The organism is Kitasatospora sp. NPDC028961 (assembly GCF_055564815.1).
Map to the genome: position 1 here is coordinate 25,567 of NZ_JBVHVO010000035.1, position 49,878 is coordinate 75,444.

Consider the following 49,878-nt stretch of genomic DNA (forward strand, 5'->3'; position numbering starts at 1 on the left):
GCGCGAATGGGAGGGGAGACCCTTCGCAAGGGGGCAGGTCGAAACCCGTACACCTCAGTGGGGGGGGTTGAGGTTCTGTTGAGGAACCCCCCCGACCCCGCACGAGCTCTCCACGCTCGCCCGGCTCCGCCGGCCAACGCTGCTCAGCGGTTCTTCGGCGCGGCTATCCGGGGCGGTGGACGCTGAGCTCGCCGTACGCCGGGAGGACGGCGGCCAGGTCGCCGGCCTGGTCGCCGGGTGCGCCTCGCAGGACGGCGTCCAGGAAGGCGCGGGTGGCCGCGGCGACGACGCGCGGGCTCTCGGTGCGGCCCAGGGTGCCGACGATCGAGGGCACGGGCGGCAGATAGAGGGGGCCGTCCATGAAGGTGAGGTGCGCGGCGCCGGGGACGGTGAGCCGGTAGCTCGTCGCGGTACTGGACCCGAGCGCCTCGGTGAGGCGGGGCAGGTAGCGGGCGTCGGTCGCCGGGGTGATGGCCTGGGTGAGCGCGAGCACCGGCTGGACGAGGGACGGCGAGGTCGGGCCGTGGGGGAAGCCGTCCAGGTCGATGACGGCGTCGAACCGGTGGTCCTGCCGGGCCGCCTGCAGCGCCGCGGCCCCACCCATGGAGTGGCCGGCCACCGCGACCCGGCCGGTGTCCAGGCGTCCGTTCAGCGGGTCGGCGATCGCACCGCGGTCCAGACCGTCCAACTGGGTGAGGACGAAGCCGAGGTCGGCGGCCCGGATCGCGGTCCACCCGGCCGCGAGCTTCTCGTCCTCGTCCGGGTCGCCGCTGGAGGCGGTCTCGGTCGTGATCGTCCGGCCGTCGGCGAGGACGACGGCGGCGGAGTCGTACGGGTGGTCGAGGGCGGCGACCACGTACCCGTGGCTGGCCAGTTCCTCCGCCCAGGCGGTGTTCTGGGTGCGCACCCCGCCCGACCCGGGAGAGAACAGCACGAGGGGGAACCGGCCCCCGCCGCCGTCCACCGGGGCGTCGAAGACCGAGTGGGAGCGGGCGCGCGGCACGCCGTCGATCAGGAAGCCCGGCAGGCCGACCCCGTCGGCGAGGGCGCCGGAGACGGTACGCGCCTCCTGCTCCGTCCGTCCGAGGTACTGGGCCCGCCGCGTGCCCGAGGGGCTCCTCTGCGCGGGGTACCAGAGCTGGACCACGACCGTGCGCCGGTCGTCCGGGTCGGCGGTGAAGGTCTCGGGGCGCAGCGGGTCGGTCCACTGCACCACCCGGGTGCCGACCGCGAAGTCGCCCGACGGCTCGGGGAAGACGGGTACGGGGAAGGCCCAGGCGGCCGCCGGGCCGGTGGCGATCAGGCCGGCGCAGGCCAGTGATCCGGGCAGCGCCAGCCACCAGCGGGCCCGCCACGCGGGCCGGCCGGTACGGCGTCGCCGCAGGGGAAGGACGGCGAACGGCAACGCGAAGGCGGCGCCCGCCAGTACCGGCAGCATCTGCCAGCGGACTCCCGCCACGGCCAGCAGGATCGCGGACAGCACCTCGACCGCCCCGGCCGCGATCGTGACGCGCGGGCGGGCGGCGGGGGGCAGCCAGCGCGCCACCACCAGTGCGACGGCGCCCAGCAGGACAACTATTTCCAGGGGGGACATGGACAGCCCCGTGATGATCTCGGTCACCCGCCCATCGTCGGCGCCGGGCCTGCGCCGCCACATCGATCCCGGGTCGTCGCCGGGTACGACCGCGGTCGTCGTCCGGAGCGGGCCCCGTACGACCGCGGTGGCAACCGACTGCGCCGGACCAGCGGCCGGCCTGCGACCACGGGAGGTGGCGCGGCTCCTCCTGTGGTCGTATGCGGCCCGGTGCCGATCAGTCGCTGGACTCATGTGCGTCGCGGGGCCCGTGACCTACCGTGAACAGGGCCGCGGTACCTGCCGTGCGGCGCGAGGCGGACGTTTCCCGTACCCGCCTCGGCTGCGGGCGGTACGCGGACGTGGCCCCGGCCGGGGCCACGCCGGTGCTGGATCGACAGGAACGTGTGATGACCGAGGCGGCCGCGGAACCCGGCGCCACCCACCCGGTGCGCCGCCGCGACCGGGGGCGGTGGGCGCGTACGGCCCTGCGGCCGGCGCGGCACCCCGACCCGGCCACCGGGCGGGCGGCGCGACCGACATCCGCCGCCTGGCGCCGGGGCGTCCGGCTGCCACCCCTGGTCTGGGACTCGCTGCTGCCGGCGCTCCTGCTGCTCAACATCGTGACCACGGACGGGTCGCACGAGTTCCCGGCGGCGGTGGCCCTCACCGCCGCCCTCGCGCTGCCCCTGCTGTGGCGGCGCCGGGCCCCGCTCACGGTGTTCGCCGCCGTGACGGCCGCGGCCTTCGTCCAGTGGCTGATGGGCATCCAACTGCCGGCCGACGTGGCCCTGTTGGTGGCGCTCTACACGGCGGCCGCGAACTCGGGCCGCCGCGGGACGCTCGTCGCCGGTGCCCTCGTCGAGGCCGGCGCCCTGCTGGCCTGCCTCCGCTGGGCGCCGCACGGCGCGTTCCTGACCCCCTTCGTCGCGGTCACCGCGATGGTCGTCGCCGCCGCCGTGCTCGGTGTGAACGTGCGGACCACGCGCGCCTACCTCGCGGCCCTGGAGGAACGGGCCGACCGCCTGAGACAGCAACAGGACCAGCAGGCGCGCCTGGCCGTCGCCGAGGAGCGGACACGCATCACCCGGGAGATGCACGACATCGTCACCCACAACCTGTCCGTCATGGTCGCGCTCACCGACGCCGCCGTCTACGCGCAGCACCGCTCGCCCGACAAGGCCACCGCCGCGATGCTCCAGATCTCCGAGACCGGCCGACAGGCCCTGACCGACATGCGGCGCTCGCTCGGCATCCTGCGGACCGACGAGCCGGACGCGGAGCGCCACCCGCTGCCCGGCATCGCCCAACTGGAGGCGCTCGCCGACCAGATGTGCGCCGCCGGGCTGCCGACCGTCCTGGAGGTCCACGGCGGCCGCACCCACATCCCCGCCACCGCGCAACTCACCGTCTACCGCCTGGTACAGGAAGCCTTGACCAACACCCTGAAGCACACCCCCGCCGGCACCCGCGCGACGGTCCGAATCCGGTGCTCGACCGAGTCCGTCACCGTGGACATCACCGACAGCGGCCCCCGCCGGCCACGGCCCGCCGCCGCACCGTCCGGCCACGGCATCCCCGGCATGCGCGAGCGCTCGGCCGCCTACGGGGGCACGCTGCAGGCCGGGCCTCTCCCGGAGGGCGGCTGGGGAGTCCGTACCCGCCTCCTCCTCGACAGCGGCGGAGCGGCGTCCGCATGACCATCCGCATCCTGATCGCCGACGACGAAGCCCTGCTCCGGATGGCCTTCGCCACCGTCCTGGAGGCCCAACCCGACATGGCGCCGGTCGGCGAAGCCGCCGACGGCGCCGAGGCCGTGCGCCTCGCCCGGGAGCTGCGCCCCGATGTCGTCCTGATGGACGTCCGGATGCCCGGGACGGACGGGATCGAGGCGACCCGGCAGCTCGTCGAGATCGCCCCGCAGAGCAGAGTGCTCATCCTCACCACCTTCGACCTGGACGAATACGCCTTCGCCGGACTCAATGCCGGAGCCTCGGGCTTCCTGCTGAAGAACACCAGGCCCGAGGAACTGCTCACCGCGATACGCAACGTCGCCGCGGGCGACGCGGTGGTGTCCCCGCGGATCACCCGCCGCCTGCTGGAGAACTTCCGCCCGCACATCCCCGGCGGCGGCAGCGGCACCGACGGCGACGACCGGCTGAGCCGGCTCAGCGCCCGTGAACGCGAGGTGCTCGTCCAGGTGGGCCGCGGCCTGTCCAACAGCGAGATCGCGGCCACCCTGCACCTCGCGGAGGGGACGGTGAAGTCCCATCTGGGGCGGATCCTGCAGAAGCTCGAACTCCGCGACCGGGTCCAGGCCGTGATCTTCGCCTACGACACCCGCCTCATCCACCCGGCGTGATCCGCTGTCGCAGCAGCGCGAGGTGGGCGGCCGTGGCGTCGAGGTGAGCCCCGCAGGGCGCCGAGGTCCTGTCGCAGGTCGTCCAACGTCCGTTCCTCGGAGGCGATCTCCTGCCTGCCGAGCCTGGCCGGCTTCTTCATGGTGTCGCGGCCGCTCGGTATCCTCGTCCCGGTCATGGTGGTCCCTTTTCGCCGCGCGCCGGACGGTGGCGGCCGTCCCGGCGATCACCCGTGCCCCGGCACGGGAGCGCGGGCCGGCGGTGGCCGTTCCCCGAGGTCGGTGCGGCACGGGCGGCGTGAGCGGCGGCACGGCCGCCCCGCGCGTGCACACCTCCAGCCTTCCACCGGCCCCCGCCCGGGGCAGCCGGGCGGAGGCGTGCGGCGAGCCGGACCGCCCGGCTCGGCAGCGGGACGCAGCCGGGCGGGGCACGTCCCCGCACACGACAAATCCGGCGACATCGGCGGGCGTCCCCGGGATACTGGTCGGCCATGGATGAGGTCGAAGTCGTGGTCGCCCACTCCGAGCGCGCGACCCTGCGCGTCGGCGATGTGTTCCTGAAGGTCGACGCCGATCAGTCGCGCATCGACGTCGAGGTCGAGGCGATGTCCCTCGCGCCGGTCCCGACCCCGAAGGTCCTGTGGCGCAAGCCGCCCGTGCTCGCGGTCGCCGCGCTCCCGGGGGCGACGCTCGGGCGCCTCGGCGGCCCGTCGACCGGGTCGCCGGCGGCGTGGGCCGCGGCGGGCGCCGCCATCCGGAAGCTGCACGACGCGCCGCTGCCGCCCCGAACGGGCCGGGCCGGCCGGAGCATCGTCGCGCTGGCGGCGGAGCTCGACGCCGAGTGCGAGGCGCTCGTGGTGAACGGCGTCCTGCCCGCCGACCTGGTCACCCGGAACCGCCAGGTCGCCGAGGCCGCGCTCCGGCCGTGGACTCCGGCGTTCACGCACGGCGATCTGCAGATCGCGCACGTGTTCGTCGACGGCGGCGAGGTCACCGGCATCATCGACTGGTCCGAGGCGGGCCGGGGTGACGCCCTGTACGACCTGGCCACCTTCACGCTCGGGCACGAGGAGCACCTCGACGACGTCGTCGCCGGCTACGGCACCGACCTCGACCTCGACGTGATCCACGGGTGGTGGTCGTTGCGGAGCCTGCTGGCGGTTCGCTGGCTGATCGAGCACGGCTTCGACCCCTTCGCGCCGGGCTGCGAGGTCGACGTGCTGAGATCCCGGATGTGAGGCTGCGGCCGGTCCGCCGAGCTCGTCGTCGCCCTGTTCAGCTCCCGGGCCGGGCGGCGATGCCGGCGACGAGGATGGCCGGGCCGCGCTCGAACCGCCGGTCGTACCCGCCGAACCGGTCCGCACCGGCGTCGGCCGCGAGCGGGTGGGCCGAGCCGATCCGCTCGGCCCGTTCGGCGGCGTCGTAGCCGGGCGCGCGTTCGCCGGGCATCGGGTGGACGGCCTGCTCCTCGATCACGAAGCGATGAGCCCGCGCCGTTATCGAACGGTTGCGGTCGATCGACCGGAAGGGACGACAGGCCGGCCGGGGACCGCGCATCCCCTTCGCGGCCTGTCTCTCCTTGGCCTGTGAGTTGACCGATCGCCAGAATCGCAGGTGGGGGAACGCCGTCAGCGGCATCCGTTCGGTGCGGGCCTCGGCTTCGGCGGAGGTCGCCGGCCGCACGCCGACGGCGGGCCGGGGTCGGTGCTTCCCCGGCCCGTTCCAAACGGGCTGTGCGGTTGTCCCGCCCGGCGGCCCGAATCCGGTCCTAGCCGAGCGGGTTGGCGTAGGAGGCCAGATCGGCGACGGTCTGCGCGAAGCGGGTGACCACCGTGCCCGGGGTGAGGACGTCGGCGGCGGCGGTCAGCAGCGCGTTGCGCAGCCGGGCCTGGGCGGCGAGGTAGCCGAGCTGGGTGAGCGCCTTGGACTGCAGGGCGCGGGCCTGCTGCGCTGTCTTGTCCGGGACGGCCAGCGGGATCGCGGAGGCGGAGATCACCGGGTCGAGCAGCAGGACGGCCTTCGCGTAGTCCGGCACCGCGTCGTCGTACGCCTTCTGTGCGGCGTCCACCGCCTTGCCCGCGCTGCCCGGCAGCAGCAGGCCGGCCTTGGCCGTGGCGGCCAGTTGGGGCGCGCCGAGGGAGGTGCCGGTCAGGCGGGCCCACACTTCGCGCACCGTGCGGGACGGGGTGTCCAGGTAGCCGGGTGTGGCGAGCAGTGCGGTGGCGGCGCCCGCGTCCGGCACGGCGGTGGCGGCCGTGCGGCGGGCGGACAGCCAGACGGACACCCGGCCCGTCTTCCCCTCGTCATCCAGGTCCCACACCGGGTGCCCGTACGCGGACGTGCCGACCTGTGCCGTGGCGGCGAAGGCGGTGACGGCCGCGTTCAGCAGGTCGGCGCGGTTCTTGCCCGGGGAGCCCAGCAGACCGTCGCCGGCGAGGTGGACGGTCTTGTGCGCGGGCAGGTAGACGTTCAGCTCGGCGGGGGAGGCGTGCCCGCTCGCGGGCTGGAGCACCAGCTGGATCCCGGCGGCCTCGACCAGGTACAGCCCCTGCTGCCAGGCGATGCCGGTGGAGGCGGGCCAGTCGGCCTTGGACGTCGGGGCGGAGAGCGGGCCGCCGACGGTGCGGGTCGGGGCGAGGAAGGTCGGGGAGCCGACCGCGACGGTCCGGCCGAGGTCGGAGTCGACGAGGCCACGCGGGGAGGCGCTCAGCCGGGTGCCGTAGGCGTAGTCGACGAGGCGGGCGTTGTGCGCGCCCTCGGTGACCTGGCGCATCGTGGCATCGGCGAGGAACCCGTCGGGCGCCAGGATCTGCAGGCCGGGGGGCACGGTGTCGCCGAACAGGGCGCGCACACCGCCGAAGTGGTCCACCCCGCTCTGGGTGTAGACCACGGCCTGCACCGGAAGGGACTGCCCGCGGTAGTCGTTCTCGTGGCTGCGGTACAGCTCGATGGCCGCGCGGGCCGTCTCGTACGAGCCGAGCGGGTCGATCACCACCAGGCCGGTGGTGCCGACGACGATGGTCATGTTGGCGAGGTCGCACCCGCGCACCTGGTAGAGGTTGTTCGCCGCCTGGTACAGCCCCGACGTGGCGTTGTTCACCTGGCCCTGGCGCCAGACCGGGGCCGCGACCGAGCCCGGGCGGTCCGCCTGCACGAAGTCGAAGGCCTCGCAGTTCCAGGCGATGTCCTTGCCGTCCCGGCGAGCGACGACGGGGTTGGGGAAGGTGGCGACCAGGCCCCGGTTGGCATCCCGGAAGTCCAGCGGGTCACCGGTGACCTGCTTGGTGCCGGCCTCGTTCTGCTGCACGACGTACGCGGTCGGTTGCACGGGCGAGAAACTGTCGGTCACGGGCAGGACTCCTCTACAGGGCAGGGCAGGGTGGGGTCCGTGCGCTTCCCCGCGCACGGCGATCACCGACACTAAGCGTGACGTGTCGTGCACACAACGGCACGAGTGTTCAGTCTGGCCGGAACCGGCGCCGCCCGTCCGGTCCGACGCCCGGATCGCCATGGCCCGGCCCCCGCCCGCGTCTTCGGGGTTGTCCGAAACCAACGTCCACCGAAGGACGGCAGCCCGAAGCCGACAGCCCCGGCCTGACTGCTGGTCCGCCGTGGGCTGTACCGCCGGCGTGTCCGGTACCTGAACGGTCGGGCGGGTGGCTTTCCAGAGGGAAGTAAGCGGTCTTGCAGGTAACTACCCGGCGCGCGCTACGTTTCGTCGCGCTCGGCGTGCTGGGGGCTCGCTGCCGGATCCGTGCTCGTGTGCGCGGGATCCGTTCTGCGTCCACCTACCGCCGGGCGCGCGGCTCCTGGGGTGGTCGGCGGTCCGCGGGGGCGGGGCTGGGCGACCGGACCGGCGGCTCACCCCACCGGTCCGCCGCCGGTGAAGAACTCGACCAGCCCGTACGGTGCCCGGTCGCCGATGCAGAGGTCCAGGATCGCGGACGCACGCGTGGCGGCGCTCGCGCTCCGGGGGAACAGCTCCGCCTCGTACGCGGCGAGGGCCGCTTCGGTGTCGCCGGGGTACGCGGCGATCGCCCGCCCGAGCTCGGCGCCGTCGAGCATCGCGAGGTTGGCGCCCTCGCCCGCCGGGGGCGCCAGGTGTGCGGCGTCGCCGAGCAGCGTCACCCCGGGCACGCGGTCCCAGCGGTGACCCGCCGGCAGCGTGTGCAGGACGCGCCCGACGGGTGCGCTCTCGCCCTCGGTGATCAGCGCGGTGAGCTGCGGGGCCCACCCCTCGAACTCCGCGGCCACCGCGGCCCTGGCCGCGTCCGCGTCGGTGAAGTCGATCCCGGCGATCCAGTCGGCGGGGCGGGTCAGCTGGACGTAGGTGTGCAGCACTCCCTCGGCCTCCCGGTGTGCGGAGATCCCCTGCCCGGGGGCGAGCGCGAACATCGACCCGGCGCCGACCGCCGCGGCCGCCGCCGGGTGCCGCTCGTCGGCGTCGTAGAGGTAGGTCTCGACGAAGCACGTGCCGAGGTACTCCGGCTCCGCACCGGAGAGCAGGGGCCGGATCCGGGACCAGGCGCCGTCGGCGCCGACGAGCAGTCCGGTGGTCACGGCCGACCCGTCCGTGAACGCCACCTCGTGCCGGCCGCCGCCGAGGGGCCGGGCCCCGGCGACCTTCCGCCCCCAGACGACCGTCCCTTCGGGCAGCGATTCGACCAGGATCCGGCGGAGGTCGCCGCGGAGCACCTCGGGGCGCCGGCCGGTGCCGTCGTCGGGCTCGTCCAGCAGCACCGTGCCGTGCCGGTCGAGCACCCGGGAGGCCTCGCCGCCCTCGTGGATGATCGCGCGGAACTCCTCGGTGAGGCCGGCCGCCGCCAGCGCGCGCTGCCCGTCGTGCTCGTGGATGTCGAGCTGGCCGCCCTGCGTCCGGGCCTGCGGGGAGGGCTCGGCCTCGTAGACCGTCGCGGGGATGCCGTGGACGTGCAGGACGCGGGCGAGCACCAGCCCGCCGAGCCCGGCGCCGATGATCGTGACGGGAGTGCCGGGTGCGTTCGGCACGGTCGGTGCGGTGGTCATGGCGGTGCCCTCTCTGCTCGCGGGCGGTCTCGGCCCGGGCCGAACCGTGGAACGTCGTTCCAGGGCCAGACTGGAACACCGTTCCAGCCCTGTCAAGCTGGAACGTCGTTCCAGGTGTGCCAGGATGGAGGCATGGCAACCAGCGCGCGCCGCGCCGAGCGGCGGGAGGAGCCGCTCTCCCGCGAACGCATCGTCGAGACGGCCGTCGAACTCCTCGACCGGTCCGGCGAGGGCGGTCTCACCTTCCGCGCCCTGGCGCAGCAGCTCGCCACCGGTCCCGGCGCGATCTACTGGCACATCGCGAACAAGGACGAGCTCCTCGGCGCGGCCACCGCCGCCGTCCTCACCGGCGCCCTCACCGCCGCCGCCCCCGGCAGCACGCCGCAGCAGGCCGTCCGCTCCCTGGCGCTGGGCGTCTTCGACGCGATCGACGCCCACCCCTGGGTCGGCGCCCAGCTCGCCCGGCCCTTCTCGCCGTCGCCGCTGCTGCGCCTGATGGAAGGCCTCGGCCGCCAGGTCCAGGCCCTCGGCGTCCCCGAACCCGAGCTGTTCGGCTCGGCGTCCGCCCTGCTGCACTACATCCTCGGGGTGAGCAACCAGAACGCCGCCAACGCCGTCGCGGCCGCCACCCACCGCCCGCCGACGAGCCGGACCGCCTTCCTGGCCGCCACCTCCACCGCCTGGGCGGAGCTCGACCCCGACGAGTTCGCGTTCGTCCGCACCGTCGCCGGCCAGATGCGCGAGCACGACGACCGCGAGGAGTTCCTCACCGGTATCGACCTGATCCTGACCGGCATCACCGCCCGGCTCCGAGCGGCGGCCCCGCCGGCGACCGGGCCCGCGCACGAGGTCTGACCCCGGTTGTTCGGCCGCCGGGTGCCGCGCCGTCGCGACTGGCTCCGGGTCCGGAAATCCCCGGCTCCTCGGCCGGCCCCGCGGGAGCCGATCTCCACGAACGGGTGAAATTCCTCCCGGGTCATTCGTGTCCGGAACATATCCGCCGGACGGGGGAACGGCGGTCGCTATGTTGGCTGTCCCGGACCCCCTCGGCCCGGGCCCCGGCCGGGGCCCGGGGCGGTCTTCCGTCGGTCCCGTGCCTCGGCGACCTCAACACTCCGCCCGGGCGCGACACCGCCGACGGGGCCGGGCACCATGCGTCGGTTTCCCCCAGCAAGGAGAGCTCGTGCTTTCGAAGAAGATGAGGCTCGCGCGTTCCCTGGCCGTGGCACTCGCCACGGCCACCGCGTTCACCATCACCCTGCCGAGCGGCAACGCCTACGCCATCAACCACGTGGAGTGCGTCGGCGGCGAGGACTTCCTGAAGATCTGGTCGCACCTCGACGGGCGCCAGAGCGTCGACTGCTACGCGAACGCCGGAAGGACGAGCTTCGGCAACTGGTGGGTCGACCGCATCCAGACCGGGAACAACGACCTGATCTACTACGACGCCAACGGCGACTCGGTGCGGATCGACCGCTGGCACGACATCACCTTCCCCAACAACCCTCCGAAGGTGAAGGACATCCAGATCCTCTGACGCGTTGACGGTTCCCCGGCGGGCCGCCGCTCTGCGCGCGGGCGGCGGCCCACGCGGAACCGACCGGGCGACGTCTCTCGCCCCCGGACCGCGCGGTCCTTGACGGGCGCGTCACGTGCGTGTTTCCCCGGATTGCGCTTGCGGTGGAGCACTTGAGCGCCGCCGGGCGTTGTGTGAGTGTGGGGCCGACGTCCGGTGATCGAAATCCGGGCCGTGACAGTCGAACCGCGCAGCTCCGACCGGGCCCGTCGCGGAGGACGGAGGAACCGGTGCCCTCGCCCTCGCAACCGCTTCGGAAGCTGGGATTCCTGACCATCGGCCTGTTCGACCCGGCCGATCCCCGCCACGGGCACGAGTCGACGCTGCGGCTCGTCGAACTCGGCGAGCGCCTGGGATTCGACAGCGCCTGGCTGCGCCACCGGCACCTGCAGTACGGGATCTCCTCGCCCCTCGCGGTGCTGGCCGCGGCCACCCAGCGCACCAGCCGCATCCACCTGGGCACGGCGGTCATCCCGCTGGGGTGGGAGAACCCCCTGCGGCTGGCCGAGGACCTGGCGACCGTCGACCTCCTGTCCGGCGGCAGGCTCAACCCCGGTGTCAGCGTGGGCCGTCCCGGGCACTACGACCGGATCGCCCCCGCGCTCTACCCCGACACCGCCGAAGCCGAGGACTTCAGCTACGAACGGGTGCGCCGGCTGCTGGACTTCGTCCGCGGCGAGCGGGCCACCGACTTCAGCGGGACCGAGGGCATCGAGGTGTACTCCGACCGCGTCCAGCCCGTCGCGCCCGGTCTGGCGGACCGCCTGTGGTACGGCGGCGGGAGCCTGCGCTCGGCCCGGTGGGCGGGCGAGCAGGGGCTGAGCCTGCTCACCAGCAGCGTGGTGCGGGCCGAGGAGTCGGAGGACTTCGCCGAGATCCAGCGCTCGCAGATCGCCGCCTTCCGCGCCCACCACCCCGCCGGTGCCGGCGCCCGGGTCTCCCAGGGGCTGGTCGTCATCCCCACCGACGGAGCCTCGGCGCAGCAGCGCGCCAAGTACCGCGATTACGTGCGCAGTCGGATCCCGCGCACCACCGCCCCGCAGGGGCCGGCGCGGATGCTCTTCGCCCCGGACCTGATCGGCTCGTCCGCCGAGATCGCCGAGCAGCTCTACGCCCACGCCGGGTTCCGGGAGGTCGACGAGGTCGTCTTCGCACTGCCGTTCTCCTTCGACTTCGAGGACTACGTCCAGATCCTCACCGACATCGCCACCGGCCTCGGCCCCGCGCTCGGCTGGCGGCCCGCGCACTGAGACACCCCTGCCGCGGCCGTCCCCGCGGCGCGCCTGACGTGAAGTCAGGGGGTCCCGGCCGGGCACCGCTCCTCGGCCGCCCCGCCGGGACCCGGGGGCGAACCCACGGCCGGCGCACCGGCGTTCGCTACGAGCCGCCGTCTTCTGCGGGCGCGCCGGTCCGGCCGGAGCGGGACGCGCGTCCCACCATGCGGGACGGTCGGTCCTCCGGCGCCGGGGCCCTTGACGCGGCGCGGATCCGGGATGACACTCCGGAGCAGGAATCCTCGAACGTGGGTGGGAGAGCCGTGAGGCACGTGGAGCCGGTCGTCGATGGCGTGGCCCACGCTGTCCGGCTGCGCCCGGTGCTGACGTGCCGCCGCCACATCGACCTGCAGCGGGTCTGCAGCAGCCTGGCAGGAGCGCCCGCTCCCCACGGCCCGGCGGCCTTCGCCGTCTGATTCCCCACCGGGCGCTCGCCCGCCCCGAGTTCCGCCCTCGCCCGCTCCTCCCGCACCCGATGCGTCGCACGCGCGTGCGCGCACCCCCGACCCCTGGGAGACCCATGTCCGACGCCTCCTCCTCCGCCGTCCCCTCCCTCCGCGGCCGGATCGGCCGCGACGCCCGCAGCGGGTACTACGCCGTGCCGCACCGCTACCGGCTGCACCTCACGCTGTCCTGTCCGCACTGTCTGCAGATCGCCGTCACCCACAGCCTGCTCGGCCTCGACGACACCCTCCCGGTGACCCTGCTGCCGGCGCTGCCGGACGACGGCGCCGGCGGGTACCTGGCGCTGCGGCCGCTGTACGAGGCGAGCGCGCACCAGTACCCCGGACCGGCCGTGGCGCCGGTGCTCAGCGACAGCTGGAGCGGACGGATCGTCAGCACCGACACCACCGAGATCCTCACCGACCTGGCCCGGCGGTTCCCCGGCCCCGACCTCCACCCCTGCGGCCTCGACACGGCGATCGAGGCGGTCCGGGAGCTGTGCGAGCGGAGCATCAACGCCCCGGCCCAACGCGCCGGCCGGGCCGACGCCACCGCGGCCGAGCGCGCGACGGCCCTGCGGAGCCTGCTCGACGGGCTGGCCGCGATCGAGCACCGCCTGGCCACCCGGGAGTTCCTGCTGGGCGAGGAGCTGACCCTCGCGGACGTGGAGCTCTGGGTGACCCTGGTGCGGCTGGACACCGTGCACCGCTGGCACCTGGACGCCACCGCCGTGCATCGCATCGCCGAGCACTCCCGGGTGTGGGCCCACGCCCGCCGGCTCGCCGGACACCCCGCCTTCGGCCGCCACCTCGATCTGGACGGCATCGCCCGCCGCCACCACACCCGCTGCCAGGGCGAGGAGGCCGCGGGCGCGGCGATCCAGATCGTCGACTGGGCGGAGCACGCCCAGCGGCGGGTGCACTCCGGCTGAGCGGCGGCGTCGGCCGGGAGGCCACCACGAGCCCGTACCTGTGCCGGTAGCTCGTAGCTCTGCCTGCGCCCCCGTCGCCGCCCTCGTTCCCGTCGATGCCGGAGAGGTCGGAGAGGCGGCTGGTCCGGTCGGCTGTCACGGCGTGCGCGTGGTGGCGGCCGGGGGTTGGCTGGTCGGGGTGGTTACCTGGACGCCGATGAAGGAGGACTGGTCATGGCCGTGGTGATGTCGATGCTCTGGGCCGACGCGACGCCGGAGCAGTACGACACGGTGCGGGACGCCGTGGACTGGGAGCAGGTCCCCGGGGCGGGGGGACAGCTGCATGTGGCCTGGTTCGACGCGCGGGGCCTCCACGTGACCGATGTGTGGGAGTCCCGGGAGGCGTTCGAGGCGTTCATGGCCCAGCGCCTCACCCCCGCGATCGCGAAGGCCGGGATCAGCGGGGCTCCGAAGGTGTCCTTCGCCCCGCTCCACCGCCGGTACGTCGCGCCCGGGATCACCGGCGCGGCATAGCGACTCCTGACACGTGCACCCCCGCGGCGCCGAGCTCGTACGGCGCCGCCCGTCGGGGCGGCCGGACCGTGCCCAGCCCGGCCGCCCCGACCACCGGCCGGCCCCCAGCCGGAGCGTGCCGCCACCGGCCCACCGAACGGGTTCAGGGTTCGCGACGGGCTTCCTCCAGGAACCGCGCGACCAGGGGGTTCCGGTCGACGCGCCGCCAGCTCATCGCGACGGTGGTGCGTGTGGTGTTCGGCTCGATCCGGCGGTACGCGACGCCTTTCAGCCGGATCCGGCGGATGCTCGCCGGGGCGAGCGAGACGCCGAGCCCCGCCTCCACGAGCGCGGAGACCGTCTGCCACTCCACCGCCTGCTGTCCGAGGCGCGGCTCGAATCCCGCGTCGCGGCACAGGTGGAGGATCCGGTCGAGCACTGTCGGTCCGGCGCTGCGGGGCAGCAGCACGAACGGCTCGCCCGCCAGCGCCTCGACGGGGACCACGCGTCGGGCCGCGAGGGGGTGGGACCGCGGCAGGACGGCGACGAACTCCTCGGACAGGATCATCTCGTTCATCAGCCCCGGCTCGTCCGGCGGCTCCCGCAGGAGCCCGAGGTCGATCACCTGCTCGTGCAGGGCGGTCACCTGCACCGCCGTGGTCATCTCCCGGATCTCCATCTCCACCGCGGGGTACCGGTCGTGGTAGCTGCGCAGCAGGCCCGGCAGGATGCTCAGCGCGAGTGACCCGGAGAAGCCGATCCGGATGCGACCGGCCTCGCCGTCGGCGACGGCCCGCGCCGCGCTCAGTGCGGCGGCGACCTCGTCGAGCGCGTGCCGCGCGGCCGGCAGGAGCTCCTGTCCTGCCGCGGTGAGCGCGACCCGGCCCGGCGCCCGGGTGAACAGCGGGTGCCCGACCTTCGCCTCCAGACGGCGGATCTGCTGGCTGAGCGGCGGTTGTGCGATGCCCAGCCGCTCCGCCGCGCGTCCGAAGTGGAGTTCCTCGGCGAGCACGGCGAAGGCGTGGAGTTGGTGCAGTCCGAGTTCCGGGCGATCCATACCGCCAGAGATATCACACGATGGTTCTCGTGCTATTGGACATATCACCGCTGGCTGCCTAGCTTTCGCCGCATGACAGAGCGACGCGCGATCCTGAGCGGTTCCACCTTCGAAGAGGAGATCGGCTACGCCAGGGCGGTGGTGGACGGCGACCGGGTGCACGTGTCGGGGACGACCGGGTTCGACTACCCGACCATGACCATCTCCGACGACGTGGTGGAGCAGGCGGAGCAGTGCCTGCGCAACATCTCGGAGGCACTGGCACAGGCGGGCTGCACCTTCGCGGACGTCGTCCGGGTCAGGTACCTCCTGCCCGATCGCGAGGACTTCCCGCCGTGCTGGCCCGCCCTGCGCCGCACCTTCGGGGCGGTGCGACCGGCCGCGACGATGCTCGAATGCGGCCTCTCCGACCCCCGGATGAAGATCGAGATCGAGGTCGACGCACGACTGCCCGCAGGGCCGGGTACCGTCTCCGCCGCTGACTGACCCGGCAGGCGGCGCCCCGGACCGGGGGCCCGGCCGCCGACCGCCGTCGAGGGCGGAACCGGTGTCACGGAGCGGGCTGCGGAGCCGGTGTCACGGCGCGGGCTGCGGGGCGGCCTCGGTGGGCGTGAACGAGGACGCGAAGGTGAAGGCGCGGGGAGACGGACCGTGCTCCCGCAGGTCGGCCAGTCGTGCCAAGGCCTCGCCGACGGTGGGGAGGTGACCGGCGGGGATCCACCAGAGCACCAGGTGTGCCTCGGCGTGCCGGTGGAACCACTCGCGCCGCCGCCGTGTCGCGTCCAGGTGGCCGCTGCGGTAGGTGAAGTCCCAGAGGGCTTCCTGGCTCTCCCACACCGACAGGTTGACGATGACGTTCTCGCCTGCCGGGCGCAGTCCGGTCGCGTCGGCCTCGCCGTCCTCGGTGAGCCGCCACACGAAGCCGGGCGCACCGTCGGCGGCGGTGTTGATCGGTTCGAGCAGCTCGACGAACGGTGCGGTGCGGGGGTCGTCGAGGGGGTGCCGGAGGGTGGCGACGTTGAGCTGGGCCAGGTGGAGGGCGTGAGTGGAGGAGGTCATGGCCTCATCCCAGCACGGCTCGCTTTTCTATGTCAATCAGTATTGGTTTTAGAAGGCTCGACGATCACGCAGCAGTCCCCGGGCCGGGCGTCCATCCGGGCGCGGACGGGGCCGTCCACTCCGAGCAGCCCTTCCAGGAGGGCCAGGTTCATGCCGCAGACGAGGGGCGGAAAGCGCTCGGAGACCGCATGGAAGGGACAGTTGCGCATGCGGACCACCCCCGCTTCGGCCGCCGCCCCGGTCGCCTCCTCGACGCCGTCGGCGGCGTCGTCGCCCTCGGCGCCCCGGTCCTCCTCGGGGATGTCCAGGCGCGGCTCGTACCCGCGCGCGGCCAGCAACTCCATGGCCTCCGCGAGACCGCCGCAGGGTTCCGCCGAGCCGCGCAGCGCCTCCCCCCGGCGGCGCGCGGCCGCGTACAGCCCGGAATCCAGCCCGGCCTGCTCGGCGGCCTCCGCGAGCAGCTCGGCGACGGTCCGGTAGTCACGGGCGGGCAGGGATACCGAGCGCTCGCCCGGCGCCCGCGTGTACACCTTGGCCGGACGGCCCGCCCCCGGCCCCGAGCGGCCCGACAGCCGCCGGCTGCCGCTCTCCAGCAGCCCGGCCTCGGCCAGCCGGTCCAGATGGTGCGCGGCGAGAGTGCGCGCCACCCCGGCCGCCTCGGCGGCCTCGTTGCGGCCGACCTCGCGGCCCTGCGCCACCACGTACTCGTACAGGCGTCGCCGCACCGGATCCTGCAACAGCGCGATCGCGTCGATGTCGTTCACCCCGCCATTCTAGGAACAACGCGGATCGGAGATAGAAGGGTCCCCCTCGCCCCCGACCACCCGCCGGCCCCTTGGCGGCCGGGCAGCTCGACCCTCGCTCGGGTCGTTGCCGGGCGGGTGTGGGAGAGTGCGCCCGGATGATTTGAACGCGTTCAATCCTGGGGGTGGAGTGATTGGGCCAGCGGAGTGCTTCGGTCCGGACGGTGTTCGTGGCCGTTGCGGTGGTACTGCTCGGTGCGTTGCCGGTCGGGGTGGTCGTGTGGTTGCCCGCCGAGCACGGGACCATCGTCTTCCTGGAGGCGGTCGTGGGGGTGGCCGTACTGATCCTCGTGGCCCGGCTGGCGACCGGCCGGTCGGCGGAGCAGTGGAGGCGTGAGCTTCACTGGGTGGGAAAGGCGATGGTGCGTTACCTCGCCTGCTGTTTCGTTCCACCGGCTCTGGTGTTCGTCGTACTGGGGCTGTTGGCGTCGGGCGGACGGGGATGGGACGGGTTCGCGCGGGCGGACTTCGCGACGTACGTGTGGCCGCTGTCCATCGTGGCCTGCCTGGTGACGTTCCCCACCCTCGTGCTCCTTCTGGCGGTGGCGCCGAGGGCGGGCCGGGGTGGTGGGGTGGGAGCCGTCGTCGCCCTGGTGCCCAGTGCCCTCCCGCTGCTGGTCGGGCTCGTGTTCGGGTCCTGGCCGGCCGTGCTGCTGGTGGTCCTCCAGGTCCTCTACGCGTGCTTTCTGATGCCGGGCTGCCTGGACTGGATGCACGAGCGTCCCTTGGACGACTGACGGTCTCGGCGACGGGGTGATCCCCCCGGAGACCACCCCGTAGGGGAGTCCGTCGGTGCCGTCGTCACCTGCGGCGCGGTCCCGCCCCGCTTCGTGCACTGGCGGGCCGAGTAGCAGCACGGTCGGCGGGGGCGCGTCCCGGCGGCCCTGCTGAGGGTGGCGCGGAGGTCGAGCCGCTCGCCCGCGGAGAGGAGCGCCACGCCCTTCCCGGGACGGCGGGCCGGCAGCCGCCGGGCCGAGCGGTGCCCGACCCGCCACGGGTGGGAGACGATTCCGGCCATCGTCGGCTGCGGCGAGGCGGGCGGCACGGGCTGGTGGGGACCGGCGTCCGACGGCCCCGCACGATGCCGGTGGAGGATCCCGCGCCGGGTGTCGAGCCGACCCGGCACCTGGCTCCGCCGTGCCCACGGCATGCGGGGGCGGGCCCAGCGGTCCGAGGCCTTTCCGGGCGCCGCCGCCGCGTACCGGCGCTTCTCCGGTGCCGCCCGCTCGCGACTCCGCCGGTCGTGGTCGGCGCGGGGGAGCGGAGTGCGGCGCCCGGCGGGTGCGGGCGCGGCCCCGATCGTGCGGGCGTGTCCGGGCGGGGTCGGGCTGCCGACCGGGCCCGGTGCCGGTGGCCTGTGCCGGGTGGCGGAAAGTCTCGGTCGGGGTCCAGTCCGATTGGTGCATGACAAGCATGGCTGCTGAGGATAGAGACAGGCCCGGCCCGAGTCGGTGAGGCACTGCCGACGTCAGGCCGAAGGCACATGACGGCCGGTCAGCCGCTGCTGTTGGCAACGGTACAACCGGGCATCCGTCCTCCGGTGCGGTGCACGCCGCACCGGGGCGCCGCGCCCCCGCCGTGGTCCGGGTGCCCGAGGACGGGCCGGCCACCGGGCACCCGACACGACAGGCAACGTCCCTGTCCGCCCAACCCCGAGGAGCGAGATGAGCAGCATCCTGTTCGTGCATGCGAGGGGCGGTCCGCCCCTGGAGTACGCGGTGCCGCGCATGGCGGCGCACGGCGAGGTCCATCTGCTGGCGCTCGCGCCACTGCCGCAGGTCACGGTGGACACCTGGCGGCCGGCCTGCGCGTCGGTCACCGAGGCGCCGCCCTCGGGCGGGACGGCGCTGGTCGAGCTGATCGCCGACCACGCCGAACGCGTCGCGGCGCAGGCCGTGCTGACGTTCTCCGAGTACGCGGTGGTGGCCGTGGCCCTCGCCTGCCGCCGGCTCGGGCTGGCCGGCCCGGGGGAGCACGTCGAGGCGGCCCGCGACAAGCGCCTGATGCGGCGGATCTGGCGGGACGCCGGCGTACCCGTCCCGGGCTTCGCCGAGATCCACGGCGCCGCCGACATCGACGAGGCGTTCCGACGGCTGACTCCGCCGCTGCTGCTGAAGGCCGCGTGGAGCGCCGGATCGACCGCCCACCTCACCGTGCGCGACGCCCGGGAGGCGGGCCGCGCCTGGCGGCTCGGCCGGTCCGTGATGGCCTCCTCCGCCGAGGAGGGCTACGCCGAACTGCACGCCGCCGACGAGGGGGTGAGCGACTTCCTGCTGGAGGAGATCGTCACCGGCGGCACCCGGGGCTGGTTCGCCGATCTGGGCTGGGGCGACTACGTCAGCGTGGAGGGCATCGTCGCCGGCGGCGTCTACCACCCGCTGTGCCTCACCGGCCGGCTGCCGACCGTCCCGCCCTTCACCGAGCGCGCGAGCATCGCTCCGGCGGACCTGTCCGAGCCCCTCCAGCGCCGGATCGAGGCGGCCTCCCGGGCCGCCGTGGACGCGCTCGGTCTGGACACCTGCGCCACCCACACCGAGATCAAACTCGCCCCCGGTGGACGGGACATGTGGCTCATCGAGACCGCCGCCCGGTTCGGGGGCGTGATGACGACCCGGCAGGTGGAGGCCGTCTTCGGACTCGACATGATCGGCATGCTGACGCGCCAACTGCTCGGGCGGCCCGTCGCCTACCCGCCCGCCATGCTCACCGGCGCCGGGGGCAGCGGGGCCGCCGGGGCCGCCGGCTCCCTGGTGATCCTCGCCGCCGACCGCGCGGGCGAGCCCTGGAGCGAGCAGCCGCGCTGGGACTTCGACGCCGTGGACTGGACGGACCTGCTCAGCCCCGGCTCCACGATCGAACCGGTCCGGGAACGCAGCCTGCCCGCCGGCACCCCGATGCCCGCGTACGAGCGGGCCGAGGGCGCCAACACCATGGCTGCCCTGTGCTTCCTGACCGCCAGGTCGGCGGACGTCCTGGTGGCGGACTGCACCCGGATCATCGAGGCGCTGCCCAAGGCCCTGACCGCCCGCCTGACGACCGGAGCGGGCCGGTGACCGCCCACCCCGGCGCGTCGGCGGGCGCCGCCGGGCCGCCGACGGACGAGGCGCCGAACGAGGCGACGGTCGAGGCCACGAACGCGGCGCCGGACGGCGCGCCGCTCGGCACGGGGACCGACGCGATGCTCGGCACGGAGAGCGACACGGAGAGCGACCCGGACACCGGCACCGAGACCGGTGCGGTGATCGGCGCGCGTCTCACCATGCCGCTCTTCGAACGGCTCTGCGGCACGCTCGGCGGCCATCCCTACGTCAAGGTCGTCGTCGACCGGCACAAGGCGCTGTGGCACATCCTCGACAGCGCCGTGCACCCGTTCCACGTCGACTACATCGCCACCACGATCGAGGGCCTGACCCTGGAAGAGCTCGACGCCGACCTCGACGGCTTCAACCGGAGCGTCTACCAGGACCCGGACCGGCGCTTCCTGCTCGGCGTGCTCTCCCTGCACGCCGGCGACCAGGCGAACCGGCCCAGCCAGGCCGACCGACCCAACCAGTCGACCGAGCCGTTCATGGTCCTGGAGACCACCGAGGCCGACACCATGGGCGCCGACCTGCTCACCGAGTTCCACCGCTTCGTCCGCGAGCACCTCGACCAGTCCCTCGCCCTGCTGGTGAAGCCGGCCAACCACGCGCAGGAGAACGCCCTGGCGGCCGTGCCCGAGAGCGTCCTGCCCCGGACCGGCTCGGACGCGCTGCTCGCCGCGCGGCCCTTCGTCCCGCTCACCCTGGGCTCGGCCACCGGCCGGCTGCGCGCCTTCGCCGACGCGGACGCGTACCGCGCCGCCCGGGCGGACCTCACCTGGTACGACATCGTGGCCATGCCGGTCGTCCCCGACGACATCCCCCGGCTGGCCGGCCTGGTCAACGCCCTGCCCACCACCCCGCTGTCGCACACCAACATGCTGGCCGCCGGCTGGGGGATACCCAACGCCATCGTGCGCGGCGCCCTCGACCGGATCGCCGCCGACGACCTGGACGGCGGCTGGGTCCGCTACGAGGTCGGCGCCGACGGCGTCACCATCGAGCGGGCCGAGGAGCCGGCCGACCTCACCCAGCCGGTCTGGCACACCCAGCGCATCCGGATCGACGCCCCCCGGGTGGAGGACGTGCCGATCGTGCCGCTCTCCCGGCTGCGCGCCGGGGACCGCCGCGGCTACGGCACCAAGGCGGCCAACCTGGGCGAACTCCACCACGTGCTGCGCCACGGATCGGCCCGGCTGACCGGCTACTACTCGGTGCCCCGCGCGCCGCGACCCGACCTGCTGGGCCACCTGGCCGGCCGGCTGGGGGTGGCCGCGGACGCCGACCTCGTCCAGGCGGCGGCGGACTTCCTGTCCCGGCACGTCAGCGCGCCCGAGGGGATCGCGGTGCCGTTCGCCGTCCAGCAGCGCTTCCTGGACTCCTCCCGGGCCGTGCAGCAGAGCATCGGCAAGCTGAAGATGGCGCTCGAACTCGGCGCGATGGACGCGGTCGACTCGGTCTGCGTCCAGCTCCAGCACCTCATCGTGGCCACCCCCGTCCCCGACGACCTGGTGCGGGCGCTGGACGCGCACGCGGTGCGCCACCTCGCCGGCGCCGGGCGGCTGGCGGTGCGCTCCTCCTCCAACGCCGAGGACCTGCCGGGCTTCTCCGCCGCGGGCATCTACGAGTCGCACACCAAGGTCACCGACCTGCCGGGCCTGCTCGACGCGATCCGTCAGGTGTGGGCCTCACTGCTGTCGCCGCGCAGCGTCCGGCTGCGCCACGAGGCCGGCATCTCCCTGGACGACACATTCATGGGGGTGATCGTCCAGCGCTACGAGCCGTCCCCGCTCGGTGGGGTGATGGTCACCTGCAACCCCACCAACCGGGCGGACTTCCGCAACGTCTACCTCAACTGCGCGCCCGGCTCGACCTCGGCGGTGGTCGACGGCACCGCGCTGCCGCTGCAGTACCTCTACAACACCGTGGAGGGCGGCGGCCGGACGCTCTCGCTCGGCGCCGCCGCCGAGGACCTCGACGCCGAGACCCGGGCACACCTCGGCCGGCTCGCCCTGGCCGGACGCCTGCTCCAGTCCCACTTCGCCGCGGACTACACCTTCGCCGCACCCCTCGACGTGGAGTGGCTGCTGGCCCCCGGCGGCCGGGTCCACCTGCTGCAACTGCGCCCCTACAACGGCTGAGCGCGCTGCGGAACCACCCCCCCGACGTGAAGGAAGGCACGCTCGTGTCCCTGCTCGGCCGAGCCAAGCGCGGTCCCGCCGCCCCGCCCGGGGTCCGCCGGGTGATCCGCCTGAACAACGGCTTCCAACTGCTGTTCAACCTGCTGTGGTGGATGCCGGTCTTCTACGAGTACCAGCGGCAGGCCGGCCTGTCGGACAGCCAGATCTTCGGCATCCAGAGCGTCTACTACGTCGCCTTCTGCCTGCTGGAGGTCCCCACCGGCTTCATCGCCGACCGGATCGGGCAGCGGACCTGCCTGCGGCTCGGGGCCGCGGTGATGACGGCCGCCAACCTGGTGCCGGTGGCGCTGCCCTCCGCGACCGGCTTCCTGCTGCACTTCCTGGCGATCGCCGCCGCCCGCTCCCTGGTCTCCGGTGCCTCCAGCGCCTACCTCTACGAGTACCTGCACGCCGAGGGCGCCGGAGAGCGCTACGTGCAGGCGGAGGGCACCGCGCGGGCCCTCGGCCTGTGGGCGAAGATCGCCTGCTGGCCGCTGGTGGGCGTGCTGATGAGCACGGTCCACCAGGCGCCCTACCTGCTGACCGCCGCCTGCACCCTCGGCTCCCTGGCCTGCGCCGCCGCGTTGCCGGCGCTGCCCTCGGCGCCCTCGGTGCCTCCGCCGGCCGGGGCGGGCGCCCGGAACGGCGCGCCGGCCGCGGCCGTGGCCGGCGGCGGGTTCCTGGACTCCGTGCGTCAGGCGTGGAAGGTGCTGCGGACCTCCCGGGCCCTGGGACCGCTGATGGTCCAGGGCGTGGCGATCTTCACCCTGGCCCGGATCTGCCAGGTCAACCTGTTCCAGCCGCTGCTGCTGGCCAGGGCCGTCCCGGTCGCCGACCACGGCGCGGTGCTCTCCGCGATGACGGTGGCCGAGGCGCTGGGCTCCTCCCGGCCCGGCTGGATCCGGGCCAGGCTCTCGGACACCGCGGCCGTGACCGTGCTGAGCCTCGTGATGGCCGGATCGCTGGCCGCCACCGCCCTGTCCGGTGCGGCGGCGACCATCGCGTGGCTGTGCGTGTTCGCCGCCGCCACCGGCCTCGCCTACCCGGTCCAGCGCTACCTGATCAACGCGGCCATCCCGCCGACCCCCTACCGGGCGACCCTGCTGTCCCTGGAGTCGATCATCGACCGCGGGGTGTGCGCCCTGGTGGCGCTCGCCGTCGGCGCCTACCTGGCGGCGGACCGGCTCGACGCGCTGCTCCTGCACGCCGCCCTGGGCACCTGCGTCCTGCTGGGCGCCGTCGCGGTGGCGCTGCGGCTGGTCCGGCGCCGCCCCGGTCCGGGAGCGGACACCGGCACCCCGTCGGACCGGGCGCTGGCCCGGTAGCCGCTCCACCGCGTCCGTCCCGGCAGTGTCGGTGCGGCGACCGGGCGGCGGGGCCGACCGGACGTCCGGGCGGCCGGACGCCCAGGCCGGCCCGGGTCACGTCCCCGAGGGGCCGGTCCAGTCGGCCGGCACGTGGCCGAGGCGCACGCGCTGCGGGTGGTCGCCGACCGGTACGGAGACGGTCTTCCGTCCGGTCGCGAAGTCGATCGCGGTGACCTGGTCGGCGCCGCTCTCGGAGATCACGCAGGCCGTGCCGTCGCCGTTCACGGTGGCCCAGTACGGTTTCGAGGCGGGCACCAGCGGGCCCTCCTGGAGCGTGGCCCGGTCGACCACGGTCGCGTAGTCGTCCATGGTGCCGGCGACACAGAGCTTGTCACCGGCCGGGCTCATCGACAGGCCGTGGTGGCGCGAATCGTTGACCCAGGTGGTGCGGTCCTCGCTGGTCGCGGGGTTCTTCGGCAGGGTCTTGACCCGGGTGATCCGGTCGGCGGCGACGTCGTACTCGACCAGGCCGTTGAAGAAGGACACCTGGAAGTAGAGCGTCGACCCGTCCGGGGTGAACGCGGCCGGGCGGATCGCGTCGGAGAGGTCCGAGCGGCCGGCGGCGTCCAGCCGCTCCCGCATGTCGATGACCCTGACCGGCGCGAACGTGTCGGCGTCGACCACGGTGATCCGGCGGTCGCCCTTCGTCCAGTCCAGCCACGGCGCGTCGAGGGCGGTGTTGACCTCGCCGATCGACATGTTCCAGATCCGCCGTCCGCCGTCGGTGAAGAGGTTCTCGTGGGGCTTGTCCCCGGTCGCGAACGAGCCGAGTTGCGCGCCGGTGCGGACGTCCAGCACATGGACCGTGTTGGAGGTGGAGGCGGAGACCGCCACGCGGGTGCCGTCCGGGGAGAGCGCCATGTGGTCCGAGCGGTAACCCGACACGGGAAAGCGCCAGTTGATCCGCCCGGTGGCGAGGTCGATGGAGACGACGTCGGCGAAGCTCGGGCGCGAGACGACCACCGCGGACCCGTCCGGGGTGGAGTACATGTCGTCGACGAACTGGTCGTGGCCCTCGCCCGGGCCCAGCCGGATGCCCAGGAAGTAGGCGAGTTTGACGGGGTTGAGGTAGATCTCGGTGAGCCGCTGGTCCTTGTCGGGGACGACGTTGACACGGCCGATCCTGGCCAGGTCACCGGTGGAGCGGATGACGTCCGCGGTGCCGTCCCAGTTGTTGCCGACGAACATCACCTCGCGCAGGGCGCGCACCTGCCCGGGGGCCGGCCCGGCTGTCGCGGCGGCCGGGGCGACGGCGGCGAGGGGCAGGACGAGGGCGGCCGCGAGGGCGCCCACAGCGGCCCTGACGGGCCGGGACCGGCGGGACGGGCGGGCGTCGGACGATAACGCGTGCGGGGACATCGCCGCTCCTTCGCGCAGACGCGCAGAGTGGGGGGTGGGCGTCGGTCGATTGCGTTACTCGACGGTAGGGAAGGCCCCCTCCTTCTGCCAAGACGTCTGCGCGCACCAATTGGGGGAGGGCCACCGCCCGCAGGCGGTGGCCCGGCGCACTCGTCCTGGCCCGGGCCGGTGCTCACGCCTCCCGGCGGCGGCGGAAGACGGCGCGGATCGCGAAGACGATCGCGATGACGAGCCCGACGGCGAACAGCACGATCAACAGGATGACGACGAGGACGGCAATGCCGAGCTTCTTGAAGAAGCCGCCCTTCTTCTTCTCCTTCTTGTCGTCGGCCGCGAGCGCGGCGGCCCGGGCCGAGCGGTTCTCGACCGGCTGCGCGACGGCGGGCGCCGCTCCGGCCCCCGCCCGGTCGATGCCGGGCTCCGCGGGCCGGGCGACGGACCCGGCCGCGTGGACCGCGGCCGGCGCGGCCGCGGCGACGCCCGGCGAGCCCAGCATCAGGCCGGCCAGAACGAGGGCGGGGACGACTCTCGCGATGATGCGCGACTTCACTGTTCCTCCTGCTGTTTTCCATGGTGTCCTGCGGGCGCGGCTCTCGGCCTGGGCACGCTCCGTCAGAGGCGGGCGTCCGGACAGCGCGCGGTGGCACGTCGTCAGGGAGCCTCCGCCACCCCGGCGGCGGCGCCCACCCGCGCTGCCGACGCCGGCCGCAGAGTTCGCGCTCCGTCACGGCCGCGGTGCTCCCGGCTGCCGATCCGCGTGCGCCGACCGGCACCCCGGGCCAGGACGTGCCCGCCACCGACCCGGCCCTCCGGGCGGAGTCTGAGCGGTGGATCCACGGTCGCTTCCCCCGGAGCACTCGATCGGCACTGCGTCGGCACGGGCGCGTCGGTGTCGCCACCAGGTCGCGCCTCGGCCGGGCCGGTTCGGCCCGCTGCCAGCCAAAATCTACAGGACTGTAGAGAATGGGTGAAACCGGTCGCTCCCGCCGAGGCCCTCACGGCGCCGCCCCGGCCGTGGTGGGCCGCTGAGGTGGGTTCAGCTGTACGACGGGGCACGGGGGTGTCGGCGGCCGCGGACCCGAAGGGTCACACCCGGCGTACGACGGAGGTGGGGAGCGGGCCCAGGTCCGCCGCCGGGAGGGGGAGTGGCGGCGGACCCTGGGAACCGCACGGGCGTCGCGCGCGGTCCCGACCGGTCCGGGGGGGATGGCCCCGATCGGAAGGCGCGACGCCCCGCGGCACTTCTGACCCCGATCGCGTGCGGCAAACCCCTGTACCGCGGTCGAGTTCGGAAACCGTCTGCCCGTCGCCGCGTCGCGGCGGGCGCCCGCCCCACCCGGTGCGACGCCGCTGGACGTGTCGGCCCGGCCGGTGAGCCCTGAGGGCAGGGCCCCGGGGCGCTGGACGCCTCCGCTCACCGGCGGGTAGAGCCGCAGGTGTCGGCGCCCCTGAAGTACGCGCCGTGGCGGGGGAGTCGGGCGTCGCCGGCGGCACCGGCAGAAGCTCGCGGCCGTCCCGCGGGCCGCGGGCCGCGTCCCGCCCCGGGGGCCGTTGGCCCCGGCCGGGCCCGAGCCTAGGCTGTCCGCATGCATCCTCGCCTCGGTGAAGACCTCGCCCGACTGCCCGAACTCCTCGACGCGGTCGGCGATCGCGCCGCGCACGTGCTCGCGGGCCTCGCGGACCGGCCGGTGGTGACGCCCGGCGCGCCCGGGCCCGTGGAGCCGCTGCCCGACGAGGGGAGCGGCACCGACGGCGCGCTGAAGCTGTTCGCCCAACGCTGGGAGCCAGGGTTCAGCGGCAGCGCCGGCCCCCGTTACCTCGGCTTCGTCACGGGCGGGGCGACCCCGGCCGCGCTCGCCGGAGACTGGCTGACGGCCGCCTTCGACCAGAACGTCAGCAACCGGACCGGCTCGGCCGCGGCCGACCTGGAACAGGAGACCATCGGCTGGCTCCGCGGCCTCTTCGGCCTCGGCGAGGCCCACGCGGGCGTCTTCGTCAGCGGCGCGACGACCTCCAACCTCGTCGGCCTCGCCGTCGCCCGTGAGTGGGTGGGCGAGCGGCGCGGCGTCAGCGTCACCCAGGACGGCCTCGCCGCCCTCGGGCCGGTCGACGTCCTGTCCGGCGCCGCGCATTCGAGCATCGGGAAGGCGCTGTCCGTGCTCGGACTCGGCCGGGGCGCCCTGCGGCAGGTGCGGACGCTGGACGGGCGGGAGGCGGTCGACGTGGCCGCGCTCGCCGACGAACTCGCGGCACTGGACGGGCGTCCGGCCGTGGTGGTCGCCAACGCCGGCACGGTCAACACCGTCGACTTCGACGACCTGCGGGCGATCGCCGCGCTGCGCGAGCGGTACCCGTTCTGGCTGCACGTCGACGCCGCGTTCGGCGCCTTCGCGGCGCTCTCGCCGGCCCACGCGCACCTGGTCGACGGTCTGGACGCGGCCGACTCGGTCTGCGTCGACCTGCACAAGTGGCTGAACGTCCCGTACGACGCGGCCGTGCAGTTCACCCGCCGCCGGGACCTCCAGGTGGCCGCCTTCCACAACGCCTCGCCGTACCTCGGCGCCCCGACCGGCGACCCGGACCCGGTGCACCTGGCCCCGGAGAACTCCAGGCGGCTGCGGGCCCTGCCGGCCTGGTTCGCGCTCACCGCCTACGGCCGGGCGGGCCACCGGGAGATCGTGGAGCGCAACTGCGCCGAGGCGGCCCGGCTGGGCGCGTCCCTCGCCGGGGACCCGGCCTTCCGGCTGCTCGCGCCGGTGCGCCTCAACGTGGTCTGCTTCACCCTCGCCGGGCGGCCCGCGCAGCAGGACGTCGACGCCCTGCTGCGCCGCGTCGCGGCCTCCGGGGAGGCGTTCCTGACACCGACGGTGTACGACGGGGTGCCCGCGGTCCGCGCCGCCTTCAGTAACTGGCGCACCACCGCGACCGACACCGACCGCGTCCTGGCGGCGCTGCGAGCGGCGGCCGGCGCGAGCTGACCGGCCGCGGTCGGGTGTCGGCGCCGGTGGTCCACTCCCCGATACCCGACGCCCCCGACGCCCCCGACACCCCGGCAGCCCGGAAGGCCGCGGCCCGTCCACCCCGGGTGGGGTGGACGGGCCGCGGCCTGTCGGAGGGGCGGATGCCTCAGCTCAGCTGGGTGGGGACGGGGCGCCTGCCGTCGAGGGAGGAGACGCCGATCGGGGTGAGGGCCTCGGGGAAGAGCTGGACGTCGGCGATCTGGCCGGCGGCGTACTCGCCGTAGGCGCCCATGTAGAGGCGGCGGCCGAGCTGCAGCGGACCGGTCGCGTTCCAGACCGTGCCCGCGTACTCGGCGGTGCCCGCGAGCGAGCCGTCGACGTAGAGGCGCAGGTCGGCGGAGTCCGCGTCGTAGACGCCCACCAGGTGGTACCAGGTGTTGGTCTTCGGGGCGAGGGCACCGGTGGTGGGCCCGTAGGCGCTGGTGAAGGCGCCGGCGGTGTCGTCGGCGTGGGCGTGGCCGAAGGCGAACGCGTGGGCGCCGCTGGAGTAGTAGAGCTGGAGGGCGTTGGCGCTGGTGCCGGACTGCGAGACGAAGGTGGAGTTGGCGGTGAGGCCGGTGAGCCGCACCCAGGCCGACACCGTGTAGCTGCGGCTGGTGTCCACCGCCGGACCGGCGGCCGCCGCGTACGCGGTGGAGCCGTTCAGGTTCAGGACGCCGCCGCGGGCCGGGTCGGTGCCGAGGGCGGCGCCGCCGTTGAGGGTGAGCGCACCGGTCGGGCGGATGCTGTCGGCGGTGCCGTCCAGCTTCCACCAGGCCGAGGGCTGGCGGACGTTGCCGATGCCGACCGGGTTCCCGAACTGGGCCAGGCCGCCGGCCGGTGCCGCGCCGGGGTACTCGGTCAGCCGGCCGGAACGGGAGCCGGCGTAGAGCGCCGGGTACCCGGTGCCCTGCACGTCACCCGGGGAGGCGACGGTCGGGGCGTCCCGGTCGCCGACGCCGAGCGGCAGCACCTTCTGCGCGGCGGGCAGCACGTTGCCGGTGGTGGCGGCCCACTTCTGGTCGGCGATGTTCATGCAGTCGTAGATGATCACCTGGGTGCGCGGGTTGCGGTTGCTCGCCGGGTCGGCCAGGCAGCGGCCGGACTGCGGGTTCTTCAGCGTGCCCGGGTACGGTCCGGGGGCCCACTGCTGGGCGCCGGTGTTGTTGCACTGGTAGAGCTGCACGAGGGTGTTGTTGGCGGTCTCGCCCTTCTGCACGTCCAGGCACTTGCCGAGCGCGTGGATGCTGCCGTCGGCGCCGAGCGCGAACTGCTGCGCGTCGGTGCCGTTGCAGGTGTACATCTGGGCCGCGGTGCCGTTGACGGTCTTGCCGCCGGCGATGTCCAGGCAGAGGTTCTTGTTGGCGGTGTCCAGCACGCCGGAGACCAGCGGGGCGTGGGTCGGCGCGGCGATCTTCGTGGTCGGCAGGCCGGCGTCGAAGGTCAGGGGGAAGCTGCTGACCGCGCCGGTGGCGTTGTCCCGGGCCCACAGGGTCGGCACGCCGCCCACGGTGCCGGGGGCGAGCAGCGTGGTGCCGGACCAGTCGCCGGTGCCGATCCGGACGCCGGCCCCGAGGTTGCAGCCGGCCTGGAACGTCCCCGGGTAGTACCAGAGTTCGCCCTTGTCGACGGTGACCAGGTCGGGGGCGTCGGCGAACTGGGCGAGCTTGCCGGGGGCGAGCAGCTGGGTGACGTTCTTCCAGGTGCCGTCCGAGCCCTTGGCCGGGCAGGAGGAGGAGTTGCGGATCGGGATCACGTTCTGGGTGAGCGTGAAGTGCCCGGTGACGCCGCCGGGGGTCACGGCGTCGTTCTGGTAGAGGTACAGCTCGTGGGTCGCCTTGGAGTAGGCGAACAGGTCGTCGACGTTGGTGCCGGTGGCGGTGCCCCGGTGGGCGACCAGGTAGTTGTCCCACCCCGTGCCGTCCGGGCTCTGGGCCTTGGCGGAGGCGCTGACGGGCGGTCCGGCCGGGTCGGCGTTGCCGCGGACCAGGACGAGGTCACCGTCGGTGGTCGGGGCGAGCAGGTCGGGCACCGCGTCGCCGTCGGCATCGCCGGCGGTCACCTTGGTGGCCGGGTTCCAGGGCGCGAAGAAGCTGTACTGGCCGACGGTGCCCTGGGTGTTGCCGGCGTTGTCGACGGCCCGGACGAACAGGGTGTGGGCGCCCCACTGGGCGGCGCTCAGCACGATCGGGACGTCGCCGGTGGCGTTGCCGCCGGTGGTGGGAACGGCGTTGACCGCCGCCGCGCCGTTGGCCGGGATGTTGGCGTCCAGCGAGTACTCGAAGCGGTCGATGCCGCTGCTGACGCAGCTGCCGCGGGTGCAGCCGGTGGGCGTCGGGTCGTTGGAGGTCACCGTGATCTTGACTCCGGTGTCACCGGCGTGGCCGGTGGGCGCCTTGTCGCCGCCGAGCGGGGGGAAGACCGGGGAGTCGGTGAAGGACGGGATGCTCGGCGCGCTCAGGTCGGTCTTGAAGTAGCAGTTGGCGGTCCAGCCGCTCGCCAGGGTGCCGTCCTCGGCCTTGACGTGCCACCCGTACTGGTGGCCGTCCGCGACCTTGAAGCCGATGTTGACCCGGGTGGTGCCGCCGTTGCTGACCCAGCTGCTGACCGGGGCGCCCTTGTCGGTCGAGCCGCCGTCGGCGGCCGCCGTCTTGGTGTCCCAGACCTCGTACCGGGCGCGCAGGTTGACCCCGCTCATGTCGGTGGTGAGGTGGGCGTTGAGGGTGATGTCGGAGGCGTCCCCGGCCAGGCCGGACTGGCCGATCCAGCCGTCGGCCGCGCCGGCGCAGCCGTTGCTCGCGGGGGCGCGGGTGGCCGGGGTGGTGCCCAGGTTGTCCGGCGTCTCCGGGGCGATGTCGAACACCGTGGTCAGGTAGGGGTTGTTGGCGAAGCGGACGAAGTCGTTGTTGCTCGTCGACTTGGACTCGTTGCCCCAGAGCCCGAAGGTCCAGCTGTCCTTGACCCCGGAGAGCTTCCTGATCTGGCCGGTCACGTCGAAGTTGACGTCGTGGTTGCCGCACTTCTGGCTGATGTTGGAGCTCTTGACCTGCTGGGTGCCGCCGATGTAGCCGTCGCCGGTGATGTCCGGCTGGTTGTTCCAGCTGGTGGAGCCGCTGATCGGGGTCACCGTCGCGAGCCGGACACCGGTCTCGTTGTCGCAGTCGAAGGAGGCGCCGTAGGTCGAGGTCAGGTGGACCACCGACTTGGAGATCACCATCTTCTTGTCGAGGCCGGCGATGTTCAGCTCGTAGTAGGCGCGGTTCAGGCCGAAGCAGTCCTGCCAGCGCTGGTAGCCGACGCCCTCGCCGTTGTCCTGCGCGTCGTCGTACGGGCTCTGGCTCGCGCAGCCCTCCTTGACGGTGACGAAGTGGCTCTTCTTGCTGGTGACCGGGCTGGTGTACGGGTCGATGTACAGCGGCCAGACGGTGTCGGCGCCGCGGAGCAGGCCGGCGTCGGGGACCAGCGTCAGGGTGTCGGCCGCGTGGGTCACCGCGATCCGCTTGACCTGGGCGGAGCTGCCCGGTTCCTCGGGAGTCGACGCCGTGGCGGGGGCGCCGTCCGCGGGGGCCTCCGCCTGCGGTGCGGCTCGCGGCGCGGCCTGCGGTGCGGTCTTCGGCGCCGCCTTCGCGGCCGGAGCCGGGTCCGCGGCGGCCCCGGCCGGGGCGGTCGTCGCCGAGTCCCACATCAGCGGGGTCGGCGAACGGAAGACCGCGCTGCCGTCGGGCGCGGTGACCGCGACCCGGCCGTCCTGGTCGGCCGTCAGCGACAGGCCTCCGCCGACGGTGGTGGTCAGCTTGAGCGAGGCGAGCGCGGGGTTGGCGGCCGCGGCGGCGTCGCGCACGATCAGGACCTCGTGGAAACCGCCCTGGTCGGTGCTGGTGACCTTGAGGTCGACGCCCGGCAGGACGCCGTCGTAGCGCGCGGTGCTGCCGTTCACCACGGGAGCGGGGAGCGGGAACGGGAGGGTGTAGGAGAGCCGTCGCCCGTCCGGGTCGGTGAGGGTGGCCAGTGGCCCGTCGCCCCCGCCGGAGAGGGCCAGCCCGGAGGGGGTGGCCGCGGGGGAGAGGGTGCCGTCGCCGTTCCTGGTCAGCGTGGCGTCGACGTCCCTCCAGTGGCCGTCCTCGCGCACCCGGGCGGGCTGCAGGTGGGTGGTGGCGGTGAAGGTGCCGTCGGCGTTGGCGACGGTCCGCGACGTCTCGGTGGTGAGGCTGTCGACGGTCACCGGCCGGCCGGTGCGCGCGGCCTCGGCCTTGGCGGCCGCCAGCGGCGAGTCGGCGGCCGGGCCCGTCGTCGTGCTCGCGGATCCGGCGGCCGGATCGTCCGCGAGCGCCGGTCCGGCACTGCCGAGCAGCAGGCCGGTGACGGCCGCCGACAGCGCCAGACGGCGTGTCAGTGTGCGCGCCGGATTTCTCCGGACGCGGAGGTGCTCCCCCATGGATCGCCCTTTCAGGGACCGGAGGCGGACGAACCCGGGCGCCGTTGTGTTCCTCATCACAGAACGGACCCCCGTGGCCCCCCGCCACGTGTCGGAATTGCGGTCTTTACTCACCCCTGGCGCCGCCTGTGAAGACTCTTTGGGGTCTGTGTGACGGAAGGGGACAGAGTGACTGCTGGGGAAGGGTATTGCTCTGACCCTGCCATGGCAATACGGTTCCGGTCGGCCGAACGTGCCGTCAGCTGGTGATTCGTCAGTTCACCAGCTCTCTGATGTGCCTTCAGGGGGAATACGCATGCGCGCAGGACCGCGCGGAATTCGAGGTGCCCGGAAACGGGCCTGGATGGAACGGGCGACCGTCGCGATAGCGACGGCCGCCGTCTTCTCGTTGGCGACCCCGCTCGCCGTCGCCGACGTCGTCGGCGGCTATCAGTACACCGACAAGCTCTGGGGCGCGGACCCGCTCCCCGACCAGGCGAAGGTCCCGGGCAGCCCGGTGAGCGGCCGGGGGGCGGTCGTCCCGGCCCCCGCGATCCCGCCCGGTGCACGTGAGTTGGTCCCGCACGTGGTGAAGCCCGTGCAGTGGCCGGCGGCCGCGACCGCCACCGTCGACCTGGGGAACACCCCCGAGGTGCGCAGCCTGGCGGCGCCCGCCGGGAAGGCGAAGGCCGGCAGCCTGCCGGTCTCGGTCTCGCCCGCCGCCCCCGTGGCGCTCGGTGCCCGGGCCAAGTCCCTGGCGCCGTCGGTCGCCCCGCTCAGCGCCGTCTCCTCGGTCCGGGTGGACCTCGCCGACCGGGGCCGGGCCAAGCGGGCCGGCGTGGACGGCCTGCTGGTCGGCCTGGACCGGGCCGACGCCCGCGCGGAGAGCGGCAGCGTCGCGGTCTCCCTCGACTACGGCGGCATCGAGCAGGCGTACGGCGGTGGTTGGGCCTCCCGGCTGCAGCTGGTGGCGATGCCCGCGTGCGCGCTCACCACGCCGCAGCTCGCCGCCTGCCGCACCCGCACGCCGATCGAGGCGGTCAACGACCCGGTCGGCCGGAAGCTGAGCGGTACGGTCGTGCTCGCGGCGGCCGGTGGCGCCGCCGGGGCGGCGAAGCCGGGCAGCGCCTTCGCCGCCCCGGCGGCGCTGGCGGCCGCCCGGTCCGGCGGGGTCGCGGTGGCCGCCGTGGCGAGCAGCGGCGGGTCCCAGGGCGACTACGGCGCGACGTCGCTGTCCGCCTCGGGTGCCTGGTCCGCGTCCGCCTCGGGCGCGTTCACGTACCGGTACCCGATCACCGCGCCCCCGTCCCTGGGTGGCGCGGCGCCGACCGTCGGACTCGCCTACGACTCGCAGTCGGTGGACGGCGAGACCTCCGCGCGCAACTCGCAGTCGTCCTGGGTCGGTGACGGCTGGTCCTACAGCCCCGGCTTCATCGAGCGCTCGTACAAGACCTGCAAGGACCAGGGGATCGAGGACTCGGGCGACTCCTGCTGGGCCGGCTGGAACGCCACGATCTCGCTCGGCACCCACAACGGCCAGCTGCTGCGGGACTCGGACGGGACGTACCACCTCCAGACCGACGACGGCACCAGGATCGAGCGGCTGACCGGAGCCACCAACGGCCTCTGGCAGGGCGAGTACTTCAAGGTCACCACGACCGACGGCACCGCCTACTACCTCGGTCTCAACCACGCTCCCGGCGGCAGCACGGACGACGCCACCGGCAGCGCCTGGGGCATCCCGGTCTACCACCCCAAGTCGGACGATCCCTGCCACAGTTCGGACAAGGGCGACGACTCGCAGTGCGACAAGCCGGTCGGCTACCGGTTCAACCTGGACTTCGTGGTCGACCCGCACGGCAACGTGCAGCGCTACGACTGGTCGACCGAGTCGAACTACTACAACATGGGCTTCGGCCAGATCCCGGACGAGGACAAGGACGACAAGGGCGGCACCCTCACCCAGTACACCCGGGGCGGCCACCTCACCCAGATCTCCTACGGCTACCAGCTGGCGGACGCCCGGGCGGGCCGTGAGCCGGCCGCCAAGGTGGTCTTCCGCACGGCGCAGCGCTGCACCACCTCGGACAGCGTCTGCAAGGACGGCAACCTCTCCTCGGACACCGCCGCCAACTGGCCGGACACCCCGTACGACCTGAACTGCCCCTCCGACTGGAAGACCAAGATCGGGGAGGAGGGCGACACCGACGGCGTCTGCCTGCAGAGCGGTCCCACCTTCTGGCAGACGTACCGGCTGAAGGGCATCGACACCAAGGTCCGGACCTCCTCGGGCTGGCAGGACGTCGACAGCTACGAGCTGAAGCAGGTCTTCTCGGACGCCGGCGGCACCTACGACCCGGTCACCGGCAAGACCCAGGACCCGAAGTCCAGCGGCTCGCTGCAGTCGGTGATGTGGCTCTCGGAGATCGTCCACACGGGCAAGGACACCTCCGCCGGGGGCGACGACCCGATCTCCCTCGACCCGGTCACGTTCGTCGGCATCGAGACGGACAACCGGGTCGACGGCCTCACCCCGGCCGCCCCGCCGCTGTTCCACCCGCGGATCTCCAGCGTGCAGACCGAGACCGGCGAGTCCGTGGCGGTCACCTACCGGGCGCCGGAGTGCTCGCGCGAGAAGAACACCATGCCGGCCTCGGCCGACTCCAACACCATGGCCTGCTACCCGGTGTTCTGGAACACCCCGGGCGGTGTGGAGCCGATCGAGGACTGGTTCCACAAGACCCTGGTCTCCAAGGTCACCTCCAGCGACCGGACCAAGGCCGGCTCGCCCGCCAAGGTGACCGACTACAGCTACTCGGGCGGTGCCGCCTGGCACCGCGACGACTCCGAGCTGACCGACGACAAGCACCGGACGTGGAACGAGTTCCGCGGCTACCGGACCGTCACCACCACCACGGGCGCCGCCCCGGACCCGACCACCCAGAGCACCGTCTCCTACCTCCAGGGCATGGACGGCGACTACCGCAAGGACGGCACCCGGCGCAGCGCGAAGGTGACGAACTCGCTCGGCGAGGAGATCACCGACAGCGCCTGGCTGGCCGGCACCCCGTTCGAGAGCCAGGGCTTCACCAAGGCCGGCGGCACCGTCGTCACCAAGACGCTGACCGACGTGCCGGACTCGGTGGTCGTGGCGACCGCCGGGCGCACCGCGTGGACCTCGGAGGACCCGAAGCCGGACAAGCTCTCGACGCTGCCCGACCTGACGTCGCGCCGGGTGCGCTCCAGCGGCAGCCGTTCGCTCGGCCTGCTCAGTGACGACCGCACCTGGCGGACCTCCCGGAGCGGCACCACCTTCGACGACCTCGGCCGGATCTGGAAGGCCGACGAGCAGGGCGACCTGTCCGTGCCCTCCCAGCGGACCTGTACGGTCACGACCTACGCCGACGCGCCGTCGGCCAACCCGATGATGCTGGTCTACCCGAAGGAGACGCTCAGCCTCGCCGGCTCGTGCGACACGAAGCCGGGGAAGGGCACCACGCTCAGCCACAAGCGGGTCTACTACGACGGCGACGGGACGGTCACGAACCCCGGCACGCTGGGCCGGCTCGGCCAGCGCTCCGGTTCGCTCGGCCTGGTGACCGCCACCGAGTCGGTCACCGGCTACGACAAGGCCGGCAACCCGCAGTTCCAGGTGCTCGGCGCGATGGCGTACGACCGCTACGGGCGCGTCAGCGACAGCACCGACGCGGCCGGCCGGACCACCACGACCACGTACACGCCGGCCACCGGGCTGCTGCCGACCGCGGTGTCGACCGAGAACCCGCTGAAGTGGAAGGCGACCAGCACCGTCTCGCCGGGCCGCGGCTCGATCACCCACGCGGCCGACGTCAACGGCCGGGTCACCGACTCCGCCTACGACGCCCTCGGGCGCCGGGTGAAGGTGTGGATGCCGGGCCGGAACAAGGCGACCCAGTCGCCCGACCGGACCTTCGCGTACGCGGTCCACGGCGCCGGGGACAGCCCGGACCCGTCCACCGTCACCTCCAGGACGCTGCGCGAGGACGGCACCTACAGCACCGAGGTCACCTTCTACGACGGGACGCTGCAGGCGCGGCAGACCCAGACGACCACCGCGGACAACTCGGTGGGCCGGCTGGTCTCCTCGACCTTCTACGACTCCCACGGGTGGACCGTCTCCGCCATCGCGAGCTACTACGACGCGGCCAACGCGCCGGGCACCTCGATGTGGGCGGAGACCAACAAGACCGGCCCGGCGGTGACCCGGACGTCGTACGACGGCCAGGGCCGGCCGGTCACGGTCCAGCAGGTGTCCTTCGCGAGCACGCTCTGGCAGACCGCCACGACCTACCGGGGCGTGGACCGGGTGGACGTCACGCCGCCGCCCGGCGGCAAGGCGACCACGGCGTACACCGACGCGCTCGGCCGGCGGAGCTCGACCGTGGTGCGCGACACCACGCCGGACCGCAAGCTCACCGGCGGCAGCGTGATCGCCTCCGGGACCTCGGTGGTCTCCCGCAGCGTCCGCCTGGCCATGCAGGCCGACGGCAACCTGGTGCTGACCGCGCTGGTCGACGGGAAGTCCCTGTGGTCCTCCGGGACCGCCGGCCACCCCGGCGCGTACGCGAGCGTCCTCGCCGACGGCAGCCTCGTGGTGCTGGACACCACCGGGAAGACCACGCTCTGGACCAGCGCGAGCGGCGGGCACACCGGCGGCTACCTCAAGGTGCAGGGCGACGGCCGGGCCGTCATGTACGACGGCGCCAACACCCAGCTCTGGTCGGCCGGTACGGCGGGCACCGCGGCCGCGGACATCACCACCACCTTCGGCTACACCCCCCGCGGCCAGGTCGAGACGGTCAAGGACACGGTGGGCAACACCTGGTCCTACACCTACGACGTGCAGGGCCGGGTGGTGGCCCAGACCGACCCCGACAGCGGCAGCTCCAGCAGCACCTACGACCCGCTCGGCCGGGTGCTGACCGTCAAGGACGGCCGCGGCCAGGTGCTGTCGTACAGCTACGACGAACTCGGCCGCAAGACGGCGGAGTACACCGGTGACACGCCGGGCGACCCGGCGAAGGCGCTCGCCGAGTGGACGTACGACTCGCTCGGCAAGGGCATGCCGGTCTCGTCCACCCGCTACGTGGGCGGCAAGAGCGGCAGCGCCTACGTCAAGAAGGTCAACGGCTACAACGCGGTCGGCCAGCCGACCGGCACCACCACGGTGATCCCCGCGGTCGAGGGCAACCTCGCCGGGAGCTACAGCACGACGGCCTCCTACACCGAGACGGTCAGCCTGCTGGCGTCGACCACCTTCGGCACCGAGGCGGGCCTTCCCGCGGAGACGGTCGGCTACGGCTACAACCTCCAGGGCAAGCTGGTCGCGATGGGCACGCCCAGCCGGCCGTACATCGCCACCGTGGCCTACAGCCCGCAGGGCCAGGTCCTGCAGACCACCCTCGGGACACCGAGCAAGCAGCTGCGGACCGCGCAGACCTGGGACCAGGCCACCGGCCGGCTGGCCACCAACCGGGTCACGCTGCAGAGCAACACGGCCAACCCGATCTCGGCGACCACCTACGGGTACAACGCGGCGGGCAGCGTCACCGCGGTCTCCGACGTCCAGTCCAGCGGCGGCACCGACCGGGTCACCGACACCCAGTGCTTCGGCTACGACGCGCAGAACCGCCTGACCACCGCCTGGACGGACACCAAGGGCCTGGGCGCGGTCACGGCCGGGCAGCTCACCAAGTGCGCCACGGCGGCACCGTCGCCGGGCACCATCGGCGGGCCGTCCCCGTACTGGCTGGACTGGCAGTTCAACCAGCTCGGTGACCGGACCCAGCAGGTCGCCCACGATGTGAAGGGGGCGGCCACCAAGGACGTCACCCAGACCATCACCTACCCGGGCGCCGGCGTTGCTCCCGCGAAGAAGCCCAACGCGGCCAGTGCCGTCACCACCACCGGGCCGTCCGGCAGCACCACCGTCGTGCCCGACTACGACAGCGCCGGCAACACCAAGACCCGGACCGGGCCCGGCACCAGCCAGGCCTTCGAGTACAACGAGGAGGGCCGCACCAAGGCGGTCACCACCAACGGCACGGAGGCGGGCTACCTCTACGACGCCGACGGCAGCCTGCTGATCCAGCGCAACCCGGGGACCAACCTCCTCTACCTGTTCGGCGGCGCGGAGCAGCTCAGGCTCGACACCGTCAAGAAGACCGTCACCGGCCTGCGGTACTACCACAGCCCGGACGGCACGGTGATCGTCCGCTCCTCGGCCGGCACCGTCAGCTACCAGCCGACCACCCCGCACGGCACCGCCCAGCTCCAGGTCGACGGCGCGAGCCTGGCCGTCGTCCGGCGGGCGTACGACCCGTACGGGAACGCGCGCGGCGCCGCGCCCGCGGCCTGGGCCGACAACCGGGGCTACCTCGGCAAGCCCACGGATGCCACCAGCGGGCTGGACCTGCTCGGGGTGCGCGTCTACGACCCGATGATCGGACGGTTCCTCACCGTCGACCCGGTCTTCGAGTCGGGCGATCCCAACCAGATGGGCGGCTACGGGTACGCGGCCGGCAACCCCACCTCCGGCAGCGACCCCAACGGCCTCTGGTGGAGCTGGGGCGACGTCGGGAGCTTCTTCACCGGCGTCGGCGACTCGATCGTCGGCGACCCGTACCAGTGGAGCGTCAACACCCTCTCCGACTGCTGGAACTCCTTCGCCGACATCGCCAACGGCGACAACCAGGTGTTCAACGACATGTTCGGGTACTCCAACGAGTCCCCGTTCAGGCTCGGCCACACCGGGTACGTCGACGACACGCCGCTGGCGGACCTGTTCGAGGTGGACACCAGCTCCACCTCGTACTTCGCGGGCCAGGTCACCGGTGTGGTCGGCTCGTTCGCGATCGACGGCTACGGCGCGGTCAAGGCGATCAGCGGCGGCGTCAAGGCCGTCAAGGCGATCAAGACGGCGGTGTCCGAGGGAGAGGACGTCGTCAGCGCGGTCAAGAAGCTGCTCTCCGGCGACCTGCCCACCACCACCAAGGCGGACCCGGCTCCGACCACGCCGAAGACGGAGAAGCCGAGCAGCCCGAAGTCCGGCACCGGCAAGGGCGGCGACGACCCGGGCGCTCCGGCCTCCGAGACGCCGGCGGCCGGCAAGGACGCCGGGCGTCCCAGCGGCGGCGGCTCGCCCGACAGCGGGGGCGGCGGCACCGGTACCAAGGGGCCGAAGCCCGGCAAGGCGGAGGACACCCTGGCGGGGGCGAACCCCGGCGGCTACACCGACAACTGCGGCGCCTGCGCCCAGGCCGGCGACAGCCGTCTCGCGGGCACCCACGACGGTGCCACGGCCTGGGACAGCGGCATCCTCGCCCCGGAGGAACTGGAGTACAAGTACGACTCCCTGTTCCACATGACCGAGGGGGTCGACGACATCAGCCACCAGCTGACCGTGCTCGGCTACGGCACCCGGGGCATCGTGTTCGGCTGGACCGACGGCGTCGACGTCGGCCACTACTTCAACGTGGTGAACGACGCCGGTGTGATCAAGTTCCTCGACTACCAGAGCGAGACGCACGCCGTGACCTCGCAGTGGGAGAATCTCGAAATGATGATCACATGGTGGTGAGCCAGGAGAGGAAGCGGATGGTGAGCATGGACCAGGAGTCGGCCCGGCTGGCGGCGGACGCGTACTGCCGCGAGCGGGTCCGCGGCTGGGACGAGCGCGCGTACCGGCTGCGGATCGACGAGACGGTCGCGGTCGAGGGCGCCTACGTCTTCGGCTACCTGCCGACGGTCCCCGACGCGCGCGGGCGACTGCGGGTCGGCGGGAACCTCCCGGTGATCGTGGACCGGGAGACCGGCGCGTGCCGCTTCGTCGCCGGCGTCACGGAGTACTTCGCACTCCGGGACGCGGCGAAGCCGCAGGCCTGACCCCCCCCGAGGCCGGTGCCCGGGTGCGCTACGGCGCACCCGGGCACCGGCCTTTCGCCGTCGGCACCCGCCCGTGCGGCAGCCGGACGGACACGAACCTCCCATCCTCCCGGTCCCGGTGACCGACAGCCACCTCTCCCCGTCGTGGGCCCCGTCGGCGGCGGGGAGAGGTGGCCGCCCCCGGTATTGGCTGGAATCCTTCGCGCAATATGACCTGTGACATTGTTCTGATGCCCATTCGGTGGCAGGATCCGTGTCGATTTCCTTCGTTCAGCCCGACCTCACGTCAGGCTGCCCCCACTCGAAGAAGGACTCAGCGTGCAACTGCGCACACGGCTCTCCACCCTCGCGGCCGGCGTCATCGCCTGCTGCGCCACGGCCACCGCCGTGCTCCCGGCCCAGGCCTTCGCGGCACCCGCCGCCGACGGACCGATCCGAATCGCGACGGCCAGCCCGGCCCCGACGGCTACCCCGGCCGCCGCGGCCGCCTCGAAGCCGGCCGGCCCCTCGGGCCCCGGCGCGACGACGGCCCGGTCCGAGGACCTCGCCGCCCCCGCCGTCCCGATATCCCCGGCGCTGCTCAGCGAGACCCTCATGGGCGAGCCGGCCCCGGCCCGCCCCGATTCCGTGGCGGCGCGCTCCCGTTCGGCCGCGCTCGCGGGCGCCGCCGAACAGAGCTGCACCCCGGCCGACTTCGCCGCCCGCTCCGGTGCCGACCTGGTCGCGTTCCTCAAGAGCTCGACCACGGACTGCGTCTCCTCGCTGTTCAGCAACGGCAGCGCCGACCCGGGCATCTTCAAGCAGGCCCGGATGCTGCCCGTCGCCACCGCGTTCAAGGACCTGGCGGCCGGCTACACCGGCGACAACTCGACCGGCATCCTGCAACTGGTGCTCTTCCTGCGGGTGGGCTACTACATCCAGTCGTACTACCCCGACGCGACCGGCCCGTACGACGCCACGCTCACCAGCGGCGTCAAGGCCGGCCTGGACGCCTTCTTCGCCGGTGCCCGCTGGCACGACGTCACCGAGAACAACGGCGAGGTGCTCAGGGAGGTGCTGACGCTCACCGACAGCGCCAACGTCCAGGGCGCCTACCTGAGCGTCTACCAGCGGGTGCTGGACGACTTCGACAACTCCTACAACGCGGTGCCGAAGATGGTCGGGGCGGTCAACTCCGTGCTGCGGTTCCCGCTCTGGCGGGGCAACACGAACCCGGCCTTCGTCAGCGCGCTCGGCGCCGACCCGCGCCTCGTCACCTCCCTCGCGAACTTCGCGGTCAACCACAAGGACCTGCTCAGCGGCCCCAACGCCGTCCTCGACACCAACGCGGGCAACGACCTGGCCCGGATGGCCGGGACGAGCGCCACCGTCGAGGCGGTGGCCAAGCCGCTGGTCAAGCGGGTGCTGGACGCCGCGCCGCTCCTCACGGCCGACGCGCCGCTGTACGTCCACACGGCCTTCCAGGCCACCGTCTACGACAACGGCCAGTGCTCGTACTACGGCATCTGCGACCTGCCCGCCAAGCTCACCGCGGTGGTCCTGCCGCACCAACTGGTCTGCGACAACCGCACCATCCAGACCCAGGCGCTGTCGGCCGCCGAGCTGGCCACCGTCTGCGCCAGCCTGCGCAACGAGGACGCGTTCTTCCACAACGTGGTCAAGGACAACGGTCCGATCCCGAACCAGTACGACAAGACCGTCACCCTCGGGGTCTTCGCCAACAAGACCGACTACACCACCTACTCGTGGGCGATCTTCGGCAACTCGACCGACAACGGCGGCCAGACGGTCATGGACCCGACCGACCCGAACAACCGGGCCGCGAACGTCATGTACCAGAAGGCGTGGAACAACGGCGACCCCGCCCGGGTGTGGAACCTCAACCACGAGTACACCCACTACCTCGACGGCATCTACGACATGAAGGGCAGCTTCGCCACCCAGACGTCCGTCCCGGACATCTGGTGGGTCGAGGGCCTCGCCGAGTACATGTCCTACAGCTACCGCGCCACCACCGACACCGACGCGATGGCCCAGGCCGCCGCGCACACCTACAAGCTCAGCACGGTCTTCCAGAACACCTACGGCAACTCGGACTCGACCCGCGTCTACGCCTGGGGCTACCTGGCGGTCCGGTACATGCTGGAGAAGCACCCCGCCGACGTCCAGGCCATGCTGGCCCGCTTCCGGGTCGGCGACTACACCGGCGGCTACGCGGTCTACAACGGTCTCGGCACCTCCTACGACGCCGACTTCGACGCCTGGCTCACCGCCTGCGCCGCCGGGGCCTGCTACGCGGCGGGCCCGACCGCGCTGTTCGACACGTCGGTGAACGGCGCGACCGTCAGCGCGACCGAGCGGTCCGTCCAGACCGGCCCGGGGCGGATCACCGCGTGGCACTGGACCTTCGGCGACGGCACCTCCTCGGACGAGCGCAACCCGAGCCACACCTACGCGACCGCCGGCACCTACACGGTCGCCCTGACCGCGACCGACACCACCGGCAAAGCCGCCACCACCCCGGCCTCGGTCACCGTGACCGCCGCCCCGGTCACCCTGCCGAACTGCACCGAGCAGCGCGCCGACGCGATGGGCCGGAACTGCTCGCGCACCGGCCGCGCCGCGACCGCCGGCAGCACCGACTACCTGTACGTCTACCTGCCGGCCGGCACCTCCACGCTCAAGGTCACCACCTCCGGCGGCACCGGCACCACGCACCTGTACTACAACCCGGGCACCTGGGCCTCGCCCAGCGCCTTCACCGCCTCCTCCACCGGCACCGGGACCACCCAGTCCCTCACCGTCACCAACCCGACCGCCGGCTACCGCTACCTCAGCCTGTACGCCGTCACCGACTTCAGCGGCGTCACGGTCAGCACCCAGTTCTGACCTCGCGGGCGGCCCCGCCGTCGGACGTGGACCGCTTCGGTGCGGAAGCCCCGAAGACCAGCAGGCCCCGGCAGTGCCCTGCCGGGGCCGACCTGGTCTTCTCGGGACCACCGCAGAACCTACCGGTGGGCACTGACATCCGCGCGGCGGAGCTTCCCACCCGGGGCCCCGGGGGGTCAGGGACGGTGGCACGGACGCTCCCGGTTCACCGCGACGGCGCTCCTCCGTACTCTGCTCCCGGCCGGCACGGCCGCCGGAGGAGCCGGTCGGCAGGGGTGGCCGGCGGGAAGATGGCCGATTCCGGGCATTTGACGGTCCGTTTTCGCCCGGTGTTCCCGCTGTTCCGTGGAATGGCTTCGCGGCGAAGATGTGAAGGATAGGTCGTACGTCTGCGGAACGCCTCTGGTGCGGACGGGCGGTGGCGGATTCCACTCATCCATCGACCGGCCGCCGCGGCCCCGCGTCCCACCGCCCGGTCCGGCCGGCCGGTGGCGCTCCCGTTTCCCCAGGTCGGGCGGGAAGGATCGACGCGAGTGCCGGTCGCGCGGGGGGCGGCCGTGGCGCGCCGCCGGTCACCACTCATGTCCCAGCGGTCCCGACGGCCCCGTCCGGTACGAGGAAAGCCGGAGGGATGTGACCGATACGCGGTCAGTTCGTCAGGGCCGTCATTGACCACGCCGCCGGCCGCCCCAATGCTGGGTCGAGTACGACTCAACCGGAGATCGGTCGAGTTGTACGTATCCGATTCGGTTTTCGATTCGTCCGAGGAGAATTCGTGATCTCTAAAACGAGGAAGTTCGTGAGTGCCGCGGCCGCCACCTTCGCCGCGGCGGCCGCGTTGACGGTGGCGGTGCCGTCCAGCGCGTACGCCATCGACCACGTCGAGTGCCGGGGAGGCGAGAACTTCCTGAAGATCTGGTCGCACCTCGACGGGCGACAGAGCGTGGACTGCTACGCGAACGGGGGCCGCACCGACTTCGGCAGCTGGTGGGTCGACCGGATCTCCACCGGGAACAACGACCTGATCTACTACGACGCCAACGGTGACTCGGTCAGGATCAACCGGTGGACCGACATCACGTTCCCGAACCGTCCGCCGAAGGTGAAGTCCATCGAGATCCTCTGACGGACCGCAGTTCGGACGCGCCGCACCGCCGACCGGCCGGCCGGCGGTGCGGCGCGTGGTGAACCTACGGGTGGGGGCTGGAGAGCCAGGGCGGCCGCCAGGTGGTGCGGCCGAGGCCCGGGGTGGGTCCCCAGGTCCCGCGCGCGTACGGCACGGGCGCCGGCGGGTGGTCCACCAGGGGCTGGATCACCCGCCAGGTCTCCTCCACGACGTCCTGCCGGGTGAACAGCGAACGGTCGCCGGTCAGCGCGTCGTTGAGGAGCCGCTCGTAGGGCTCGGGGGGCCTGCCGAGTTCGGCGGCGAAGGACAGGCTGAGGTGGACGCTCCGGGCCGAGCGGCCGGATGCCTCCTTCGAGAGCATGCCCAGCCGCAGCGCCGGGTCCGGGTCGATCCGCAGGACGAGTTCGTTGGCGTCGGGGTGCGCGGGCTGGTCCAGGAAGGCGAGCCGTGGCGGGCGCTTGAAGACCACCCGTACCTCGGTGGCCCTGGCGGCCAGGGCCTTGCCGGCCCTGATGGAGAAGGGCACTCCGCTCCACCGCCAGTTGTCCACCTCCAGGCCGAGTTCGACGTAGGTCTCGGTCACCGAGCCGGACTTGACGCCGGGTACGTCGAGGTAGCCCTCGTACTGGCCGCGCAGGCAGTGCGCCGGATCGACGTCCGCCGTCGCGCGGAAGACATCGACCCTCCGGTCCCACAGCGCGTCCGGGCCGGGGCCGACCGGCGCCTCCATCGCGACCAGGGCGAGCACCTGGAGGAGGTGGTTCTGGACCACGTCGCGCAGCGCGCCGACCGGGTCGTAGAACGCTCCCCGGTCCTCCACGCCGAAGTCCTCGGCCATGGTGATCTGCACGGCCGCCACGTGGTCGCGGTTCCAGACCGGTTCGAGCAGCGAGTTGGCGAACCGCAGGAACTGGATGTCCAGCACGGGCTGCTTGCCGAGGAAGTGGTCGATGCGCAGGATGCGGTCCTCGGGCAGCACCCGGTGCAGCCGTGCGTTGAGGGCCCTGGCGGAGGCCAGGTCATGGCCGAAGGGCTTCTCCAGCATCACCGTGGCGTGCGCGGTGAGGCCCGCCGCCGCCAGCGCCTCCACGACCGGGCCGAACAGCGAGGGCGGGATCTCCAGGTAGAAGAGCGGCCTGGCGGCGCCCTCCAGCAGCGCGTTCAGCGCCTGGTAGGTGGCCGGGTCGGTGAAGTCGCCCCGCAGGTAGGAGAGCCGTCGGGCCAGCCGTTCGAGCGGCCCGGCCGCCACCTCCTCACCGGCTGTCCGCAGGGCCTCGCGCAGGGAGGCGACCAGGTGGTCGTGCGACCAGTCCTCCAGGGCCACGCCGATGATCGGGCAGTCCAGGAGGCCGGCCGCCTCCAGGCGGTAGAGCGATCGGAAGGTCATCTTGTGCGCGAGGTCGCCGGTGATGCCGAAGATCACCAGGGCGTCGGCGGTCACCGCCGCGCTCCCGGCCGCACGGATCCACGCCCGCCCGGCCGGCCGCGGCGGGCCGCCCGGGCGCCGGTCGCCTCACCCGGCCCGGCCCCTGGCCACGCGGAACCGTCGGACGGCCCCCGCCGCTGCGGCACTCGCACCGGGGCGGTCTCCGTGAGAACTCCGCCGGGGCCCCTCAGGTGCGCCCGGCCCGGCCCCGACTGACGATCGCTCATGGAGGGACGATATAACCCGACGTGTCGACTTGCTCGCACGGCGGAGCGGCGCCGCGCCTCGGGTCGCCGGTCACCGGTCCCGGCGCCCACCGGACGGCCCCCGGCTGCCGCGAGCCGCCCGGGCGGTGCGCACGAGGATCATCACGGGTGCCGGTGGGGCCACAGCTGGAGCAGCCAGTGCTCGGCCCGGTGGGGGAGGAGGGACGGGGTGGGGTGGAGGGCGCCGCGGTGGGCGGCGAGCGTGTAGCGGCCGGGTGGGAGCGGCAGCGCGGCGGCGGCCGCGAGGTGGGAGACACCGGAGGTGAGGGCGAGGCGGCCGCCTTCGAGGTCGACGGTGAGCCGGATGTGCTGGGGCCAGTGGCCGGGCGGGGCCGGGGGCCGGGCCGTCCAGTACTGGAGGGTGACGTGGGGGTAGTGGTCGGACAGGGCGCTGTTGAAGGTGACGGTGCCGCCCGCGGTGGTCGCGAGCCGGCCGGGGCCCGGGGTGGGCGGCCGGTCGTCGGCGTCGCCGCTGGGCGGGGCGGCGGTGTCGACGAGGTGGAAGAGGTGGTTCTCCGCGCGCACCTCGATGGCGAGTTTGGCGGCGAGTTTGGCGGCGGGTTCGCCGACGGGTGCGGCCGGGGGCCGGTCGGCGCGCGGGTCCACGAGCGGGTCAGGGGTCGATCTGGACGTGGAACGGGTCATTGGTGAAGTCGCTGCCGAGGATGCGCCGGTTCTGGTAGAAGCCGCTGAGCCGGCCGCCGGAGCCGCGGTTGTCCCAGTCGTGGATGGGTTCGACGCTGTAGTTCTTGAGGTTGTCGTCGGCGCCTTCGAGGGTCGACGCGAAGGGGTACTCGTCACAGTCCAGGCCTTCGTGGGCGTAGTCGGGGAAGTACTTCAGGCAGGCGGCGACGGCGACGACGCGGTGCGCGTCGATGGCGCTCTGGTCGGCGACGCGGTGCAGCGGGGCCGCGCCGGGGGCGCCGGGGATCTGCTTGTTCGGCGCTTCGGGGACGGTCTGGTCGGGGTGGTACTGGGCGGTGACGATGTGGTCGGCGGACTCGGGGTGGTCGGCGCGGTGGAGGTGCAGGGTCTCGGTGACCCAGGGGAAGACGCAGCCCTCACCGGAGGCGGTGCTGACGAGGTAGGAGGCGGAGTCGCAGCGGATGCCGCTGTTGGGGCCGTCGTAGGGGTTGGCCGCGCCCTCGCCGATGACCGAGACGTGCGCGGCGAGGTCGGCGTAGCTGATGAGGGCGCTGCCGATGCCGCCGGCGGAGTCCTGGCGGAAGGAGTAGTAGCGGCTGGTGACCGAGCCCTCGGCGGCCCACAGCCCGATCGGCTGGACGTAGGGGCCGCCGAAGCCGCTGTCGACGACGCAGGGGCCGAACCCGGGCCGGGCGGTGCAGGTGACGTCGACGCTGAGCGGTACCTCGGCGATGTCGCCTTCGAGCCGCCAGTTGTCGAGGACCTGGACGACGTCGACCTCGCGGCGGACGTTGTGGCCGTACTGGACGTCGGTCATCTCGGCGTCCGCGCTGCCGGTGACGGAGCAGAAGATCCACCAGCAGGTGACGTGGGTGGGGTGGAGGTGGAAGGCCTGGCAGGTGGCGAACCGCGATTTGCCGTACCCCTGGTCGTGGAAGGCGGCGTCCTGCTCGCGGCACTCGTAGGCGGGCAGGTCGTCCTGGCCGGAGCGCTTGGCGGTGCGGGGGGCGTGGTTCTCGTGGGGACCGGGCTCCATGGCGCGGATGCGCCCGAGGAGCTGGTCGAGGGGCTGTTCGTGGCCGGGTTCGGTCAGGGGGACGTGGGCGGGGGCCAGCAGGACGTAGTCCCGGCGTGCGGCGGCGTCGCCGGCGCCCGCCGCGCGGGCGGGGGTGACGGCGACGGCGGTGGCCAGCGTCAGCAGCGCCGTGACGAGGGCGGTCACGGCGCCGCGCCGGCGGGGCCGGCGGTGGGTGGGGCGGTCCGAGCGCATCGTTGCCTCGATTCCTGTTCTGGGAGTCCGGGGCTCAGGAGCGGGGGTCGATGCGCCACCCGCGGGGGTCGCCGATCACCTCGGTGGAGGTGTCGGTGATGACCTGCCGGGTGTAGGAGTCGCGGAAGAGCCGGTGCTTCACGTCGAACGCGGTGAGGTCGTTCGCGCACGTGCCGCTGGGGTAGCAGTGGTCGACGCGGATCTTCAGGACGACGGTCCGGTAGTCGGGCGTCTGGTCCTGGTTCTGGAACCAGGCGCGGATCCTCCAGCCGGCCAGACCGTAGCCGCGGTTCGGTGCGGCCTGGGCGACGTCGAACGTCCACTCGTTGGCGGGCGTGAAGGCGCACGCGTTGAGCGAGGCGTCCACCTCCGCGGCGCGCTCCCAGTCGCCGTAGCGGTTGAGCGCTTGCAGGTGGTAGGTGGGGGAGGGGGCGCACGCGGTGGCGGCCTGGTCGGCCCGCGCGGTGGTGCCGGGCGTGAAGGCGGTCGCGGCGGCGATCGTCAGGGCGGCGGCCGCGAGGCGGAGCGCCGTGCGGGGGGTCGTGCTGTTCATCCGGGTCGTGCCCTTCATCCGGCTTCTCCTCGCTTGACTGTTCGTGGACTACCCATTGAACGTGACATCCAGTCATCGCGCGGACACATGCTGTCATCCGAGTGGATCGCCTTCGCCCGCGCGCGCCCTGGTTCGCGCCGTCCCCCGGCCGGGCCGGGCCCGGGTCCCGCCGAGGGGGCGGGGCGGGGACCGTCCGTTCCGCTCGGCGCCGGGGTGCGGGGGCGAGGCGGCCGGACGTGCCCGCGCCGGCCGGCCGCAGTAGCGTGGGCGGTCGGCTTCCGAACAAGGCAACGAGGAGGTAGCAGTGTCAGTCGTGAATCGTGACCTCTCCACACTCGGCGGCTCGCTCGAACGGGTGGCCCGGCCCCCGGACGGGACGGTCGCGGACCGGGCCCGCGAGGTCATCTCCGCCTACGCCCGCGACCTGGAGGACGAGCAGCTGCTCCTGGCCGTGCTCGGTCTGGAGGAACCGGCCGAGCGGACGGCCCCCTGAGGCACGGCCCTCGGCAGGGGGGCAGCCCACCCGCTGGCCCCTCGCATCGCGCCGGAGGGCTCGGCGGTCCGGCCGTCGGTGGCCCCGGTGGTCGGTGGCGCCCCGTAGTCGGGGGCGATGCGGCGGTCGGCGCTCACAGTGGTGGTGTCCGAACTGTTACGTCCGGGGTGTGACGCGTGGGACGGCGACGGCGCTGAGGGACATGAGACGACCGTGACCGGTCCGGTCGGACCGGTCGGCGTCCCCTCTGCGACCACCTCTGACAGCGAATGGTGACCATGCGCGCTTCCCTCACTACCCGCGCCGTTCTCACGGCGGCGGCCGCCGGCCTCCTGATCCTCCCCACCGCGCCTTCGGCCTTCGCCACCGCCGGCACCTACACCGTCCCCGTCCACCAGGACCTTCCCGTCACGGCCGCCGGCTTCGGCGAGCACGAGGCGAAGTGCGGGTCGATCGGCGCCGACCAGGACGGCTGGCACTTCGTCCTCCCGGGGAACTCGACGGACTTCGTCAAGCTCACGGTGTCCTTCGACAACGGCGCGCCGCAGGTGGTGACCGTGTTCGGGCCGCCGACGGGCAAGCACGCCTATGTCGGATCCGCCCCGGGCGCCAAGCTGACCTCGGCCAGCGCGGAGGTGACGGGCGGCGAGGTGAAGTGGTTCAACCTCTCGCACACCTGCCCGGCGGTGCGCACCACCGCGAGCCCGACGCCGTCCACGCCCACGCCGTCCGCCTCCACCACTCCGTCGGCCTCGAACACCCCGTCGGCCTCCACCTCGCCGAGCGTCTCCACCTCGCCGGTCGCCACGACGACCGCTTCCATCTCCGCGTCGCCCACCGGCAAGGCCTCCTCCGGCCCCACCGCGACGGTCGGCCCCTCGACGGGTTCGACCACCGGCGTGACCGCGGGCGAGTCGGCCCCGCCCTCGCTCTCGGCTTCGCCCTCGGGGTCGGTGGCGGCGAGTGGTTCGGACCGCCTGGCCTCGACCGGCGCGAACGTCGGCCTGACCCTGCTCGCCGCCGTCGTGCTGGTCGGGGCGGGCTCCGTCCTGGTCATGCGCCGCCGCAAGGCGGGCCGGCACTGACCTGACCGTCGTCCGACACGGTGCGGGCGGGGCGGGCGACCGGCCGGTCCCGCCCGCACCCTCCCGAGCCGGTCGGGCGGCGGACGCGCCCCGCCCGGGCGGCCGTGCTACGGCAGGCGGGGTCGGGGCGCGGTCGGGGCTTCGGCTGTCCCCGGGGCGGGTCGGTCGTGCGGGTCGGTCGTGCGGGTCGGTCGGTCGGGTCGGTCGGGC

The 49,878-nt window shown here is 73.4% G+C and carries 35 protein-coding genes; 21 read left to right on the plus strand and 14 right to left on the minus strand.

The window, feature by feature from the left end; translation table 11 throughout:
* Nucleotides 1-163 precede the first annotated feature (163 nt).
* On the minus strand, nt 164-1,657 hold the full coding sequence (locus ACZ4UX_RS33850) for an alpha/beta hydrolase family protein (protein WP_465709441.1): 1,494 nt from the start codon (nt 1,655-1,657) through the stop codon (nt 164-166).
* Nucleotides 1,658-1,983: 326 nt separating this feature from the next.
* On the opposite strand from ACZ4UX_RS33850, the gene ACZ4UX_RS33855 reads away from it, so the two are divergent.
* From ACZ4UX_RS33855 to ACZ4UX_RS33865, 3 genes are all read left to right on the plus strand, one after another.
* The gene (locus tag ACZ4UX_RS33855; RefSeq protein WP_465709442.1) at nt 1,984-3,273 is read left to right on the plus strand and encodes a sensor histidine kinase; all 1,290 of its coding nucleotides are present in this window, start codon (nt 1,984-1,986) and stop codon (nt 3,271-3,273) included.
* A complete protein-coding gene (locus ACZ4UX_RS33860) occupies nt 3,270-3,935 on the plus strand; it encodes a response regulator (protein ID WP_465709443.1) in 666 nt (221 codons plus the stop codon). The genes ACZ4UX_RS33855 and ACZ4UX_RS33860 overlap by 4 nt, the downstream gene beginning before the upstream one ends.
* Before the next feature lie 488 nt (nt 3,936-4,423).
* Nucleotides 4,424-5,170, plus strand: coding sequence for a phosphotransferase family protein (locus ACZ4UX_RS33865; protein WP_465709444.1), 747 nt, complete (start codon nt 4,424-4,426; stop codon nt 5,168-5,170).
* A 37-nt stretch (nt 5,171-5,207) separates the two neighbouring features.
* Here the strand turns inward: ACZ4UX_RS33865 and ACZ4UX_RS33870 are convergent, their stop codons facing one another.
* The 3 genes from ACZ4UX_RS33870 to ACZ4UX_RS33880 all read right to left on the minus strand — a co-directional run bounded on the left by ACZ4UX_RS33870 (nt 5,208) and on the right by ACZ4UX_RS33880 (nt 8,957).
* On the minus strand, nt 5,208-5,408 hold the full coding sequence (locus ACZ4UX_RS33870; protein ID WP_465709445.1) for a hypothetical protein: 201 nt from the start codon (nt 5,406-5,408) through the stop codon (nt 5,208-5,210).
* A gap of 292 nt (nt 5,409-5,700) precedes the next feature.
* Nucleotides 5,701-7,281: an alkyl sulfatase dimerization domain-containing protein gene (locus ACZ4UX_RS33875; protein WP_465709446.1), complete on the minus strand. Its 1,581-nt coding sequence runs from the start codon at nt 7,279-7,281 to the stop codon at nt 5,701-5,703.
* Nucleotides 7,282-7,793: 512 nt separating this feature from the next.
* A complete protein-coding gene (locus ACZ4UX_RS33880) occupies nt 7,794-8,957 on the minus strand; it encodes an FAD-dependent oxidoreductase (protein WP_465709447.1) in 1,164 nt (387 codons plus the stop codon).
* 132 nt (nt 8,958-9,089) lie between these two features.
* Here ACZ4UX_RS33880 and ACZ4UX_RS33885 point away from each other — a divergent pair, with 132 nt between their 5' ends.
* The 6 genes from ACZ4UX_RS33885 to ACZ4UX_RS33910 all read left to right on the plus strand — a co-directional run bounded on the left by ACZ4UX_RS33885 (nt 9,090) and on the right by ACZ4UX_RS33910 (nt 13,695).
* Complete coding sequence (locus ACZ4UX_RS33885) at nt 9,090-9,812, plus strand: TetR/AcrR family transcriptional regulator (protein WP_465709448.1); 723 nt, start codon at nt 9,090-9,092, stop codon at nt 9,810-9,812.
* A 343-nt stretch (nt 9,813-10,155) separates the two neighbouring features.
* Nucleotides 10,156-10,494, plus strand: coding sequence for a beta/gamma crystallin domain-containing protein (locus ACZ4UX_RS33890; protein ID WP_465709471.1), 339 nt, complete (start codon nt 10,156-10,158; stop codon nt 10,492-10,494).
* Nucleotides 10,495-10,763: 269 nt separating this feature from the next.
* Entirely contained in the window at nt 10,764-11,783 is a 1,020-nt protein-coding gene (locus ACZ4UX_RS33895; RefSeq protein ID WP_465709449.1) for an LLM class flavin-dependent oxidoreductase, read from the plus strand.
* A gap of 317 nt (nt 11,784-12,100) precedes the next feature.
* Nucleotides 12,101-12,223 (plus strand): hypothetical protein, encoded by a 123-nt coding sequence (locus ACZ4UX_RS33900; RefSeq protein ID WP_352297017.1) that lies wholly within the window; start codon nt 12,101-12,103, stop codon nt 12,221-12,223.
* A 104-nt stretch (nt 12,224-12,327) separates the two neighbouring features.
* Nucleotides 12,328-13,182: a glutathione S-transferase C-terminal domain-containing protein gene (locus tag ACZ4UX_RS33905; protein ID WP_329485209.1), complete on the plus strand. Its 855-nt coding sequence runs from the start codon at nt 12,328-12,330 to the stop codon at nt 13,180-13,182.
* A gap of 213 nt (nt 13,183-13,395) precedes the next feature.
* The gene (locus ACZ4UX_RS33910; protein ID WP_465709450.1) at nt 13,396-13,695 is read left to right on the plus strand and encodes a hypothetical protein; all 300 of its coding nucleotides are present in this window, start codon (nt 13,396-13,398) and stop codon (nt 13,693-13,695) included.
* Between the two features lie 142 nt (nt 13,696-13,837).
* Here the strand turns inward: ACZ4UX_RS33910 and ACZ4UX_RS33915 are convergent, their stop codons facing one another.
* Entirely contained in the window at nt 13,838-14,731 is an 894-nt protein-coding gene (locus tag ACZ4UX_RS33915; protein ID WP_465709451.1) for a LysR family transcriptional regulator, read from the minus strand.
* Nucleotides 14,732-14,803: 72 nt separating this feature from the next.
* Here ACZ4UX_RS33915 and ACZ4UX_RS33920 point away from each other — a divergent pair, with 72 nt between their 5' ends.
* Nucleotides 14,804-15,217, plus strand: coding sequence for a RidA family protein (locus tag ACZ4UX_RS33920; RefSeq protein WP_465709452.1), 414 nt, complete (start codon nt 14,804-14,806; stop codon nt 15,215-15,217).
* Nucleotides 15,218-15,307: 90 nt separating this feature from the next.
* Here ACZ4UX_RS33920 and ACZ4UX_RS33925 read toward each other — a convergent pair whose 3' ends face one another.
* Both ACZ4UX_RS33925 and ACZ4UX_RS33930 read right to left on the minus strand, forming a co-directional pair.
* Nucleotides 15,308-15,790, minus strand: coding sequence for a DUF3291 domain-containing protein (locus ACZ4UX_RS33925; RefSeq protein WP_352297006.1), 483 nt, complete (start codon nt 15,788-15,790; stop codon nt 15,308-15,310).
* Between the two features lie 32 nt (nt 15,791-15,822).
* A complete protein-coding gene (locus ACZ4UX_RS33930) occupies nt 15,823-16,554 on the minus strand; it encodes a helix-turn-helix transcriptional regulator (protein WP_465709453.1) in 732 nt (243 codons plus the stop codon).
* Nucleotides 16,555-16,757: 203 nt separating this feature from the next.
* Between ACZ4UX_RS33930 and ACZ4UX_RS33935 the strand changes: the two genes are divergently transcribed.
* From ACZ4UX_RS33935 to ACZ4UX_RS33950, 4 genes are all read left to right on the plus strand, one after another.
* Complete coding sequence (locus ACZ4UX_RS33935; RefSeq protein ID WP_465709454.1) at nt 16,758-17,330, plus strand: hypothetical protein; 573 nt, start codon at nt 16,758-16,760, stop codon at nt 17,328-17,330.
* A 927-nt stretch (nt 17,331-18,257) separates the two neighbouring features.
* Entirely contained in the window at nt 18,258-19,646 is a 1,389-nt protein-coding gene (locus ACZ4UX_RS33940) for an ATP-grasp domain-containing protein (protein ID WP_465709455.1), read from the plus strand.
* On the plus strand, nt 19,643-21,814 hold the full coding sequence (locus ACZ4UX_RS33945; RefSeq protein ID WP_465709456.1) for a PEP/pyruvate-binding domain-containing protein: 2,172 nt from the start codon (nt 19,643-19,645) through the stop codon (nt 21,812-21,814). Before ACZ4UX_RS33940 ends, ACZ4UX_RS33945 begins: the two co-directional genes overlap by 4 nt.
* 44 nt (nt 21,815-21,858) lie before the next feature.
* Nucleotides 21,859-23,178: an MFS transporter gene (locus ACZ4UX_RS33950; RefSeq protein ID WP_465709457.1), complete on the plus strand. Its 1,320-nt coding sequence runs from the start codon at nt 21,859-21,861 to the stop codon at nt 23,176-23,178.
* A gap of 96 nt (nt 23,179-23,274) precedes the next feature.
* Here the strand turns inward: ACZ4UX_RS33950 and ACZ4UX_RS33955 are convergent, their stop codons facing one another.
* Together ACZ4UX_RS33955 and ACZ4UX_RS33960 are read right to left on the minus strand one after the other, a co-directional pair.
* Nucleotides 23,275-24,513 carry a YncE family protein gene (locus ACZ4UX_RS33955; protein WP_465709458.1) on the minus strand — a complete coding sequence of 413 codons (1,239 nt, stop codon included), beginning with the start codon at nt 24,511-24,513 and terminating at the stop codon, nt 23,275-23,277.
* A gap of 238 nt (nt 24,514-24,751) precedes the next feature.
* Nucleotides 24,752-25,129, minus strand: a complete 378-nt coding sequence (locus ACZ4UX_RS33960) for a hypothetical protein (protein WP_465709459.1) — start codon at nt 25,127-25,129, stop codon at nt 24,752-24,754.
* Between the two features lie 1,036 nt (nt 25,130-26,165).
* Between ACZ4UX_RS33960 and ACZ4UX_RS33965 the strand changes: the two genes are divergently transcribed.
* The gene (locus tag ACZ4UX_RS33965; protein ID WP_465709460.1) at nt 26,166-27,557 is read left to right on the plus strand and encodes a pyridoxal phosphate-dependent decarboxylase family protein; all 1,392 of its coding nucleotides are present in this window, start codon (nt 26,166-26,168) and stop codon (nt 27,555-27,557) included.
* Nucleotides 27,558-27,705: 148 nt separating this feature from the next.
* On the opposite strand, the gene ACZ4UX_RS33970 is transcribed toward ACZ4UX_RS33965, so the two are convergent.
* The gene (locus ACZ4UX_RS33970) at nt 27,706-32,013 is read right to left on the minus strand and encodes a LamG-like jellyroll fold domain-containing protein (protein ID WP_465709461.1); all 4,308 of its coding nucleotides are present in this window, start codon (nt 32,011-32,013) and stop codon (nt 27,706-27,708) included.
* 343 nt (nt 32,014-32,356) lie between these two features.
* On the opposite strand from ACZ4UX_RS33970, the gene ACZ4UX_RS33975 reads away from it, so the two are divergent.
* The 4 genes from ACZ4UX_RS33975 to ACZ4UX_RS33990 all read left to right on the plus strand — a co-directional run bounded on the left by ACZ4UX_RS33975 (nt 32,357) and on the right by ACZ4UX_RS33990 (nt 43,930).
* The gene (locus ACZ4UX_RS33975; RefSeq protein WP_465709462.1) at nt 32,357-39,610 is read left to right on the plus strand and encodes an RHS repeat-associated core domain-containing protein; all 7,254 of its coding nucleotides are present in this window, start codon (nt 32,357-32,359) and stop codon (nt 39,608-39,610) included.
* The gene (locus ACZ4UX_RS33980; RefSeq protein ID WP_352292913.1) at nt 39,601-39,915 is read left to right on the plus strand and encodes a hypothetical protein; all 315 of its coding nucleotides are present in this window, start codon (nt 39,601-39,603) and stop codon (nt 39,913-39,915) included. Before ACZ4UX_RS33975 ends, ACZ4UX_RS33980 begins: the two co-directional genes overlap by 10 nt.
* A 318-nt stretch (nt 39,916-40,233) precedes the next feature.
* Nucleotides 40,234-42,804, plus strand: a complete 2,571-nt coding sequence (locus ACZ4UX_RS33985) for a collagenase (RefSeq protein ID WP_465709463.1) — start codon at nt 40,234-40,236, stop codon at nt 42,802-42,804.
* Nucleotides 42,805-43,579: 775 nt separating this feature from the next.
* Nucleotides 43,580-43,930, plus strand: coding sequence for a beta/gamma crystallin domain-containing protein (locus ACZ4UX_RS33990; protein WP_329485190.1), 351 nt, complete (start codon nt 43,580-43,582; stop codon nt 43,928-43,930).
* 64 nt (nt 43,931-43,994) lie between these two features.
* Here ACZ4UX_RS33990 and ACZ4UX_RS33995 read toward each other — a convergent pair whose 3' ends face one another.
* The 4 genes from ACZ4UX_RS33995 to ACZ4UX_RS34010 all read right to left on the minus strand — a co-directional run bounded on the left by ACZ4UX_RS33995 (nt 43,995) and on the right by ACZ4UX_RS34010 (nt 48,108).
* Nucleotides 43,995-45,371, minus strand: a complete 1,377-nt coding sequence (locus ACZ4UX_RS33995; RefSeq protein WP_465709464.1) for a glucose-6-phosphate dehydrogenase — start codon at nt 45,369-45,371, stop codon at nt 43,995-43,997.
* 353 nt (nt 45,372-45,724) lie between these two features.
* Nucleotides 45,725-46,267 carry a hypothetical protein gene (locus ACZ4UX_RS34000; protein WP_465709465.1) on the minus strand — a complete coding sequence of 181 codons (543 nt, stop codon included), beginning with the start codon at nt 46,265-46,267 and terminating at the stop codon, nt 45,725-45,727.
* Nucleotides 46,236-47,537, minus strand: coding sequence for a NucA/NucB deoxyribonuclease domain-containing protein (locus ACZ4UX_RS34005; protein ID WP_465709466.1), 1,302 nt, complete (start codon nt 47,535-47,537; stop codon nt 46,236-46,238). The genes ACZ4UX_RS34000 and ACZ4UX_RS34005 overlap by 32 nt, the downstream gene beginning before the upstream one ends.
* A gap of 34 nt (nt 47,538-47,571) precedes the next feature.
* Nucleotides 47,572-48,108 (minus strand): hypothetical protein, encoded by a 537-nt coding sequence (locus ACZ4UX_RS34010; RefSeq protein WP_465709467.1) that lies wholly within the window; start codon nt 48,106-48,108, stop codon nt 47,572-47,574.
* 286 nt (nt 48,109-48,394) lie between these two features.
* Here ACZ4UX_RS34010 and ACZ4UX_RS34015 point away from each other — a divergent pair, with 286 nt between their 5' ends.
* Nucleotides 48,395-48,583 carry a hypothetical protein gene (locus tag ACZ4UX_RS34015; RefSeq protein ID WP_465709468.1) on the plus strand — a complete coding sequence of 63 codons (189 nt, stop codon included), beginning with the start codon at nt 48,395-48,397 and terminating at the stop codon, nt 48,581-48,583.
* A gap of 278 nt (nt 48,584-48,861) precedes the next feature.
* The gene (locus tag ACZ4UX_RS34020; RefSeq protein WP_465709469.1) at nt 48,862-49,668 is read left to right on the plus strand and encodes an LPXTG cell wall anchor domain-containing protein; all 807 of its coding nucleotides are present in this window, start codon (nt 48,862-48,864) and stop codon (nt 49,666-49,668) included.
* Nucleotides 49,669-49,878 lie beyond the last annotated feature (210 nt).

Bases quoted from the DNA above. Each gene is read 5' to 3' on its own strand.
- ACZ4UX_RS33970 (WP_465709461.1), bottom strand. From the start codon at position 32,013: ATGGGGGAGCACCTCCGCGTCCGGAGAAATCCGGCGCGCACACTGACA.
- ACZ4UX_RS33855 (WP_465709442.1), top strand. From the start codon at position 1,984: ATGACCGAGGCGGCCGCGGAACCCGGCGCCACCCACCCGGTGCGCCGC.
- ACZ4UX_RS33860 (WP_465709443.1), top strand. From the start codon at position 3,270: ATGACCATCCGCATCCTGATCGCCGACGACGAAGCCCTGCTCCGGATG.
- ACZ4UX_RS33915 (WP_465709451.1), bottom strand. From the start codon at position 14,731: ATGGATCGCCCGGAACTCGGACTGCACCAACTCCACGCCTTCGCCGTG.
- ACZ4UX_RS33980 (WP_352292913.1), top strand. From the start codon at position 39,601: ATGGTGGTGAGCCAGGAGAGGAAGCGGATGGTGAGCATGGACCAGGAG.
- ACZ4UX_RS33865 (WP_465709444.1), top strand. From the start codon at position 4,424: ATGGATGAGGTCGAAGTCGTGGTCGCCCACTCCGAGCGCGCGACCCTG.
- ACZ4UX_RS33940 (WP_465709455.1), top strand. From the start codon at position 18,258: ATGAGCAGCATCCTGTTCGTGCATGCGAGGGGCGGTCCGCCCCTGGAG.
- ACZ4UX_RS33975 (WP_465709462.1), top strand. From the start codon at position 32,357: ATGGAACGGGCGACCGTCGCGATAGCGACGGCCGCCGTCTTCTCGTTG.
- ACZ4UX_RS33920 (WP_465709452.1), top strand. From the start codon at position 14,804: ATGACAGAGCGACGCGCGATCCTGAGCGGTTCCACCTTCGAAGAGGAG.
- ACZ4UX_RS33925 (WP_352297006.1), bottom strand. From the start codon at position 15,790: ATGACCTCCTCCACTCACGCCCTCCACCTGGCCCAGCTCAACGTCGCC.
- ACZ4UX_RS34020 (WP_465709469.1), top strand. From the start codon at position 48,862: ATGCGCGCTTCCCTCACTACCCGCGCCGTTCTCACGGCGGCGGCCGCC.
- ACZ4UX_RS33890 (WP_465709471.1), top strand. From the start codon at position 10,156: ATGAGGCTCGCGCGTTCCCTGGCCGTGGCACTCGCCACGGCCACCGCG.
- ACZ4UX_RS34005 (WP_465709466.1), bottom strand. From the start codon at position 47,537: ATGCGCTCGGACCGCCCCACCCACCGCCGGCCCCGCCGGCGCGGCGCC.
- ACZ4UX_RS33880 (WP_465709447.1), bottom strand. From the start codon at position 8,957: ATGACCACCGCACCGACCGTGCCGAACGCACCCGGCACTCCCGTCACG.
- ACZ4UX_RS33905 (WP_329485209.1), top strand. From the start codon at position 12,328: ATGTCCGACGCCTCCTCCTCCGCCGTCCCCTCCCTCCGCGGCCGGATC.
- ACZ4UX_RS34010 (WP_465709467.1), bottom strand. From the start codon at position 48,108: ATGAAGGGCACGACCCGGATGAACAGCACGACCCCCCGCACGGCGCTC.
- ACZ4UX_RS33910 (WP_465709450.1), top strand. From the start codon at position 13,396: ATGGCCGTGGTGATGTCGATGCTCTGGGCCGACGCGACGCCGGAGCAG.
- ACZ4UX_RS33965 (WP_465709460.1), top strand. From the start codon at position 26,166: ATGCATCCTCGCCTCGGTGAAGACCTCGCCCGACTGCCCGAACTCCTC.
- ACZ4UX_RS33850 (WP_465709441.1), bottom strand. From the start codon at position 1,657: ATGTGGCGGCGCAGGCCCGGCGCCGACGATGGGCGGGTGACCGAGATC.
- ACZ4UX_RS34000 (WP_465709465.1), bottom strand. From the start codon at position 46,267: ATGACCCGTTCCACGTCCAGATCGACCCCTGACCCGCTCGTGGACCCG.
- ACZ4UX_RS33885 (WP_465709448.1), top strand. From the start codon at position 9,090: ATGGCAACCAGCGCGCGCCGCGCCGAGCGGCGGGAGGAGCCGCTCTCC.